Origin of the sequence: Helicobacter sp. 12S02634-8, from assembly GCF_002272865.1 — a bacterium.
GTDB lineage: Bacteria > Campylobacterota > Campylobacteria > Campylobacterales > Helicobacteraceae > Helicobacter_J.
On sequence record NZ_MLAP01000006.1, the window covers coordinates 2,591 to 58,579 of the forward strand.

61 protein-coding genes and 1 pseudogene (1 of these 62 running past the window's edge) are annotated in these 55,989 nt (G+C 42.9%); 12 read left to right on the plus strand and 50 right to left on the minus strand.

The features are described from left to right. Positions 1-170: 170 nt before the first annotated feature. The 10 genes from BKH46_RS04745 to BKH46_RS04790 form a co-directional block, all read right to left on the minus strand. Positions 171-728 (minus strand): NAD-dependent epimerase/dehydratase family protein, encoded by a 558-nt coding sequence (locus tag BKH46_RS04745; protein ID WP_095225696.1) that lies wholly within the window; start codon positions 726-728, stop codon positions 171-173. A 67-nt stretch (positions 729-795) separates the two neighbouring features. Further along, on the minus strand, positions 796-1,701 hold the full coding sequence (locus BKH46_RS04750) for an NAD(P)-dependent oxidoreductase (protein ID WP_095225697.1): 906 nt from the start codon (positions 1,699-1,701) through the stop codon (positions 796-798). Next, on the minus strand, positions 1,698-2,258 hold the full coding sequence (rfbC, locus tag BKH46_RS04755; protein ID WP_095225698.1) for a dTDP-4-dehydrorhamnose 3,5-epimerase: 561 nt from the start codon (positions 2,256-2,258) through the stop codon (positions 1,698-1,700). The genes BKH46_RS04750 and rfbC overlap by 4 nt, the downstream gene beginning before the upstream one ends. Positions 2,259-2,298: 40 nt before the next feature. Further along, positions 2,299-3,639: a lipopolysaccharide biosynthesis protein RfbH gene (gene rfbH / locus BKH46_RS04760; protein ID WP_095225699.1), complete on the minus strand. Its 1,341-nt coding sequence runs from the start codon at positions 3,637-3,639 to the stop codon at positions 2,299-2,301. A gap of 35 nt (positions 3,640-3,674) precedes the next feature. After that, complete coding sequence (locus BKH46_RS04765; RefSeq protein WP_095225700.1) at positions 3,675-4,940, minus strand: nucleotide sugar dehydrogenase; 1,266 nt, start codon at positions 4,938-4,940, stop codon at positions 3,675-3,677. Then, a complete protein-coding gene (locus tag BKH46_RS04770) occupies positions 4,931-6,034 on the minus strand; it encodes an NAD-dependent epimerase/dehydratase family protein (RefSeq protein WP_095225701.1) in 1,104 nt (367 codons plus the stop codon). Before BKH46_RS04770 ends, BKH46_RS04765 begins: the two co-directional genes overlap by 10 nt. After that, positions 6,024-7,361, minus strand: a complete 1,338-nt coding sequence (rfbG, locus tag BKH46_RS04775) for a CDP-glucose 4,6-dehydratase (RefSeq protein ID WP_095225702.1) — start codon at positions 7,359-7,361, stop codon at positions 6,024-6,026. The genes BKH46_RS04770 and rfbG overlap by 11 nt, the downstream gene beginning before the upstream one ends. A gap of 8 nt (positions 7,362-7,369) precedes the next feature. Beyond that, a complete protein-coding gene (locus BKH46_RS04780) occupies positions 7,370-8,263 on the minus strand; it encodes a glycosyltransferase (RefSeq protein WP_095225703.1) in 894 nt (297 codons plus the stop codon). After that, on the minus strand, positions 8,226-8,507 hold the full coding sequence (locus BKH46_RS04785) for a glycosyltransferase (protein WP_095225704.1): 282 nt from the start codon (positions 8,505-8,507) through the stop codon (positions 8,226-8,228). Before BKH46_RS04785 ends, BKH46_RS04780 begins: the two co-directional genes overlap by 38 nt. A 69-nt stretch (positions 8,508-8,576) precedes the next feature. Then, positions 8,577-9,833: a glycosyltransferase family 61 protein gene (locus BKH46_RS04790; RefSeq protein ID WP_095225705.1), complete on the minus strand. Its 1,257-nt coding sequence runs from the start codon at positions 9,831-9,833 to the stop codon at positions 8,577-8,579. Positions 9,834-9,940: 107 nt separating this feature from the next. Here BKH46_RS04790 and rfbF point away from each other — a divergent pair, with 107 nt between their 5' ends. Next, positions 9,941-10,735 carry a glucose-1-phosphate cytidylyltransferase gene (rfbF, locus tag BKH46_RS04795; protein WP_095225706.1) on the plus strand — a complete coding sequence of 265 codons (795 nt, stop codon included), beginning with the start codon at positions 9,941-9,943 and terminating at the stop codon, positions 10,733-10,735. On the opposite strand, the gene BKH46_RS04800 is transcribed toward rfbF, so the two are convergent. The 24 genes from BKH46_RS04800 to rfbA all read right to left on the minus strand — a co-directional run bounded on the left by BKH46_RS04800 (position 10,732) and on the right by rfbA (position 31,691). Beyond that, positions 10,732-12,105: a class I adenylate-forming enzyme family protein gene (locus BKH46_RS04800; RefSeq protein WP_253248303.1), complete on the minus strand. Its 1,374-nt coding sequence runs from the start codon at positions 12,103-12,105 to the stop codon at positions 10,732-10,734. The genes rfbF and BKH46_RS04800 overlap by 4 nt on opposite strands. A gap of 99 nt (positions 12,106-12,204) precedes the next feature. After that, positions 12,205-13,578, minus strand: coding sequence for a fatty acid--CoA ligase family protein (locus BKH46_RS04805; RefSeq protein ID WP_095225708.1), 1,374 nt, complete (start codon positions 13,576-13,578; stop codon positions 12,205-12,207). Beyond that, positions 13,571-14,302, minus strand: coding sequence for an SDR family oxidoreductase (locus BKH46_RS04810; RefSeq protein WP_095225709.1), 732 nt, complete (start codon positions 14,300-14,302; stop codon positions 13,571-13,573). The genes BKH46_RS04805 and BKH46_RS04810 overlap by 8 nt, the downstream gene beginning before the upstream one ends. Beyond that, positions 14,299-14,604: an acyl carrier protein gene (locus BKH46_RS04815; protein ID WP_095225710.1), complete on the minus strand. Its 306-nt coding sequence runs from the start codon at positions 14,602-14,604 to the stop codon at positions 14,299-14,301. The genes BKH46_RS04810 and BKH46_RS04815 overlap by 4 nt, the downstream gene beginning before the upstream one ends. Then, positions 14,601-15,428, minus strand: a complete 828-nt coding sequence (locus BKH46_RS04820; RefSeq protein WP_095225711.1) for a GNAT family N-acetyltransferase — start codon at positions 15,426-15,428, stop codon at positions 14,601-14,603. The genes BKH46_RS04815 and BKH46_RS04820 overlap by 4 nt, the downstream gene beginning before the upstream one ends. Next, entirely contained in the window at positions 15,425-16,423 is a 999-nt protein-coding gene (locus BKH46_RS04825) for a formyltransferase family protein (RefSeq protein ID WP_095225712.1), read from the minus strand. The genes BKH46_RS04820 and BKH46_RS04825 overlap by 4 nt, the downstream gene beginning before the upstream one ends. After that, positions 16,423-17,241, minus strand: coding sequence for a hypothetical protein (locus tag BKH46_RS04830; RefSeq protein ID WP_095225713.1), 819 nt, complete (start codon positions 17,239-17,241; stop codon positions 16,423-16,425). The genes BKH46_RS04825 and BKH46_RS04830 overlap by 1 nt, the downstream gene beginning before the upstream one ends. Before the next feature lie 77 nt (positions 17,242-17,318). Further along, complete coding sequence (locus BKH46_RS04835; protein WP_095225714.1) at positions 17,319-18,704, minus strand: AMP-binding protein; 1,386 nt, start codon at positions 18,702-18,704, stop codon at positions 17,319-17,321. Positions 18,705-18,757: 53 nt separating this feature from the next. Further along, entirely contained in the window at positions 18,758-18,973 is a 216-nt protein-coding gene (locus BKH46_RS04840) for a hypothetical protein (protein ID WP_095225715.1), read from the minus strand. After that, complete coding sequence (locus BKH46_RS04845; protein ID WP_095225716.1) at positions 18,970-20,523, minus strand: amino acid adenylation domain-containing protein; 1,554 nt, start codon at positions 20,521-20,523, stop codon at positions 18,970-18,972. The genes BKH46_RS04840 and BKH46_RS04845 overlap by 4 nt, the downstream gene beginning before the upstream one ends. 168 nt (positions 20,524-20,691) lie before the next feature. Next, positions 20,692-21,510 carry an SDR family oxidoreductase gene (locus tag BKH46_RS04850; RefSeq protein ID WP_095225717.1) on the minus strand — a complete coding sequence of 273 codons (819 nt, stop codon included), beginning with the start codon at positions 21,508-21,510 and terminating at the stop codon, positions 20,692-20,694. Then, positions 21,507-22,346: an AAC(3) family N-acetyltransferase gene (locus BKH46_RS04855; protein ID WP_172402563.1), complete on the minus strand. Its 840-nt coding sequence runs from the start codon at positions 22,344-22,346 to the stop codon at positions 21,507-21,509. Before BKH46_RS04855 ends, BKH46_RS04850 begins: the two co-directional genes overlap by 4 nt. 32 nt (positions 22,347-22,378) lie before the next feature. Continuing rightward, the gene (locus BKH46_RS04860; RefSeq protein ID WP_095225719.1) at positions 22,379-23,095 is read right to left on the minus strand and encodes an SDR family oxidoreductase; all 717 of its coding nucleotides are present in this window, start codon (positions 23,093-23,095) and stop codon (positions 22,379-22,381) included. Then, positions 23,092-23,310 (minus strand): acyl carrier protein, encoded by a 219-nt coding sequence (locus tag BKH46_RS04865; RefSeq protein WP_095225720.1) that lies wholly within the window; start codon positions 23,308-23,310, stop codon positions 23,092-23,094. The genes BKH46_RS04860 and BKH46_RS04865 overlap by 4 nt, the downstream gene beginning before the upstream one ends. 10 nt (positions 23,311-23,320) lie before the next feature. After that, the gene (locus BKH46_RS04870) at positions 23,321-23,974 is read right to left on the minus strand and encodes a hypothetical protein (RefSeq protein WP_095225721.1); all 654 of its coding nucleotides are present in this window, start codon (positions 23,972-23,974) and stop codon (positions 23,321-23,323) included. Further along, entirely contained in the window at positions 23,971-24,324 is a 354-nt protein-coding gene (locus BKH46_RS04875) for a hypothetical protein (RefSeq protein ID WP_095225722.1), read from the minus strand. Before BKH46_RS04875 ends, BKH46_RS04870 begins: the two co-directional genes overlap by 4 nt. Before the next feature lies 1 nt (position 24,325). Continuing rightward, complete coding sequence (locus BKH46_RS04880) at positions 24,326-25,393, minus strand: ketoacyl-ACP synthase III (protein ID WP_095225723.1); 1,068 nt, start codon at positions 25,391-25,393, stop codon at positions 24,326-24,328. Continuing rightward, complete coding sequence (locus BKH46_RS04885; RefSeq protein ID WP_095225724.1) at positions 25,390-25,617, minus strand: acyl carrier protein; 228 nt, start codon at positions 25,615-25,617, stop codon at positions 25,390-25,392. The genes BKH46_RS04880 and BKH46_RS04885 overlap by 4 nt, the downstream gene beginning before the upstream one ends. Before the next feature lie 8 nt (positions 25,618-25,625). Beyond that, positions 25,626-26,279 (minus strand): hypothetical protein, encoded by a 654-nt coding sequence (locus BKH46_RS04890; RefSeq protein WP_095225725.1) that lies wholly within the window; start codon positions 26,277-26,279, stop codon positions 25,626-25,628. Further along, positions 26,276-26,992, minus strand: a complete 717-nt coding sequence (locus BKH46_RS04895; RefSeq protein ID WP_095225726.1) for a hypothetical protein — start codon at positions 26,990-26,992, stop codon at positions 26,276-26,278. The genes BKH46_RS04890 and BKH46_RS04895 overlap by 4 nt, the downstream gene beginning before the upstream one ends. A 229-nt stretch (positions 26,993-27,221) precedes the next feature. Then, complete coding sequence (alr, locus tag BKH46_RS04900; RefSeq protein ID WP_095225727.1) at positions 27,222-28,457, minus strand: alanine racemase; 1,236 nt, start codon at positions 28,455-28,457, stop codon at positions 27,222-27,224. Positions 28,458-28,582: 125 nt separating this feature from the next. Further along, the gene (locus BKH46_RS04905) at positions 28,583-29,707 is read right to left on the minus strand and encodes a DegT/DnrJ/EryC1/StrS family aminotransferase (protein WP_095225728.1); all 1,125 of its coding nucleotides are present in this window, start codon (positions 29,705-29,707) and stop codon (positions 28,583-28,585) included. A gap of 49 nt (positions 29,708-29,756) precedes the next feature. Further along, a complete protein-coding gene (locus BKH46_RS04910) occupies positions 29,757-30,776 on the minus strand; it encodes a radical SAM protein (RefSeq protein ID WP_095225729.1) in 1,020 nt (339 codons plus the stop codon). Between the two features lie 27 nt (positions 30,777-30,803). Then, complete coding sequence (gene rfbA, locus BKH46_RS04915) at positions 30,804-31,691, minus strand: glucose-1-phosphate thymidylyltransferase RfbA (protein ID WP_095225823.1); 888 nt, start codon at positions 31,689-31,691, stop codon at positions 30,804-30,806. A 189-nt stretch (positions 31,692-31,880) separates the two neighbouring features. Here rfbA and BKH46_RS04920 point away from each other — a divergent pair, with 189 nt between their 5' ends. Further along, on the plus strand, positions 31,881-32,615 hold the full coding sequence (locus BKH46_RS04920) for a YebC/PmpR family DNA-binding transcriptional regulator (RefSeq protein WP_095225730.1): 735 nt from the start codon (positions 31,881-31,883) through the stop codon (positions 32,613-32,615). A gap of 119 nt (positions 32,616-32,734) precedes the next feature. Here the strand turns inward: BKH46_RS04920 and lepA are convergent, their stop codons facing one another. Then, on the minus strand, positions 32,735-34,525 hold the full coding sequence (gene lepA, locus BKH46_RS04925; protein WP_172402570.1) for a translation elongation factor 4: 1,791 nt from the start codon (positions 34,523-34,525) through the stop codon (positions 32,735-32,737). Positions 34,526-34,646: 121 nt separating this feature from the next. Here lepA and BKH46_RS04930 point away from each other — a divergent pair, with 121 nt between their 5' ends. From BKH46_RS04930 to acpS, 4 genes are read left to right on the plus strand one after another with little or no spacing between them, the layout of a single operon-like run. Beyond that, positions 34,647-35,012, plus strand: a complete 366-nt coding sequence (locus tag BKH46_RS04930; RefSeq protein WP_095225732.1) for a hypothetical protein — start codon at positions 34,647-34,649, stop codon at positions 35,010-35,012. Further along, a complete protein-coding gene (rsmD, locus tag BKH46_RS04935; protein ID WP_095225733.1) occupies positions 35,002-35,622 on the plus strand; it encodes a 16S rRNA (guanine(966)-N(2))-methyltransferase RsmD in 621 nt (206 codons plus the stop codon). Before BKH46_RS04930 ends, rsmD begins: the two co-directional genes overlap by 11 nt. Continuing rightward, positions 35,615-36,160: a flagellar basal body-associated protein FliL gene (gene fliL / locus BKH46_RS04940; protein WP_095225734.1), complete on the plus strand. Its 546-nt coding sequence runs from the start codon at positions 35,615-35,617 to the stop codon at positions 36,158-36,160. The genes rsmD and fliL overlap by 8 nt, the downstream gene beginning before the upstream one ends. Further along, complete coding sequence (acpS, locus tag BKH46_RS04945) at positions 36,157-36,534, plus strand: holo-ACP synthase (RefSeq protein WP_095225735.1); 378 nt, start codon at positions 36,157-36,159, stop codon at positions 36,532-36,534. Before fliL ends, acpS begins: the two co-directional genes overlap by 4 nt. On the opposite strand, the gene msrA is transcribed toward acpS, so the two are convergent. After that, positions 36,531-37,034: a peptide-methionine (S)-S-oxide reductase MsrA gene (msrA, locus tag BKH46_RS04950; protein WP_095225736.1), complete on the minus strand. Its 504-nt coding sequence runs from the start codon at positions 37,032-37,034 to the stop codon at positions 36,531-36,533. The two genes, acpS and msrA, sit on opposite strands and share 4 nt — an antisense overlap. Before the next feature lie 93 nt (positions 37,035-37,127). On the opposite strand from msrA, the gene BKH46_RS04955 reads away from it, so the two are divergent. Next, on the plus strand, positions 37,128-37,988 hold the full coding sequence (locus BKH46_RS04955; protein WP_095225737.1) for an MqnA/MqnD/SBP family protein: 861 nt from the start codon (positions 37,128-37,130) through the stop codon (positions 37,986-37,988). A 14-nt stretch (positions 37,989-38,002) separates the two neighbouring features. Here the strand turns inward: BKH46_RS04955 and BKH46_RS04960 are convergent, their stop codons facing one another. The 8 genes and pseudogenes from BKH46_RS04960 to secG form a co-directional block, all read right to left on the minus strand. Further along, positions 38,003-38,518 (minus strand): NAD(P)H-dependent oxidoreductase, encoded by a 516-nt coding sequence (locus BKH46_RS04960; protein ID WP_095225738.1) that lies wholly within the window; start codon positions 38,516-38,518, stop codon positions 38,003-38,005. A 104-nt stretch (positions 38,519-38,622) separates the two neighbouring features. After that, positions 38,623-39,213 carry a thiamine phosphate synthase gene (locus tag BKH46_RS04965; RefSeq protein WP_172402564.1) on the minus strand — a complete coding sequence of 197 codons (591 nt, stop codon included), beginning with the start codon at positions 39,211-39,213 and terminating at the stop codon, positions 38,623-38,625. Further along, positions 39,194-39,415 (minus strand): hypothetical protein, encoded by a 222-nt coding sequence (locus tag BKH46_RS04970; protein ID WP_095225740.1) that lies wholly within the window; start codon positions 39,413-39,415, stop codon positions 39,194-39,196. Before BKH46_RS04970 ends, BKH46_RS04965 begins: the two co-directional genes overlap by 20 nt. A 31-nt stretch (positions 39,416-39,446) precedes the next feature. Further along, the gene (locus tag BKH46_RS04975; protein WP_095225741.1) at positions 39,447-40,133 is read right to left on the minus strand and encodes a F0F1 ATP synthase subunit A; all 687 of its coding nucleotides are present in this window, start codon (positions 40,131-40,133) and stop codon (positions 39,447-39,449) included. Between the two features lie 126 nt (positions 40,134-40,259). Beyond that, positions 40,260-40,763, minus strand: a complete 504-nt coding sequence (locus BKH46_RS04980; protein WP_253248305.1) for an RDD family protein — start codon at positions 40,761-40,763, stop codon at positions 40,260-40,262. 3 nt (positions 40,764-40,766) lie between these two features. After that, positions 40,767-41,384 carry an orotate phosphoribosyltransferase gene (gene pyrE / locus BKH46_RS04985; RefSeq protein WP_095225742.1) on the minus strand — a complete coding sequence of 206 codons (618 nt, stop codon included), beginning with the start codon at positions 41,382-41,384 and terminating at the stop codon, positions 40,767-40,769. Positions 41,385-41,433: 49 nt separating this feature from the next. Beyond that, positions 41,434-41,991 (minus strand): ribosome recycling factor, encoded by a 558-nt coding sequence (gene frr / locus BKH46_RS04990; protein WP_095225743.1) that lies wholly within the window; start codon positions 41,989-41,991, stop codon positions 41,434-41,436. 27 nt (positions 41,992-42,018) lie between these two features. Next, a pseudogene (gene secG / locus BKH46_RS04995) lies at positions 42,019-42,360 on the minus strand (preprotein translocase subunit SecG); the annotation flags it as partial. Between the two features lie 73 nt (positions 42,361-42,433). Between secG and BKH46_RS05000 the strand changes: the two are divergent. Beyond that, on the plus strand, positions 42,434-43,141 hold the full coding sequence (locus BKH46_RS05000) for a class I SAM-dependent methyltransferase (RefSeq protein ID WP_095225745.1): 708 nt from the start codon (positions 42,434-42,436) through the stop codon (positions 43,139-43,141). Between the two features lie 94 nt (positions 43,142-43,235). On the opposite strand, the gene BKH46_RS05005 is transcribed toward BKH46_RS05000, so the two are convergent. Next, a complete protein-coding gene (locus BKH46_RS05005) occupies positions 43,236-43,784 on the minus strand; it encodes an LPP20 family lipoprotein (RefSeq protein WP_095225746.1) in 549 nt (182 codons plus the stop codon). Between the two features lie 143 nt (positions 43,785-43,927). On the opposite strand from BKH46_RS05005, the gene trpS reads away from it, so the two are divergent. Further along, positions 43,928-44,914, plus strand: coding sequence for a tryptophan--tRNA ligase (gene trpS, locus BKH46_RS05010; protein WP_095225747.1), 987 nt, complete (start codon positions 43,928-43,930; stop codon positions 44,912-44,914). A gap of 14 nt (positions 44,915-44,928) precedes the next feature. Here the strand turns inward: trpS and BKH46_RS05015 are convergent, their stop codons facing one another. Both BKH46_RS05015 and BKH46_RS05020 read right to left on the minus strand, forming a co-directional pair. Beyond that, complete coding sequence (locus BKH46_RS05015; RefSeq protein WP_095225748.1) at positions 44,929-45,156, minus strand: sulfurtransferase TusA family protein; 228 nt, start codon at positions 45,154-45,156, stop codon at positions 44,929-44,931. A 17-nt stretch (positions 45,157-45,173) separates the two neighbouring features. Then, complete coding sequence (locus tag BKH46_RS05020) at positions 45,174-46,214, minus strand: YeeE/YedE family protein (RefSeq protein ID WP_095225825.1); 1,041 nt, start codon at positions 46,212-46,214, stop codon at positions 45,174-45,176. A 251-nt stretch (positions 46,215-46,465) separates the two neighbouring features. Between BKH46_RS05020 and BKH46_RS05025 the strand changes: the two genes are divergently transcribed. Together BKH46_RS05025 and yejB are read left to right on the plus strand one after the other, a co-directional pair. Beyond that, positions 46,466-48,265, plus strand: a complete 1,800-nt coding sequence (locus tag BKH46_RS05025; RefSeq protein WP_095225826.1) for an extracellular solute-binding protein — start codon at positions 46,466-46,468, stop codon at positions 48,263-48,265. 9 nt (positions 48,266-48,274) lie between these two features. After that, on the plus strand, positions 48,275-49,330 hold the full coding sequence (yejB, locus tag BKH46_RS05030; protein ID WP_095225749.1) for a microcin C ABC transporter permease YejB: 1,056 nt from the start codon (positions 48,275-48,277) through the stop codon (positions 49,328-49,330). Between the two features lie 69 nt (positions 49,331-49,399). On the opposite strand, the gene BKH46_RS05035 is transcribed toward yejB, so the two are convergent. The 3 genes from BKH46_RS05035 to BKH46_RS05045 all read right to left on the minus strand — a co-directional run bounded on the left by BKH46_RS05035 (position 49,400) and on the right by BKH46_RS05045 (position 54,271). After that, positions 49,400-51,112 carry an ABC transporter ATP-binding protein gene (locus BKH46_RS05035; RefSeq protein ID WP_095225750.1) on the minus strand — a complete coding sequence of 571 codons (1,713 nt, stop codon included), beginning with the start codon at positions 51,110-51,112 and terminating at the stop codon, positions 49,400-49,402. Further along, positions 51,093-52,904 carry an ABC transporter ATP-binding protein gene (locus BKH46_RS05040; protein WP_095225751.1) on the minus strand — a complete coding sequence of 604 codons (1,812 nt, stop codon included), beginning with the start codon at positions 52,902-52,904 and terminating at the stop codon, positions 51,093-51,095. Before BKH46_RS05040 ends, BKH46_RS05035 begins: the two co-directional genes overlap by 20 nt. A 425-nt stretch (positions 52,905-53,329) precedes the next feature. After that, positions 53,330-54,271, minus strand: coding sequence for an AraC family transcriptional regulator (locus BKH46_RS05045; RefSeq protein WP_095225752.1), 942 nt, complete (start codon positions 54,269-54,271; stop codon positions 53,330-53,332). Positions 54,272-54,460: 189 nt separating this feature from the next. On the opposite strand from BKH46_RS05045, the gene BKH46_RS05050 reads away from it, so the two are divergent. Then, positions 54,461-55,989 carry the 5' portion of a DUF1561 family protein gene (locus BKH46_RS05050; RefSeq protein WP_095225753.1) on the plus strand. Its footprint extends 379 nt past the window's final position, so only the first 1,529 of its 1,908 coding nucleotides appear in the window; it begins with the start codon at positions 54,461-54,463; its stop codon lies beyond the right edge, outside the window.

The following is a 55,989-nucleotide window of genomic DNA, read 5'->3' on the forward strand; positions in this document are numbered from 1 at the left end:
TTTTTGACATAAAATTATTTCAAAAACCACCAAAAAACCCCCCACCACAAAAAAAAAGAGATTAAGTATTTTTTTTGTTCCGCCTCACCTCTTTTTGAACTTGTTTTAAAAAAAAATTTTTTTCCACAAGAAAAAAAAAACCGGGGGGTGGGGATCAAAAAAGCAAGGGGTTATTGAGAATAAAAGTTGTGGGGGGGGGGGGGTGGGGGGGGGGGGGGGGGGGATGGAATATTGCTTAAAAGCTCAGTTTTGGGTTCTTTTAAAGGGGTGTTTTCTGATTTGAGAGTTTCTAATCTCAGATTTTCTAGGATACTAAAAAAGGCTTGCTTGGTCGCGCTATAGAGATTAGCGGGCTTATATGTGGGTGCGTTGGCGTATTGGGTAAAGGTGAGCGTGTTGATAAAAAACTTAGGAGGGGACACGCGCATTGCTTCTAGGATTTGAGTGCCTAATGTGATATTTGCTTCCATCATTGCAGTGATTTCTTTGGGCTTGGGATTGGGGTAGTAGCAAGTGGCTAGGTGGATAATGCCATCAAAGTGTTCTTTTTCAAACAAGGCTATCAAGCTCTCTATTTCTCCATCATAGACAAAGATTTTGCAAGAGTTTTTGGGGATTTTGTGCTCTGAACTAGGGCGCACAATAGCTGTGATTTGATATTTTTGGTGCCATTTGGCTATGAAGTTTGAGCCGACAAACCCACTCGCACCTGTGAGTAAAAGCTTCATAATTCTCCTTTGTGGGGTGTATGTGGGTAGGGATTATATACCATAATATTTTTTATCTCACCCCTTTTCATTGGCGCCCTCCAAAAGTCTGCTTGATACCTACTTCAAGAGAGATTTTAGGTTGCCAATGCGGGAGTTTTAGAAATAAAGAGCTTTGCAAACTAGAGATAGGGTCTAAAATCTCATTTTCTCGCTCAGCCAATGCACCCCATGCAATACATAGCTTTGCACTCAAAGCCTTTTCAAAAATACTAGCAAGTTCTTTAAGGCTATAACGAGGGAAATTCTCTAATGTATAAATTACAGAGCTATCAAAATCTCTTTGAGCTAAGATATTTTCTATCAACACATCAAAACCATCAACCACATCATCAATATGACTGATATCAATCTTTTGTCTGCCTGAACTCATCTTGAGCTCAGTTTGATCTAAAAGATTTTTTGCCCAGAGATTAAAAACCTTAGGTCTAGGATCTAAGCAACCATAGGTGTTATAGATTAAAAGATTTGCGAAGTGGGTAGAGGGGGATTGGGCATAAAAGGCGATAATGTCTAAAAAGGCCTGTTTGTGGGCTGCATAGAGATTTAGAGGATAGTAGCTTGGATTCATGGGGTGGGCGAACTGAAAGGAAGTGAGCGTGTTGATAAAAAACTTAGGAGGGGACACACGCATTGCTTCTAGGATTTGAGTGCCAAAAAGCAGATTCGAAGCAAAGAAATCATTGAGTTCTTTTGGGGTGTGCGTGCTTTTATAGAGGGTGGCTAGGTGGATAATGCCATCAAAATGTTCCTTTTCAAACAAGGCTATCAAGCTCTCTATTTCTTCATCATAGACAAAGATATTGCAAGAGTTTTTGATATCTTGGGTCTGGCTATTGGGGCGCACAATAGCTGTGATTTGATATTTTTGGTGCCATTTGGCTATGAAGTTTGAGCCCACAAACCCACTTGCCCCCGTGAGCAAAAGCTTCATATACGCACTCCTTGGAAAGTTGGGGAGATATAAGGGGCGTTTTTGTCTTTGGGCGAGATATCCCCGATGGCCTCTTGCCAAGAGATGGCTATGGTGGGGTCTAGGGGATTGAGCGTGCTGTCTGCTTCTGGAGTGAAGGGGGTTGTGAGGAGATAGAGTATTTCACAATCATCGCTCAAGGCCTGAAAGCCGTGTGCAAAGCCCTCGGGGATATACAAAGAGAGTCCATTGGTTTCATTGAGCTCGATGGCAAAATATTTTAAAAATGTGGGTGAGTCTTGTCTGATGTCGATGGCTACATCTAAAATCTGCCCACGGATACAGCGCACGATTTTGGTTTCACTAAAAGGCGGGGTCTGATAGTGTAGCCCACGGATAGAGCCTTTTTTGGTTGTTTTGGAGTGGTTGATTTGTGCGATAGGTTTGCATAGATTGATTTCTTTGAAATCTTGTGCGCAAAAATATCGTTCGAAATAACCTCTCTGATCTGTTATGGGCTTGGGTTTTATGGTATAGACTCCATCTAAAAAAGTAGGATTGAATTCAAAGCGACTCATCAAGCAGCCCTCCGAGCAGCTAGCAAGGAGGGGCTTGTATTTATTTTGTCACTCGCCCCCCCCCCCCCTTGATAAATGCCCCAATCATATCAGCGATATAGGTGATGGTGCTTTGGTCTAGCCCTGGATACACCCCGACCCAAAATCCATCGCGCATGACTTTGTTGGTGCGGGCTAAGTCCCCGATGACACGATAATGCTTGCCCTCTTGGAGATGGGCAAAGGCTGGCTGGAGGAGCATATTGCCCCCAAAGAGATTGCGCGTTTGGATATTTTTGCTCTCTAGGTATTCTACGATTTGGTTGCGATTAAAGCCTGTGTTTTCGCGCAAAATCAGTAAAAATCCAAACCAGCTAGGCATAGCTTGGGCGTGGTGGTTGGGGAGATAAAAAATATCTTTGAAATCTTGGAGGAGGGATTTTAATAGGACGTGGTTTTCTTGTCTTTTTTGTATAAAAGCAGGGAGTTTGTCGAGCTGGGCTACGCCGATACTTGCTTGCAAATCTGTGGCTTTGAGATTGTAGCCAAAGTGCGAATAGACATATTTATGGTCATAGCCAAAGGGCAGCTTTTCAAAGCGATGGGAGAATCTTTTTTTGCAAGTATTGTCCCTCCCTCCCTCACACCAGCAGTCCCGACCCCAATCACGGATAGAGAGGGCGATTTTTTTGAGTAAGGGATCGCGCATATAGACAGCGCCCCCCTCGCCCATTGTGATGTGATGGGCAGGGTAGAAGCTTGAAGTGCCGATATCGCCAAAAGTTCCTGTGTATTTGCCCGCATAAGTCGCACCCAAGGCATCGCAGTTGTCTTCTATGAGCCATAGTTTGTGCTGGGTGCAAAATTCTTTGATGGTATGGAGATCAAAGGGATTGCCTAGAGTGTGTGCGATAAAAATTGCCTTGGTTTTAGGGCTAAGGGCTGCGCTGAGTGCTTGGGTATCGATATTAGCAGTTTCAAGCTCGATATCGACAAATACAGGGATTGCACCTAGCTGGATAATGGGCGCGATGGTAGTCGGGAAGCCCGCAGCTAGCGTGATGACTTCATCGCCTGCCTTGATAGCTCTTTCTTTGAGCAAAGGAGAAGTGAGGGTCGCTAGGGCTAGGAGATTAGCACTCGAGCCAGAATTGACTAACAAGGCATAGGGGACTTTGAGGAAAGAGGCAAGTTTGGTTTCAAAGGTTTGTGCGTATTTGCCTGCTGTGAGCCAAAAATCTAAGGCTGCATCGACTAGGTTTTGCATTTCATGCGCGTCAAAGACTCGCCCTGCGTAGTTGATACGTTTTTGGGGGGTGATTTTTTGCGTGGGTTGATGGGCTAGGTGGTAGTAATGCGCGACATCTTGGAGTATTTTTTTCTTTAAATTTTCTGCGTCCATAAAAATCCTTTCTAATCTAGCATTATAGCCAAAAATCACTCTTTTGGAGTGATAGGCATATATCGGAGGTTGTAGATCTTTTTGTGTGGTGGGATTGTGTTTGTGAATATATCCCACGCTGTAGCAATGATAAAGACTTCAGCCCATGCATAGAGTGCGTTTAAATCTTCAAAATAATCAATATCCAATGCGTAGGTGCTTTGGAAAGCTTGTGTGGCCATGGGGTCAAAAGCCCCGATATGCAAAAAGCCCCTTTGGAGAAGCCCTTGGATTAACGTGGCAGATTTTGTATCGCGGATATCATCGCTATTGGGCTTAAAGCTCAGACCTAAGACTCCTATTTTAGTATCTTTGGGGACTTCTTTTTGGAATCGATTGAGATGGAAGTCTAGGATTTGGTCGTTGATAGCAAGGATATTTGGGAGGATTTTGGCTTGATAGCCTTTGTCTTGGGATTTTTTGAGTAAGGCCAGTGTGTCTTTAGGCAGGCAATACCCCCCAAAGCCCATACCCGGATAGAGATAGCTTGTGATATGTGCGGGTGTGCCACTGAAGCGCTTGTCGGTATGGAGAGTCTTGAAGGCTTGGATAATGTCAATCCCTCCGATACTTTGGGCGATCATACTCATTTCATTGGCATAACTGATAAGCATAGAGAGTGTGGTGTTTGAGAGATATTTGATGAATTCAGCTGTGTTGAGATTTGTGTGGATAATCTCTGCACCAAAGGGCGCATAAAGCTCTTGTAAGGCGGGGATTATTTGGGCATTTTGTGAGCCGATTACAATCCGATCGGGGTGCATGAAGTCTTCATAAGCAGAGCCCTCGCGCAAAAATTCTGGGTTATTGGCTAAAATCAAGTCTTGATTGTTTTGAAGCCCTAAGCTTTGCAAAAAGGGGATAAAAACTTCTGTAGAGCTTGAGGGGGGGATTGTGGATTTGATGACTAAGATAGGTTTTGGTGCGCAGATGTTTTTGTTGTGTGCAAAATCTCTCAGGGCTTGGAGGATAAAATCAAGATTTGCTTCTCCATCTTTCCCCATGGGCGTGCCGATACAATAAAATATCACACGAGCATTTTGGAGTGCTTGGGTGGTGTTATGCGTGATAGTGAGAGTTTTGCCTAATACTTCTTGGAGGGCAGTATCTAAATGGGCTTCGTGGAAGGGGATTTTGCCCTTTTGGAGCATTGCGCATTTGTGCGTGTCGATTTCACAACCTCTGACTTGAAAACCTTGTTTGGCAAAGCCAATCGCTGTGGTGAGTCCTACAAATCCTAGTCCAAAAACAGCTACTTGCATTGTGCCTCCTTATTTTGTGCGATAAGAAATTTCAAAAATCTCTCCACGCCCTCATGAACAAGGATTTTTGGTGAGAAATTTAGGAGCTTTTTGGCTTTGTTGATATTAGGCATGCGGCGATTGGGGTTGTCTGTGAGATATTCTTTGTCGTTTGAAGTGCCAAAGATGATGGGTTTGTCATAGCCAAGGAGTTTTTTGCCTGTATTTTGATAGATGTAGGCGAGCTCTTTGATACTGATTTCAGGCGTGTCTGTGCCGATGTTGAAGTATTCAAACTTCCCATAAGCAAGCGTCTTGAGATAGCCACTGATCGCATCAGCGACATAGCAAAAAGTCCGTGTGGGACTGCCATCACTCAAGATTTTGATTTCTTTGTCAGACAAGATAGCTTGGGCAAAATCAGCAGGGACTCTTTTATCCCCTAGGTGCATACCTGGGCCATAGTTATTGAAGGGGCGCACAATGGTGATGGGCATTGTGTATTTTTGCGCAAATAAATAGCACATGGTTTCACCAAAGCGTTTGGATTCATCATAGCAAGCCCGTGGGCCAATGCTAGCGACATTACCCCGATAGCTTTCATCTGTGGGGATTTGACTCGCAACAGGATCGCCATAGATTTCAGAGCTAGAGAAAAACAAAAAGCCCCGAATATTTTGATGAGAATAATATTCTAGCAAAGCTCGCAAGCCCCAAATATTGGCATCGAGCGTTTCTATGGGGTATTGGCGATAGAAAGTCGGAGAGGCAATCGAGGCCATATGGATAATGAGATTGGCTTCTTTGGCAGATTTTAGGCTATCTATGGAGTCTTTGATGATGTCAAATTTATGGATTTCTAGCAAGTACGCGTGCTTAGCTTGGAGTGCGTGGATCCATTTGGGCTCAAAGAGCATGAAATTATCCAAGCCGATGATTTTAGAGATTTTGAGCTCTTGATGGAAATGGGTGAAAAAATGCATGAAATAAAAGCCCAAAAATCCCCCACAGCCAGTGATTAAAATCGTGGAGTGTGCAAAAATATCTTTTTGTGCGTTCGTGAGGGAGTCAAAAATGGCATTGAGATCTTCTTGAAATATGTGATTAAGCTGCATGAGAAACCTTTGGGTGGAGATGGGATTGGGGTGTTAAAGGGGCTATGGCGTGGGCTATGGAGCGTGCATAGGCATAGGCGTGGGCGTGGCTATGGGCTATGGAGCTTGGATAAAAAGGGCGAGATGATGGGCTTTGAGAGGGGGAGATTAGGGGGTTGTGCTTGTCCCTAAAGTTGTGTCTGTCTCTAAGATTGTGTCTGTCTGTGGGGTTGTATCTATCTCTAGAGCTATGTTTGGCCCCCCCCCCTAAGGCTTTTGTGTAATCTTTGAGATTTTGATGAGTATCGATGGTTTGGTCTGTATAGAAACTTTGATACCACGAGATGGTTTGCGCGATACTCTCTTTGCAGGTATAGAGAGGTTGCCATTTGAGGAGATGGTAGGCTTTGGCCGCATCGAGCATTAAGAGATTAGCCTCGTGGGGGAGGTGGGTGTTGGGGTGTATCTGATAGGTGATTTGATCCCATTGTGCTTGGGCGAGCCTTAGCATTGTGCTGACAGGCAGATTGTCTGTGAGGGAGGGGGCGAAATTAAAGCTTGTTGCAAACTCTTTGTCTGCGTTTAAAAGCCTTGCTCCTAACATCAAATAGCCCCGCAAAGGGTCAAGGACATACTGCCAAGGCCGCCTAGCGTGTGGGTATCGCACACAAGCAGGCTCTCCTTTGATGGCTGATCGTATCAGATCGGGTATCAATCGGTGTGCACTCCAATCCCCCCCTCCAATGACATTGCCTGAGCGCGCTGTGGCGATGAGGGTTTGATGGGTGGTGTTGAAATCTTTGGGCGCAAAAAAGCTCATTTGCATGGAGTGGGTGATGATTTCTGCGCAAGCTTTAGAGCTGCTATAAGGGTCATAGCCACCGAGTGGGTCGCTCTCTCTGTAGCCATATACCCATTCTTTGTTTTCATAGACTTTATCGGTGGTGATGACAACGAGGGCTTTAGGGTCTTTGGAGTCTTTGAGTGTTTCTAATCTGAGGGCTTCTAGGAGATTGAAAGTCCCCATGGCGTTGATTTCAAAAGTTTCTTTGGGATTTTGGTAGCTTGAGATGACTAGAGGTTGGGCAGCGAGATGGAAGATGATATCGGGATTGAAATCATGCAATGCAGTATGGAGTGCTTTGCTATCTCTGATATCACCAAAAATAGTTTCTAAGGCTCTTTGCCCGCCTAAAAGCTCAAAATGGCTGGGCTGGGTGAGGGGAGGGAGGGAGTAGCCGAGTGTCTTTGCGCCTAGGGTATTGAGCCAGAGCTGTAGCCAAGAGCCTTTAAAGCCTGTGTTGCCTGTGATAAAAACTCTTTTGTTGTTATAAATGCTTAGATCCATACTATTCCCTAATCAAAATATTTGATATTATAGAATTTACCCACTAAATTTTCTTTTAAACTTATCGGTGTGGTGGAGATGTGATGGAGTGCTAGGAAGTCTTCTAGCCCCTCTTTTGCTCCCTCAATGCCTGAATCAACAAACACAGCCTTGCAAAAGAGCTTGATGAGATAGCTTTTGTAAGTGGGAGGTATCCAGTCATGTGCGCAGATATTGAGGTAATAGATGATAAAAGTCCCGATAATGGTCTTTTTAGAAAAAGAAGCGTTGATATCATAGCGGTATTTATGGGAGATATAATCAATCAGATAGACATCAGAGTGCAAGGCACAGCGCATGTGGAAAAGCCAATCATCTGAGGGGTAGAAATCTTGATTATAGCCTCCCTCTTTGATACAGAGCTCTTTGTTGTGTAAAAGGCAAGAGGGGTAGATGGAATTATTGATAAGGATTTCAGCAGCGTCTTTTTTGGCGATATGTTTTGGGGGGATACCAAAAAGTAAGAATTTTAAGATTTTTTTGAGAACTCTTTTGAAAGAGGGTATGAAGCCTTGAGGTGTGGGGGCTACATGCTTGTATTTATGCTCAGCGCCATTGGTGTAGAATTTGAGTGGTTTGCCAGAGATGAGGCTAGTGTTTGGGGATACTTGCGTGAGGTAGTGGGTCATTTGGGCGATATAATTATCCATCAAAATATCATCATCGTGGAGTATGCATACCCATTGTCCTTTGGCTAGACTCAAGCAGCGATTCCAGTTACCAAAAAGCCCTAAATTTTCTTGATTTCTATAATATGTAAGCTTGCCTGTATAGTTTTGCAAGATAGCACCAGCTTGGCTTGGGGCGTGAAAATCATCAGTATTTTCAACAACAATAATCTCTATGCCCCCCCCCCCCAACATTATTAGCCCCTTGATTGACTCCTTTTTGATTGAGGGCAGATTCTAGGGCTTCTATGAGCGTGTCTGTGCGTTTATAGGTCGGTATGGCTATGGTGATTAGGGGGGATTGGCAGTTGTGCTGCTCGAAGATAGGCACTGATTGGATATGCGCTGTTTTGCTGAAATTATCTTCAGAGATTAAAAAGCGCTTGGCTTCAAAGGCAGATGAGTAAAATGGCTCATATTCAGGATAATGCAGAGTCATTGAGTTCCTTTATTTGGCATAGATTTGGCATAGCTAATTTCACAAGGGGGTATTATATAAGATTTGAGCTTAAGGGGTGCAAGCGATTTTGTATTCTTGGAGTTTTTGGCGCAGATAATCGGGCTTGAGATAGAGATTGCTCCGACTCCAGATATTTTCGCCTATTTTGTCGTGGATATCACAGATGATAGGGAGGTATTGGATATTTTCAAACATACTGGGGATAAAAAGCTGCAGTTCAGACATCTCATAAGCCCTTAAAGCAATCATTTTAGCATTTGGGTGTGTCATGAAGCAGCTATTGATTGCGCTAGTGCCATCGATACTGATAGTGATCGCAGCGCCCATCATGATATTGATTTTTTCTCCCAAGCTAAAATCTTCCATATACACACGCACAAAGCCGTATTCTTTGTGTAAAATCTCATAAATCTCTTCTTCATTGGCTAAATATCTATAGGCAGATTTTTTTCTGCTGATATAAATGCGAGAGCCTAGGTGCGGGAAATCTTTTTGATAAAAATGCTTTTGGAGCTTGTGGATAGCAGGCAAGACATAGTGGGGATTGCATCTAGGGGAGGTGGTAGCATAGATATTGTTGGCAGCAGCGACTTGATAGCCCAGATAGATGATTTTGTCTTGAGGGATATTGAGCATTGTGAAAATATCTTGGATATACCAGCGGTGGTATTTCGCATACGCTCTGTATCTGGGGGGTGCGATGATATAAAAATCTTCTATCCCCTCTTTTTGCATGTATTCTAAAAGAATCAAAAGCCTAGGGAGGGCTTCAAACAAAAAGTGATACATATTCGAAAACCACGGGCAAAAGCAGAGGATTTTAGGGATTTTGGGGTCTTTGAGCTTGGGGGAGGGGAGGGAAAAATACAAGCGCTTGCAGTAGTTTTTTAGATCAAAAAGATTGTGGAGGCGCCAAGGGGCAAGGTTTTTGATATAGTCGTATCGGATTTTGGTGTAAGTGTTATCAGGGGCGTAGCAATCGAGTGTTTCAAAGATAGTCTGACCCTCTTTGAGTAAGCCACCTTCATCGATGATTTCTACACCATCAAAATGCAAGATTTTCACATCACTCAAAGGGATTTTTAGCCCATCATCTGCACTATTATTTTCTGTGTTGTCTGTAGGGGTTGTTTGTCTTAGATGGTTTGTTCTCTGCCCCCCCCCCCTTAGATTTTCTTTATCGATACGCAAGCCGTATTTAGCAGTATTTGCGATACTGCCAGATTTGTTGGGGTCGGTGAGTGAGCGGTATTCTAGGGAGTCTTTGGTGATGAGGTCGCTGATTTTGAGTTGCAAATGAGCCATTTTGTGCCTTTGGGTGAGCTTAGAAGTGGAATTATATAGTATAAAACAAGAATCTTTTTGCTAGAATTTCCAAAAATAATGCATAAAGGCAAAGTAAAAGGGGTATGATGAAAGTTTTGATCTTAGCAGGTGGGTATGGCACGCGATTGTCTGAAGAAACAGATTTGAAGCCAAAGCCAATGGTAGAAATCGGGGGCAAGCCGATCTTATGGCATATTATGAAAATTTATAGCCACTATGGATTCAATGACTTTATCGTGCTTACAGGCTATAAATCCCATATTATCAAAGAATATTTTATCAATTACTATACGCGTTATAGCGATATTACAATCGATATGAACGATAATTCGATGCAAATCCATAAAATGCGTCATGAGCCTTGGAGGGTCACAATGCTCTATACAGGGCAAGATGCGATGACAGGGAGTCGGATACTCCAAGCAAAGCCTTATGTAGAAAATGAAACATTTATGCTGACTTATGGTGATGGGGTGAGTGATGTGAATATCCCTGAATTGATTGCCTTTCATAAGTCGCACTCTAAGGCTCTCACGATGACTTCAGTGTTGCCAGAGGGCAAGTTTGGTGCGCTCGATATTGATGAAAATACACAGCGTATCAAGAGCTTTACAGAAAAGCCAAAGGGCGATAAAAGTATCCATAATGCAGGCTGGATCAATGGCGGGTTTTTTGTCTGTGAGCCTAGGGTGTTTGATTATATTCCCAATACACAAGGGGCAGTTTTTGAACAAGAGCCACTGCGTAATCTCGCTAAAGATGGGGAACTTTATAGCTATAAACATTATGGCTTTTGGAAATGTATGGATACATTGCGTGATAAGATGGAGCTGACTAAGATGTGGCAAAATGCGCAAGCACCTTGGGGGCTATGGCTTTAGCTTTTGCGTATTTTTTTATACCTCTCACTCAAGGCTAGGCTATCTGTGATGATGACTTTAGTGGGGATTTTATAGCTTTGTAATTTATCTTTACAAAATTTCCGAACTAGCCTTTTAATCCCTAAGGTATCTTTGGGATCTAAAATCTCAGGGTCTAGCACGACTTTTAAGGCAACACTTTGTCCTGTGATGGGATTGCTCTCTCCATAAGCTAGGCAATCCCTAATCCCCTCAAGTCCAAATACCACTTCTTCTATCTCAGTGGGTAAGACCTTTTCTCCTCCGACATTGATGATTTCTTTGGCGCGTCCGATGATTTTGATGTATTCTTCGCCATTTTCTTCTAACACCTCCACCAAATCGCCTGTGGCAAAATAGCCCTCCATAAACTGCGCCTCTTCGCCCAGATAGCCCAGAGTCTGTGTCTTGGACTTGAGCCATAGCTCGTTGTTGATGATTTTATATTCTGTGTGCGTGGGGTCAAGTCGTATGAAGCTTGGGTCAGAGCGCGCGTTTTTGGTCTTGATGGCATTGGTTTCGCTTGTTCCAAAGCTTTGCTTGAAACGCACAGAGGGGAAGGCATTTTTTAGGTCTTGCAATAAGCTAGGGGGCATGATTTCAGAGCCATAGATGATGAGTTGGAGCGAGCTCAAATCATACATTTTATGCATACCAGAGAGCAAGAGCAGGCGCAAAAAAGTCGGTGAGGCAGGGAGGACTTGCACTTTTTGCTTAGCAATGAGCGCACAAAGGGCTTGAGGTGTTCTGTCTATTGGGATAGAGAGTGTCCCGCCGATGGAGAGCTGGCTAAGTAAGACATCAATCCCAGCGATATGGTCCCATAAAAATACCCCTGCAGTGTTTAGGGGGTTTGGAGATTTTTGCGCATAAAACTCAAGCATAGTATCAAGATGGTGCAAGATACCTTTTGGTTTCCCTGTGCTGCCGCTAGAAAATAAGATCAGTCCGCTTGCATTTTGCGCTTGGAGTTTGGCTTCGAGGGGGGTTTGTGTCTGTGCTTGTATGTTTTGGATATTGCCCTCTTGTATCAAGAAATCTGCCCATAGATGGGGGATAGCGCTATGGGGATAGTTAGGGCGTAGGGGCGTGATGATACAGCGCTTGATACACAGAGCAAAAAAGGTCGCTATGACCTCAAAGCTATACTCTCCCATCAAGGCCACTCGACTTTGGAGGGGGATTTTGAGAGAAAGGAGAGTTTGGGCTATTTGCTCGCACAAATCAGAAAAGCTATATTTTTTGTCTTTGATGATGAGCGCTGTGCTATTTTGATAGGTTTGTAATTTTTGTAAAAATTGATTGACTCCCTCCATCAAGCACCACGCAGCAATAAATGAGTTGGCAGCCATAAGTAGGGCTGGGGTGGGGTTGGGTAGGTTGTTTTGGGGGTTGTTAGATATGGCTGTTGTTTGTGGTATCTATATTTGTGTTGTTTGTGTTTGTGTTGTCTATATTTGTTCTCTGCCCCCCCCCCCATTTCGTTGCTCTCTTCTGGATTTTTTATACCTCTCACTCAAGGCTAGGCTATCTGTGATGATGACTTTAGTGGGGATTTTATAGCTTTGTAATTTATCTTTACAAAATTTCCGAACTAGCCTTTTAATCCCTAAGGTATCTTTGGGATCTAAAATCTCAGGGTCTAGCACGACTTTTAAGGCAACACTTTGTCCTGTGATGGGATTGCTCTCTCCATAAGCTAGGCAATCCCTAATCCCCTCAAGTCCAAATACCACTTCTTCTATCTCAGTGGGTAAGACCTTTTCTCCTCCGACATTGATGATTTCTTTGGCGCGTCCGATGATTTTGATGTATTCTTCGCCATTTTCTTCTAACACCTCCACCAAATCGCCTGTGGCAAAATAGCCCTCTGTATCACAAATACTTTGTGGGGCGTTCAGATAGCCGAGGGCTTGCGTGGGGGATTTGATATAGAGTTGTTTGTCTTTGATTGTGTATGTCAGACCCTCGAGTTTGAAGGCATTTTGAAAGCTTTTTGTTTGCATAATACCCACTTCAGTTGTCCCAAAGGTCTGATGGAAACGCACTTTGGGAAATGTCTTTTTGAGCCGATGGAGCAGGGGCGTGGGCATTTGTTCTGTGCCATAAGTGATGATTTTCAAAGAGCTTAAATCATAATGTTGCCACACCTCGCCTAAGAGCATTAGATTGAGTAAAGAGGGGCTAGCAGGCAGTAGGGCGATTTGATGGTCTGCAATAGCTTTTGCTAGTAAATCGGGGTTTTTTCTATCGCGCACACTCACGCCACACGCACCCATTGTGAGGGCATTGAAAAGCGTGTTGAGCCCTCCGATATGGTCAAGCATTAAAAAAAGCAGAAGTTTTATCGGCTTATATCTTTTATCCATATAGCTCTCTAAGAGCGTATCTAAGGGGTGTAGGATTGCTTTGGGCGCTCCTGTGCTGCCGCTAGAGAAGAGCACCAATCCACTCTTTTGCTGCACTCTTAAATCTTGCAATAAGGCATGCGCGAGAGGTGGGGTGTCAAGGGAGGTTAGGGCATGGTTTTGGTAGAGATGGGTCGCCCCTGCAATCGTGTATTTGATGGGGTCAGGGGTGTATAGGGGCGTTAGAATCAGTCTTTTTTCTATCGCTGCTAATAACATAGCAATTGAGTTGATGTCATAATCTCCCACTATAGCCAGAGAATAGCCCATAGGGATAGGTGCTAGAAGCTCTAGCTGGGCGTGTATCTTTTCTATGAGTTGGCAATAAGTATAGGGAGTGTCTTGATAAATGAGGGCTAATGTGTCTTTGGGGTGGGTGGTGATTTTTTGCAAAAAGGGGTGTGTGAATTCAGGCATTGACCCCTCCTAAAAACAAGGTCTGCCCCGTGATGAAATCGCTTTTTTCATCGATAAAAAATTCAATCGTATGGAGCACATCTGTGAAATTACCTAGTCGTTTGATGGCTTGCTGGGCAAGCAGAGCGTCTATTTTGTCTTTGGGGACATTTTTAATCAAATCTGTAGGCACAGGCGTGGGAGCAATGGCGTTGATTGTGATACCAAAGGGGGCGAGCTCTTTAGCGCCGATTTGTGTGAGGTTGATGATGGCTGCTTTTGAGGCTGCATAGATGGCTTCACCCTCTAGTCTTAGGGCTGTAGCGATTGTGGCGAAATTGACAATGCGAAAATGTGAATCTAGGTGTTGTCTTTTGTTTTTGAGATGGGTAGCACTCATGATTTTGGCACACTCTCGGATAAATAAAAAACTCCCAAAAACATTGGTAGAAAAGATATTTTTCACGCTCACAAGTGGAGTTAAGAGCAGATGGTTCATCGAGGCAATTCCTGCGTTATTGAGTAAGACATCAATTTTGCCGAATTCTTTTTTGATACTTTTAACCATCTCCACTACAGCACCCTCATCGCTGACATCTAGCTCAAAGTGCCTATAATCGCGATGGGAGATACTGCTAGCCCCTCTAGCACAGCCACAAACAATATGCCCTTTTTGCAGATAATACGCAGCTAAGTCCTTGCCAATGCCTTTTCTGCTACCTGTGATGACAAAAACCTTTTTCATTGTTGGGGGCCTTGGGTGTTGAGTAGCTCTAAAATATATGCACTCAAGCTCTCTACATCTCTAAAAGGTGAGTTTCTCTGACTCATAGCCCTTGTATCAGCGAGCGTGACATTGACCCCTAGCTCACTCTGGAGGCTCTCTTCAAGATCAGCAATCAAGCTCACCAAAGCCAAAGAATCTAACTCGCCCCCCCCCCCATAGATTTTAGTGCTAGTATTGGGGTGCTTGAGGGCGTCATTTTCTAGCTCATCGCTCAAGTTTTGCAAAGACTGGCAGATGAGATGTTGGATTTTGTTTTTCATGATATTTCCTTTGTGTTGATGTGGGTGAAGGTGTGGTTAAAGATATGGCTACTTTGATAGCCGTATCGAGTATGCATATTTTTGACGCGCAGATTGTTGCGTATATCGACCCATAGATAAATATGCTGTATGCCTTTGTGTTTGAGCTCTGCATAATAAGACTCCATCAGGGCAATCAAGCAAAAAGGATCAGCTTTGAGATTTAAAAGATAATTAAAATGGCTTGTTTTGCCATCGATTTGATAGATACAATAAGCAATGATTTCTCCATTTGTATCCCTTTGGATAAGGACTTGCTGATTGGTGATGTAATGAGTGAGCTCTGAGGGGCTAGGGAGATGGTCAAACCTTGCATCGAAGTTTGATTTTAAACTTTGGCACAGATAGTCTAGGTCTGTGAGTTGTGCGTGCTGTGGGGTGTAGGGGTGGTTTTTGAGTTTGAGTTTGAGATTTTTGGTGCTGATGGTGAGCTTTTCATACAGACTATGGGGAGCAAAATACGCGCACAAGACCTCTTGGAGTTCTTTTGCTAAAGCCCCTCTTTGGATAATCTCTAAGCAGATATTTTCTCTATCTAGCTTGTCTAATGCGGCTTTGAGGTCGCATAAATGGGGCGTGAGGAAATAGAGCTTGCTGAAATTTTCAAAATCTTTAAGAAAAACATAGCCATCAGAGAGTTCTATCCCATAGATTTTGTCATCGCACTCTTTATGGGTGCTTTTGTTTGCCCCAAAAGGTGCGATGTAGTTGGTATAAAATCCTTGCTTTGCAGCTTGGGCTTTGCTTTGATAGGCATTGATAGTATGGATATCTAAGGGTTTCATACACACAACCTCTGGGGATCCACAAGATAGGCATTGTTTGCAGTGCTTGGATAGGGGGAGTGGGTCGGGAAAATATTTTGGGGGTTAGGGAAAAGATGTGAAAGGCTGGTTGGGAAATGTATCGGTGGGAATTTTAGGGAGTTTGTTCTGCGCCCCCCCCCCCTTAGGGCTAGCAGCATATAAATCCCCTCTTTAAGCAGCAAAAATGTGTTCGGAGCAAGGGGCGTGATGGGCTTGTCTATGGAATAATTGGTGATGGAATAATGGCGTGCGTTGAGCGAAATTTGCGGTCTGGGTAAAACTCCTATAGCGTCCATACTTCTCAAAAAGGCACTGATTTGATCCCGATTCCAATTGATGTCTAAAATACCTTGATTGGGTAGGTCGCTAGATTTGTTGGGTGGGAGAGAGGAGGGGGGCATTGCTTGGGGCTTGAGATTGTTATGGAGCAAGTCGTTTTTGATTTGCAAAAATGCTTCAATCCCTAAAGCCATCAGCGCTTTGATGAGCTCTAAGCAAGTGTATTTTGGGCTAAGCGGGAGCTGCTTTTGTATCAAGATTGCGCCGCTATCAAGTTGCGTGCTGACTAAATGCCAAGTGATACCGGTGTACGTGTCTTGGTTATAAATACTCCACATGGGGGCATTGACGCCTTTGTATAAGGGCAGTAGGGCGTTATGGAAATTGATGATGGTGAGATTGGGCTTTGAGATGATAGGGGCAGGGAAAATATAATGGTTGTTAGCGCTGATGATAAGGGTCTTTGAATTGTTGGAATTGTTAGAATCAATAGAATCTAAAAATGTCGTAACAGATAAGCTCTCTTGAAAGCTTTTATAAGGCAGGCCTTGGGCTTGGCAGAAGGTCTTGAGTATGCAAAAACTATGGGGTTTATAAGAGAGTATGCATAGCTTGGGGGCGTATTCTAGGAGGTTTTTTAATACATTGAGGGCGATCGTGCCTTGCCCGATGAGAATAATAGTCTGATAGGGCATTAGGCGACTTTGATAGGGAAAATAGGGGTGTAATCAGGGTTGTTTATGCCCCCCCCCCCACTGACTTGAGAGCTTTTGATATAAATGTAGTTTTTCAAGCCATCAGCTGAAAAATTTTCCTTGTGATACATATTGAGTGCCTTTGTGTTGGTGGTATCGCACCATAGATGGAGGAATTTTACCTCAAGAGTATTTAATTTCTGATAAAACATCTTCCAAAGTCTCAGCAGACTTTGCTTATTGGCGTGATTGGCGATGAAATTTAGATAAGCGCTCTTGCCTGTATGCGTGAATAAGAGATAGCTTTCAATCATACTAGAAGAGCGCACAGAGAGGATATGGCCGGCTTGATAGTGGCTTTGGAGTGTTTGGATACTAGGGAGGTGGTCTGTGATGGGGGAGAAGTCTTTTAAAAGGAGCTTTCGGAGGGTTTTTGGGCTGATGGTTGCAAACATAGGGGGGCTCTTTTCTAGTGTTGGGGTCGGTTGGAGGGTTTTGCGTAAGTGCAGATAGAGGGCGTGGGGCTTGAGGGAGTGTAATGTGATGGTGGGTTGTTTTTGGAGGATTTCTATGCAGAGGGGTTTGGTGTGTGTGAGCTCTGTGATGAGGGATTCGAGCTCGCAGAGGTTATGGGTGCAAAAATACACGCGCACAAGCTGCCTTTCTTCTTTGAGTAATAAAAGGCTAGAGGGTGTGGATTTAGCAAGGTAAGCACTGGGGGTGTAGGAGTAGAGATTGGTATAAAAAGGCTTTTGGCTTTTGAGGAGCTGGATTTGGGGGAGGAACTGTGTGAGATAGATGGGCTTGGCGTGGTGCATGGACTCTCTTTGTGAGGGATTTGGGGTATTTTAGCAAAATTCAAGTGCGTTGATAACGCTTTTAGGCAAGAGTTAGCCTATTTGCTTGCAAGCAAGGAGTTTGCAAACTCTTGCAAGGAAAGTCTGTCGATCTTGCCATTAGCATTGATGGGGAGCTTTTGAAAATACAAAAATCTTTGTGGCATCATATATTTAGCTATTTTGCCTTTGAGATGGGCTAGAAACTCGGCTTTTTCTATTTCTTTTAGCCCCTCATAGCAAAGGATAATTTGCCCTTGCGTGTAGATCACGCAATGGTGTTTGATGTCTTGAAAGTCCCTCAAAGCGATTTCTATCTCGCCTAGTTCGATACGATAGCCATTGTGTTTGATCTGATGGTCTTTACGCCCTGTGAGGATTAGCTCGCCTAGTTGATTGTAATAGCTCAAATCGCCTGTTTTATAGACCGTATCGATATAGCTTTGGTGCAAGGGGTTTTGGATAAAGGCAGTTTGTGTTTTATCAAAGTCGTTGTAATAGCCCAGTGCAAGGCAGCTCCCACGGATATAGATTTCTCCGATTGTATTTGGAGTGCTGACCTTGTTTCCTTGTGTGTCAATGAGTATTATTTGTGCGTTGCGACAAGGGTAGCCAATCGGGATAGGCTCGGTGTCTTGAAAATCCCTTTGGATCATATAATAAGCACAAATATCTGTGATTTCACTCGGGCCATAGAGATTGCCAAAGGTAGTAAGGGGATAGTGGGATTTGAGATAATTGAGCACTTTAGCGCTCATTGCCTCTCCACCAAAAAATATTCTATCTAGCTTGGGCGCGCAGTCTTTGAGTAGGTCATAATGGGCGATGTGATTGAAGATTGAGGGCACCCAATAAATATAATTGATTTGCTTTTGGATCAAAAATTTCAATGCTTCTGTGGGGAATATGAACTTTTCTTCGGGTATGAGGACAAGTTTATTGCCGATAGCAAATGTGGGGTAGATATCAAAGAGTGATTTATCAAAATAAAAAGGTGATTGATTCCCAATCACATCATCAACTCTCGGACAAATAGCTTGAGTCGATAAAATCCACTCAATATAATCAATCACGCTCCGATGGGAAACAACCACTCCTTTAGGGACACCTGTAGAACCTGAGGTATTGATGATATAAGCAGGGTCTGTATCGATCCTTGCGCTAAAATTTGTCTTGATGTCTTCTATTTCTTTGATTAAATCTTCTATCAGTAAAATCTTTTCTTTTTCTACCAAGTTTATGAGCTTATCTTGATGTTCTTTATCTGTGATGACATATACAGGCTTGATATGCGCCAGAATCGCTTCTAATCTTTGCAAAGGGCTTTTAATATCTAAGGGCATATACACATTACCAGAGAGCAAGACTCCACAGAGGGCTTGGAGCTGTATGATGGATTTGGGTAAGAAAAGTGCGATAGGGGTGATGGGGCTGTTGGGATAGATGTGAGTCTGAGGGCTTGGGCTGGGGTGAAAATCTTGATTAAATGTGTTTGGATTTAGGGAATCTTGATTGCAGCAGACCTTTGCGGGGGGGGGGGGGCAATATTGATTAAATGCGTAGAAACAAAAAGCGCTTTTTGATAAAAATCTTTAAAACTCACAGACCCCTTAGCGTCTTCAAAGCCGATTTTATCGGGATATTTATGTGCTGTGGCTATCAAGTATTCCATTACATTTTTCACGCGCGTATTTTTTATTTGGGTGTTTTTCATTGGGGAGTGTCCTTTGTTTTGGGGTGGTGGGATTTGTGGGATTGTTGCAGGGTAAGTCTGTCGATCTTGCCATTAGCATTGATAGGGAGGGCTTTGAGATGGGTGAGAATCTGAGGATACATATATTTGGGGAGCTTGTTTTTGAGATGGGCAAAAAGTGCGGCTTTTGATATGGCTTCTGGGGCTTCATAGCATAGCTCAAGGACAGAATCTTCTTGATGGTAGAGCACGCACAAAGCGTTGATACCCTCAAAATCCCCTAAGGCATTTTCTATCTCGCCTAGTTCGATACGATAGCCATTGTGTTTGATCTGATGGTCTTTGCGCCCTGTGAGGATTAGCTCGCCTAGTTCATTATAATAGCCCAAATCGCCTGTTTTATAGATTTTTTCTGGATAGTGGTTATGCAAGGGGTTTTGGATAAAGGCAGCTTGCGTTTTATCAAAGTCGTTGTAATAGCCCAGTGAAAGGCAGCTCCCACGCACGCAAATTTCTCCGATGGTGTGCGCTTTTGTGATGGGGGTTAGCTCAGGGCTTAAGAGGAAGATTTGTGTATTGCGGCAAGAATTCCCGATGGGTAGAGGTTCATCATCTTTAAATGCGCGCGCGATGATATAAAATGTGCAATCCACGGTGATTTCAGTAGGGCCATAGAGATTGCCAAAGGTAGCAAGGGGATAGTGGGAAATCCAGTGATTGAGTATTTTTGTAGGCATTGTTTCTCCAGCAAACAAAATCACTCGAAGTTTGGGTGTGCATTGGGCGAGTGCGTGCGTATTTGCGATATTTCTTAGCATACTAGGCACCCAAAAAATATAGCTGATATGTTGCGTGTGTAAATAGGCCAGCAAATCAGCGGGGAATAAAAATTTTTCTTCAGAGATCAGCGCGAGCTTGGCTCCTGTGAAAAAGCACAGATAAATATCCAGCACAGAGTTATCAAAATAAAAAGGTGATTGATTCCCAATCACATCATCAACTCTCGGACAAATAGCTTGAGTCGATAAAATCCACTCAATATAATCAATCACGCTCCGATGGGAAACAACCACTCCTTTAGGGACACCTGTAGAACCTGAGGTATTGATGATATAAGCAGGGTCTGTATCGATCCTTGCGCTAAAATTTGTCTTGATGTCTTCTATTTCTTTGATTAAATCTTCTATCAATAAAATTTTTTCTTTTTCTACCAAGTTTATGAGCTTATCTTGATGTTCTTTATCTGTGATGATATATACAGGCTTGATATGCGCCAGAATCGCTTCTAGTCTTTGCAAAGGACTTTTAATATCTAAGGGCATATACACATTACCAGAGAGCAAGACTCCACAGAGGGCTTGGAGCTGTATGATGGATTTGGGTAAGAAAAGTGCGATAGGGGCAGGAGCGTCTTTTGGCGTGGTGTTATGCGTGATTAAATGCGTGGAAACAAAAAGTGCTTTTTGATAAAAATCCTTAAAACTCACAGACCCATTAGCGTCTTCAAAGCCGATTTTATCGGGATATTTGTGCGTGGTGGCTATCAAGTATTCCATCACATTGATATGCATATATCTCCTTTGGATTCCTTTTGTTTTTTATCTCTCTATCTCTTTCTATTTTGGCGGGCAATCTTTGGGTCTAATTCGGGGTTTATTATACCATAAGCCTACATATCACGCCACTCTTTCTAGCCTCCCACGCACTTTGAATATTAATTTTAATATGAAGGCAAGACCTTAGGCGCCTTTGATACTCATGCCTCCATCGAGTGTGATATTTTGTCCATTGAGCCCATGCGGGCAAGCAAGGAGATATGCGACCCAAGAAGCGACATCGCTAGGCGTGAGTTGCGCGTACGTGTTGTTGCATAAACGGCTTGTATCAAGGTAGGCATTAGCCCTTGTGGGGATAGGGCCGAGCTGGAGAGAGTTGATATTTATATTATCAGCTAGCTCAGCGCAAAGACTTCTAGCCAAAGAATCTAGCCCTGCTTTTGCCCCTGCGTAGATACTTGTCCCCTTATAGCCCTTGATAGCAGAGATACTCGAGATGAGTATGATATTTTTGAGTGCGTTGTGATTGGGCTTTTTGAGTAAGGCAGCAATGATCGCGCAGCAGCTAAAATAATTGACATTGAAGCTCTCTAAAGCACGCATATAATCAAAATGCTTGATCGCACCAAATGCAGCCTCCCCTGCGCAATGGATAAAGTTTTCTATCGTGATATTTGAGTGCTCTTGACTATCTTGACTATCCACCACATCACCCTTTTTGTCCTCACCCTTTTTGTCCTCTGCCCCCCCCCCTCTAACTTTGTCGCTTCTTGTTTGCTCTGGGGCTTTGAGTATGCTATAGATTGCACTTGGGATATTGACAATATCATTGAGATCGCACAGCAAGGTTTTATGTGCGAAGTTTTGCGGGAGCTCTTCTTTGAGGGCTTGGAGCTTTTGGGAGTCTTTGGCGCTCAAAATCAGTGCGTGCTGGGCTGCTAGCTTGTGGGCGATGGCTTGACCGATATCAGAGCTAGCGCCACTTAAGAGGGTGTATTTCATAGTGCGACCTTTTTGCCATAGGTGTAAGTTGGATCGAGAAAATCCCTAGGGTAAGGGGCTTTTAGCATAAAATCAATATTTTGGGAAATCGCATCAACAATCATGTGATAGGCTTCTTTTTCGCTGATGATTTCAATCGGGGATTTGCCAATGCGCGTTTTGGTGATAGTGCTACTGAGTCTTTGAGAGAGGGTGTCATCTTCAAAGGCAAAGACATTTGCATAGCGCACAGGCAAGATAAAAGTGTCTTGATAGCTCTTATTTTGTGTGATGATATTCCCACTGAAGGCTTTGTCGTATCGATAAGGGACTTCTAGCGCGCGTTCGATATAGTGCGAATAAGTGAAACACTGATGGACTTGATTGCCAAAAAAGAGAAATTTCACATCTTTGCGGCTATGGAGCTTATCAAACAGACTGCCTGCCCCGCATGAGTGCTTAGAAATATCGCACAGCCCTAAATCATTACCGATATAAGCGCACGACATCAATGGATCGAGTGTGCGCTTTGCGTTTGGGAGCTTTCTGAAATATTCGCTCAAGATACCCATGGGCGATGGGGTGCTTTGGGGGTTGAAATCTTCTTTGGCGCAAAAGCTAAAGCTAAAAGTAGGGACAATCAAATGCGGGACGCCCAAAGAGAAGAATATATCCATGAGATGGCTTAGCAATTCTTTTTTACTCAAAAATTCAGAGGGCAATCCAAAGCTTAGCTCAGAGTGGATAAACAAATAATCGCACTGATGGGCTTGTATGTCCCTTAGGGCTTGGAGTAGGTCGCTTTTGGTGATGGGGGTGTTTTGATGGGTGAAAAGTATCAGATTTTTATCTTCCATGGGTTTGTTTGCTCCTTTGTTTGATAGACTCCCTAGACACAAAACCCTCCATCGATGATGAGTTCTTGCCCTGTGATCCATTTGTTTTGTAGCAAAAAGCGCACACCCCCTGCGATGTCTTCGCAATGCCCCTCTCCGAGGGGGTATTGCTTGAGTAGCTCTGCTTTTTGGGCTTGTGTGAATATTTTTTGCGTGGTTTGTGTGTCAAATATTGTCCCGGGCAATATGGAATTTACTCTGATTTGAGGGGCTAGCTCTTGAGATAAGGCTCTCATATATGCGTCCAATCCACCTTTTGTGGAAGCATACAGCCCATCGCCTGCTTTTGCCTTGCGTGCAGAGATACTAGAGATAAAGATAATCTGTTTTAGATAGTCTTTAGCGGGCTTTTTGAGTAGATATTTGATGATAACCATTGCTGCATAGAGATTGACATTAGCACACTCCATCATTTGGGTATAATCAAAATGTTTGGCATAGGATACATAATTGATCCCCGCACAATGGATAAAGGTTTCTATTTTATAATCTTTACAAATTTCTTGCATTAGATATTCAGTTTCTTTTAAGTCTTTCAAGTCGCATTTGAATACTTTGTGTCCCTTAGGGTCTTTGAGGGTTTGGATTTGTGTGTTGAGCTCTAGGGGATCGCGTGAGATAAAGACAATGTGGTGTGTCATCGAGAGCTCTTGAGCGATCGCCCTCCCAATCCCTGAGCGCCCCCCTGTCAAGAGAGCCCAAGGCTTCATTTGCGCTTGCTTTCAATCAAGCAGCAGAGGTCTTTGATGGTTTTGGCCGCTTTGATTTCGTTGGTATAGAGATTGACTTGATATTCTTTGTCTAAAAATGTGATGAGTGTGATGATACTCAAGCTATCCCAATCGGGGAAATCCTCCAAAATATCGCTATCTGAGAGAGTTTCTACCTCAAGAATATCTTGAAGTTTTGCATAGAATTTTTCCATTGTTTGCTCCTTAGTTGAATTCAAAGATTTCGTGTGTGCCGATGACTTCAGCAGGGTTGCCAAAGGCGATTGTATGGTCTTTAATGCGTTTGAAAACAATGCTCCCTGCTGAGATTTTGTTGTTCGAGCCGACTTTTGCTTTGGGGAAAAGAGTAATGCGTGTGGCTAGATAATTCCCATCTTGGATAGAGCTAAACCCACTGAACGCACAATAAGAACCAATGACATTGTAACTGCCGATTTGGCTATCGTGTCCGATGGCGCAAGTGGAGTTGATTAAGTTAGCATTGCCAATTTTGACATTATAGGCTAGCGAGCTAAAAGGGGCGATAATATTAGCCTCTCCTAAATCTTTTAATCCCGTTACCAACGCCCTAGGTGAGATCAGATTATAAAATTTCACCCCTCTGTTTTTCAATAAATGATAGATTTTAAATCTAGCAATAGGACTTCCGATAGCAATCACAGCATAATCATCTCGACCAAATGCATAATCATCATAATGCCCTAAAAACAAATGCTCCAGTCCATAAGGGGCTAAATCATTACTTGTAGATAAAAAACCTTTAAAACAAATATTTTTATCTATTGCCATCACTTCTAAAATCGTCTGATAACACTCACTCCCAAACCCCCCTGCGCCAATAAAAAATATATTTTTCACGCAATAGCCCTTAAAGGCGCAATATCAAGAGAGCGAGGAACAGCAACTATAGAAGAAATAGAAAAAATAGAGGGAGAGATGGGGGAAAGTTTAGAATAATCAGTGTGATTTATGCTTTGGTATTGAGCGCCCCCCCCCCCATTGCTTGAAAGCAAGTCAAAAATATCTTGTATTTCTACACATTGTGCGAGCGCATTGAACGTGATTGTGGCGTTGTAATGCTTTTTAGCAAGGGCGATGAGCGCGACCATCGCAAGGCTGTCCCACTCACTGAGATTAGAGAGTTTGCTTGTGGGCGTGAGCTTGGGGCTATCGAGCAGGTCTTGGAGTCTTTGGAGTAATGTTTGCATACTATTCCTTTAGGGTGATGATGTTTTGATACGAGATTTTTTCTAAGTCCATGATAATCCCTGCAAGAGTCAGCCCCACGCCAAAGCCCCCAAAGCAGATTTTTAGAGATGGCTCTGGGTTGTTAGCGAGGTTGAAGCAGAGATTGAGTGGGATCGTGATACCACTGCCATTGCCAAAATTTTCTACGATATTGTGGGGCATTTTGTGATGGGGGATACCGAGCTTGTCAGCGAGCTTTTCGAGCATGAATTTATTGGGTTGGTGGAAGATGTAATAATCGATAGCGTCTTTGGATAATTTGGCATATTCAAGGAGATTTTCTACCATCACAGGCACATATTCTTGCACGAAGCTAAATACGCTCGCCCCCTCCATCACGAGATTATTCAGATTTCTGGTATTCCCATCGCTGTCTATGAAGTCTTTGGCTGTTGCATCTGTAGCAGGGAGTTTGAAGCCCCCAGCGGGGATATGGATAGCCAGAGCGTTTGCGCCAAAGGTCTGATTGAAGCAAAAAATCTCATTTCGCACCCCACTCCTCTCGATGATAGCAATGCTCCCTCCATCGCCCACAAGAGGATAGCTATTGCGGTCTTTTTTATTGACTTTATGGCTCAAAATATCTGTGTTAGCGACTGCGACTCTTTGGATTTGGGGATTTTGGAGGATAAAAAATGCTTGAAAAAGCCCGTGGATAAAGCCCGCGCAACCTTGATTGCAATCAAAGCATAAAATATCGTTTTTTAGCCCCACGCGGTGTTGGATGATTGTTGAAGTCTGTGGTATGAGATAATCAGGAGATTGAGTGATATAGATAAGGGCGTCAATATCATTTGGGGTGATGATATTTTGCTCAAAGAGATGTTGGAAGCCTGCGATGATAAAATCTGAAGCCAATGTGCCACTAGAGGCGATTCTGTGCTTGTTATAGCCCATTAGCTCTTTGAGGAGCTTGGATTTTTGGGGTGGGAAATTGTAGTTGGGGATTTCATCATCAAACAAGCTTTCATTTGCAGGCAGTATGCTGATGAGCGCAGTGATTTGATACCCAGAAAAGTTGAAATTCATCGTTGCGACTCTTTGATGAGGGCTTGGATATCTGAAAGAGTATTGAAATATTTGGGCGCGATCTTGCTCCCATCGATGGATATGCCAAATTCTTTATCCAAGGCTGCGACTAAAGAAACAATATCAAAAGAATCAAATATCCCATCATTGATAAACTCCATTGAATCTTCTAGCTCAATATCGGGTCTGAGTTCGGCGATAATTTGCTTGATTTTTTCTTGCATAGATGTCCTTATGTGTGTGGTATGGGGGGATTGGTGCCGATAGGTTCAGCGGGGCTGCCTAGGGCGATTGTGTGGTCTTTGAGTTTTTTGGCGATCAAAGAGTGGGCTGAGAGGGTGCAGTTATCTCCCATAGAGGCTTTGGGAGAGAGCGTGGCTTTATGCGCTAGGAAGTTATAACTCCCAATACTTGCGCCCCCACCAAATGAAACATAAGAACTGATGAAATTATAATCCCCGACCTTGCAGTCGTGCCCAACAAGGGCATAAAAGCCGATGATATTGGCATTGCCGATGGTGGTATTGAGCCCTAGGTAGCTAAAAGGACAAATCACATTAGCTTCTCCTATCAACTCTGTATGGCTCACCAACGCCCTAGGTGAGATCAGATTATAAAATTGCACCCCTCTGTTTTTCAATAAATGATAGATCTTAAATCTTGCAATAGGATTTCCGATAGCAATCACAGCATAATCATCTCTACCAAATGCATAATCATCATAATGCCCTAAAAACAAATGCTCCAGTCCATAAGGGGCTAAATCATTACTTGTAGATAAAAAACCTTTAAAACAAATATTTTTATCCACTGCCATCACTTCTAAAATCGTCTGATAACACTCACTCCCAAACCCCCCTGCGCCAATAAAAAATATATTTTTCACGCAATAGCCTTTAAAGGCACAATATCAAAAGCGCGAGGAACAGCAGTGATAGAAAAAATAGAAAAAAGAGAGGGAGAGATGGGGGAAAGTTTAGAATAATCAGTGTGATTTATGCTTTGGTATTGAGCGCCCCCCCCCCCATTGAGTTTCTCTGCTTGTGTGCTTAAAAAATCTTTTTCTAGCTCAAGGAGGTCTTGACTACGTGCAGCTATGCGTTTAGCAGGGGCTCCAAAGTAAATCCCCCAAGGCTTTGTTTGGCGCAAAATAAGGCTCGCAGCCCCCACGCTCACGCCCTCTGCGAGCCCCCCACCAGGGAGGATAATCGAGCCACAGCCCAATAGAGAGTGTCGGTCTAAAATGATGGGCTTGGAGGTGATCTGTCGGTATGGCATGGGGATACAAGGGCCAACAAGCGCCCCACCACTAAAATCATCGCTCGAACCTAAAATCTTGCATTGGATACTCACGCCAGCATAATCACGCAAGAAAATGCCCTCTTCTTTAGCCATCAAGACACTCCCTGAGGCAATATGCACAAAGTTACCGATATGGATATGCCCTGAAAGTATGACAAAATCATCGATACGCACATTGCTAGCAATGCTGATATTTTGGGCGTTGTAAATGCTTGCTTTTTTACTCAAGAGGACATTACTCCCGAGTGATCGAAAGCCCAAGCCCAAAAGCTCATCTTGATGATAGAAGCTATCCATTGTCGCTATTCCTATGTATTTGCTGTTTGACTCTTTGTCTATCCCCAATTCAAGGGTGTCTTTAGAAATGCGATTATATCTCAAAGAGCTTTAAAGTTGTTGAATTTATCGCACAGATTGTATGGATTATGTGGATAAAGTTGCCCCAACTCAAAAGCTTGATAGCTATTCATTAATGGCTATCAATGAATAGCTATGGGAGGGGGGGGTTAAGTGGGCTAAATGATAGTTATGGACAGACTTCATTTTGCGCGCTGTCTTTGATAAAAATAGGGTTTGAATTCCCCCAAATCACCATAGTTTCAGCAAAAATAGTTTGAGTATTTTGGGCGATGTCTTCTTCAGTGATTTCATTGCCACACTGTTTGCCAAAGAGCACAACAGGGTTGTTTGCTTTGATATCAGGAAAATCTGTCACATCGACCATAAAAGTATTCATCGAGATACGCCCAACTATGGGGACTTTATGCCCATTGATGAGCACTTGCCCTTTGTTGGAGAGGCTTCTGGGGTAGCCATCAGAATAGCCGATAGGGATATTAGCAAGCCTTGAATCTCTAGAGAGCGTATAAGTCCCATCATAACCTACTTTTGAGCCCTTGGGGTAGGTATTGATCGCTGCGACTGCAGAGATGAAACGCATAGACTGCTTGATACCGTATTTCTCAAATGCCTTATCGCCATAAATCAGCATACCAGGGCGCACCATATCTAGCCTTGAAGCAGGCACTTCGATTGTAGCAATGGAATTTGCTGTGTGTAGAGTGATGTTTTTAGCATTGAGATGGGCGGCCTTGATGAGATAAGCAGAGTCTTTTTTGAATTGCGCAAGGCCTGCTTGGATTGAGGGAATATCTTCCATTGGGAAGTGTGTCATGATACCTTCGACTTTGAGATGGGGCAAGGTAGCGATTTTTACAGCTATGTCTTTGCCCTCTTTGCTACTCATATCCACGCCATTTCTATCCATACCCGCAGAGTTTAGGTTGATATGGATCGGCAAGGTTTTGTGCTCTTTTTGGGCTAGGGCATTGAGGGCTTGGGCTTGTGTAAGGTTACCGAGCGTTTCTGTGACACGATAGGGGATAGCGTCTTTGATCTCGCCCATTGTAGCCGTGCGTATTCTTAAGATCTGACCATTGTATTTGAGATGTCGCAGTTTTTTGATCTCTTCATTGCTCGTGATGGCAATGCAGGGGATTTTTTCTTCTGTGAGGATAGAAAGTATATTTTGGATACTGCTGCCATAAGCATTTGCCTTGAGGACAGCACAGATTTTTGACTTGCCATCGAGTGTTTTTTTGATGATTTGTATGTTGTTTTTGAGGATTTGGGGGTCGATTTCTAAATAGGCATTGACATTGCTGCGTGTGACTGCATAGGGGTAGTTGAGCACAGGAGCACTGAGTGCTAAAGATCCGATACATAAAGCCATGAGGGCGAGTTTTTTATTGTTGGCAAACATTTTTTTCCTTTTTGTGAGAGTGTTATATTATACTTGGTTTTTTGGGGTTTGATAGGGTGAGATTTGCAAGATTTTTGTGCAAATATTGCGTTGTGGTTATCTGAGTCTTAAAGATTCAAAGCCCTTTAGGCTTCTGCGTGCTTTAGGGTCTTTAGGGTGTGGATAATGCTGTCTTGGGCTACTTGGGGTAATCCCACATAAAGGGGCAAGCAAAGGATTTTACTAGCTATATCTCTTGAGATGGGGCAAGCATATGGGGTCGGGGCAAAAGAGAGGTCATCTAAGCTGGGATAGAAATATCTGCGGGGGAATATTTTTAGGGCATTGAGTTGGGTCAGGGCTTTTGAGAGCTCTTCTTGGCTTGGGAATACAATGGGGAAATAATGGTAATTGTTGCTAGCATTTTGATGGAGGGTTTGGGTGGTAAAGTCATCTTTGAGATGTTTGTAGTAATATTCCCAGATTCTTTGGCGTTCTTGGAGTATTGTATCTATATCATCGAGCACGCATAATCCCATCGCAGCGTGGAATTCGCTATTTTTGGCATTGATACCGATTGTAGTTGGCAGGGCATTGGCTAGTCCAAAATTGATGAGTTTTTTGGCTTCTGTAATATAAGCAGGGTCTTTGGCGATGATAAGCCCTCCCTCAATACTATGGAAAAGCTTGGTTGCGTGCAAACTCAAAGTGGATATATCGCCGTAATTAAAAATACTCGTGCCTTTTTGGGCTGTTTGTGCGTTGCTTGTTTTTTCTATCAATCGCACACCAAAGGCGTGGGCAGCATCATAAATGACCTTGAGATTGTGTTTGTCTGCGAGGGCTTGGAGGGCTTGGACTTCACAGGGGTTGCCAAATACGTGCACTCCTAAAATGGCCTTTGTTTTTTCTGTGATGAGCGTGGGGATTTTGTGCGTATCGATACAAAAGCTTGTGGGCGAAATATCACAAAACACAGGCTTTAACCCCTCCCAAAGCAGTGTAGAGGTCGTAGCGACAAATGAAAATGGCGTTGTGATGATAGCATCATCTCTTTGGAGTCCTGCGAGCTTGTAAGCAATTTGTAAGGCGATCGTGCCATTAGCGACAAAAAGCGCGTGGTCAATACCCAAATAATCGCACAATCTTTCCTCAAGCGCACAAGAGAGAGGGCCAAAATTTGTTAAATGGTGGTTATTCCAGATGGTTTCTAAATATTTTTGATATTTTTTAATATCAGGGAGATAGGGTTTATTGACTTGAATTGGCATTGTCAGACTCCATATTAGACTCTATAGTGGCTAGATAGAAGCCATATGCTTAGAGGAATTCACTATTGGTGACTTCAAGGCTGAGCTTATCGAGTGTGCGATTGAAGCTGTCATTACGGCATAAAATAGGGCACTCTGCACAATTGATAGCGTTATATACTTCTCTGATTCTTGAGCCCTTCCAGATTTCTTCGAGTGTTTGCTCTCTGAGATCGCCCAAGAAATGCTTAGCGCTTTGTCTGAAATGCAAACAAGCCCAGACTTTAAAGTCGGCTGAAATCACCGTGGAGAAAAACATTCCGTGGCATTTGTCATAACCCCGATAGCTTGTATCGCTCATTTCTTTGTATTTTTGATAGCTGCCTACGATTTTGAAATGCTCATCTTCATATCTTTTTTTCAAATCCTCTAAAATAGGCAAAATATTGAGTGTATTGCCTGTGAAAGGTCTGAATTGCGCAAAATCTGCGCCTCTTTCTTTGACAAGCCTAACAAAAGGCTCCATATCTTTTTGTGTGAGTTCAGAGGTGAGAAATCCCACGCCAAAGGAGGTTTTAGAGCCGAGGTCTTTTTTGATTTTAGCAAAAAGGGCGATATTTTCTAGTGTTTTTTCAAAATGATGGGGCTTCATGCCGTGGATTTTTTCATACATTTCAGGGCTGCCCGCATCAAGACTGATTCTGAAGTATTCTAAGTTGTTGGCAATGATGGTGGCTTTTTGTTCATCAAGGTTCATACCATGGGAATTCAAGCCGATATTGATCCCAGCTTGTTTGAGTAGAGTGATAGCGTATTCAAAATAGGGGCTAATTGTGGGCTCCCCCCCCCCTGAGAGAATAACGCCTTTGCACTCAAGGCTTTTGAGTCCTTCGATGACTTTTTCTACTTGATCTTTTGAGAGTTCAGCGTTGTTTTCATTATTGCCACAACAGCCCGGACATCTGTGGTTGCATTTGTTGGTGAGGTCAAATTCAGCGACAATGAGCGTTTTGTGTCCGTTGAGAAAATAATCGATTTTATCGGTATAACGCAATATTTTTTCATCAGAATTAAAATTATTGATTTTCATGGTTGCTCCTAATAATAGTTTGGGGGTTTAGGTATGGGGGTGTGTGTGCTTGAGTAGGTCTTTTAGGTAAGCACCATAGCCACTTTTACTCAAATGTTCTGCTCTTTTTAAAAGGCTTTGTGCGTCTATCCATTGATTGGTATAAGCGATTTCTTCTAAGCAAGCGATTTTATAGCCTTGGCGGTGTTCGATAGTCTGCACAAAGCTGCTTGCTTCAATCAAGCTATCGTGCGTGCCAGTATCTAGCCAAGCAAATCCTCTGCCGAGCAGCTGGACTTGGAGGCGCTTTTGCTGCATATAGATGATATTGACATCTGTGATTTCAAGCTCTTTGCGGTGGCTAGGGCGGATACTTTTGGCGATGGATATTGCAGAATTGTCATAGAAATATAGCCCTGTGATGGCGAATTTGCTTTTGGGGTTTGCGGGCTTTTCTTCGATACTTTGGACTTGATTGTGCGTATCAAAGGTGACAACACCAAATCTCTGAGGATCTCTGACAGGGTAGGCAAAAATCGTGGCTTGGTTTTTGGCAGCGTTTGTTTTTGCGCTTTGGAGCATGGGATAAAAGCCCTGCCCATAGAATATATTATCTCCAAGAATTAAGGCAATAGTATCATCTCCGATAAAATCTTGCGCGAGGATAAGACCTTGGGCTAGTCCATCAGGGGATTGCTGTATGCAGTATTGGATATCCATACCCAGCCAAGAGCCATCACCAAAGATAGCTTGAAACAAAGGAATATCTTTAGGCGTAGAGATGATGAGGACTTCACGGATAAGCGCTAACATCAGCACAGAGAGGGGATAATAAATCATGGGCTTATCATAGATGGGGAGCAGCTGCTTGGATAGGGCGAGCGTGGTCGGATAGAGCCTTGTGCCACTGCCTCCTGCTAGAATAATGCCTTTCAAATAAAACTCCCGTTGATTTTCTGGCATTTTAACTGAAAATATTTGATATTTATCTTAATGGATATATCAAGAATACAACAAGAACGCAAAAAGGCATATTTTAGCGGTCATACTTCAAAGATAAGGCAAGCAGTGCATTGAAACTTTTTGCTTCCCTTGATATAATTTGACTAAAAAATAGGAGATGTAATGGGACGAGCCTTTGAATATCGCCGAGCTGCTAAAGAAAAACGATGGGATAAGATGAGTCGGGTGTTCCCCAAGCTTGCTAAATCGATCACGGTTGCTGCTAAAGAGGGAGGGGGCGATCCGATGATGAACGCTAAGCTACGCACAGCGATTGCAAACGCTAAAGCCCAAAATATGCCTAAAGACAATATCGATGCAGCGATCAAGAGGGCTTTGGGTAAAGATGGCGTGTTTTCAGAGATTGTCTATGAGGGCAAGGCAAGCAATGGTGTGCTGCTATTTATCGAATGCACTACAGATAATCCCACAAGGACAATTGCTAATATCAAGAGTTATTTCAACAAAACACCTGGGGCATCCATCGTGCCTAATGGGTCTTTGGAGTTTATGTTTTCACGAAAAAGCGTGTTTGAACTGACTTTAGCAAGCCTTGAAGCTGCCAATCTTTCTGTGGATATGCTCGAGCTTAGTTTGATTGATTATGGACTCCAAGAGCTCGAACAAATCCAGACAGAAGAGGGGGAGGTATTGGTAGCTTATGGGGATTATACAGATTTTGGGCGCTTGCATGAGGGGTTTGAAGCATTGGGACTCCCGCTCAAAAAAGCCCTGCTTTCTCGTATCCCCAATAGTCCTATTTCTCTTGATGAAAGCCAGCTCAGTGAGCTAGAAAAGCTTTTGGATAAGATCGAAGAAGATGATGATGTGCAAGCTGTTTATACCAATGTCAATTGATAGCCCTCTTGTGCCTTTAAGCTGAGTTTTATGACTAGCTTTTTTTGGCTTTTGTTGCATTGTTTTAGGGGGAGGGGACTAGTTGATGATTGATGGATAGTTGGCTCTAGCCAAGCTCATCAGTCGATTTTTAGCACTGCTAAAAATGCTTCTTGTGGTAACTCAACTTTTCCAATAGCTTTCATTCTCTTTTTGCCCTCTTTTTGCTTTTCTAAGAGCTTTCTTTTTCTGGTGATATCGCCCCCATAGCATTTTGCTGTCACATTTTTGCCCATTGATTTGACCGTTTCTCTTGCGATGACTTTATTACCTATGCTCGCTTGGATAGCCACTTCAAAGAGCTGTCGGGGTATGATTTCTTTCATGGATTCTACAAGGCCCTTGCCTTTTTCATAGGACTTGTCTTTATCGACAATCACAGAAAGCGCATCAACAATCTCACCAGCCACACGCACATCGAGTTTGACTAAATTGCCCTCTTGATAGCCGATAGGCTCATAATCAAAGCTTGCATAGCCCTTGGTGCAAGACTTGAGCTTGTCATAAAAATCCATCACAATTTCATTGCTAGGGAGTGCATACACAAGCATTACCCGAGATTGCGTGAGATATTCCATCTTTTCTTGGATACCGCGCCGATGGGATAAGAGCGTGATGATATTCCCTAAATATTCACTCGGCGTGATGATAGAAGCGCGCACATAAGGCTCAGAGATTGAGGCAATTTTTTGCTCTGGGGGGAGTTCGCTAGGATTTTGGACTTTGATGTGCGTGCCATCTGTCAAGCTCACTTCATACACAACCGTTGGGGCTGTAGCGATCAAATCAAGGTTAAACTCTCGCTCCAAGCGTTCTTTGACTACTTCCATATGCAATAATCCCAAAAACCCCACACGAAAGCCAAAGCCCAAAGCAATGCTTGTTTCTGGCTCAAAGCTCAAAGCAGAGTCATTGAGTCGCAGTTTATTGAGTGCATCGCGGAGCTCTTCAAAGCGATCTGTATCAATGGGATAGATCCCTGCAAACACAAAAGGTTTAGCAGGCATAAAGCCCTCAATAGGCTCTGAAATAGGATTTTTAGCGTCTGTGATGGTATCGCCCACAGCCATATCTGTGACATTTTTTAACCCCAATGAAATGATACCAATCTCCCCGCATTGTATGGTTTTTGTCATGACTTTATGCACAGGGTGGGGATAATACAAGTTTAAAACCTCGTGTTTTTTGCCTGTATTCATCACCAAGACCTCTTGCCCTACAGAAATCGACCCATCTTTGAGCCGCACTAAAGCCAGAGCCCCTAAATAATTATCAAACCAAGAATCATAAATCAGAGCCTTTGTCTTTGCCTTTTCATCGCCCTTTGGTGGGGGGATTTGCCGAATAATCCTCTCTAAAAGCTCTTTGATCCCCACTCCACTCTTAGCGCTCACGCACACAACATCTGTGCAATCTACTCCAATTGTCGCCTCGATATCTTCAGCCACAGCGATGGGATCGGCTGCTGGGAGGTCGATTTTGTTGATAACAGGAATAATTTCTAGGTTATTTTCGAGCGCGATATAGACATTAGCGATTGTTTGGGCTTGCACGCCTTGAGAAGCATCCACAACTAGCAAAACCCCCTCACAAGAGCTCAGCGAGCGAGAAACTTCATAGCTAAAATCCACATGTCCGGGCGTGTCAATCAGATTGAGTGTGTAGTTTGTGCCATTGAGTGTGTAGTTGAGCCGCACAGATTGTGCTTTGATCGTGATCCCTCTTTCTTTTTCAATATCCATTGTATCCATAATCTGATCCATCATCTCACGCTCACTCACCCCGCCACACTCTTGGATCAAGCGATCGGCTAGAGTGCTTTTGCCGTGATCGATATGGGCAATGATCGAAAAATTTCTTATGTGTTGCATATCTGCCATTATTTTTATGCCTTCAATTTTTTGCTTATTGTATCAAATTTGAGTGAGTGCCTGTAGGGATTTTAAGGCTTAAATTTGTATCATTTGCCAAATTATTTTGGAGTCTTAAGCTGTGAAAATCTCTATCCTTTGTCAATCTGCCCTCCTCCAAGAAGCCCTAATGCACTATCTTGAAGATAGTCTAAGCGATCTTGAAAGCTGTGATTTTATCATCACAGATACGCCCATTAAAGCACGCAAACCCATCTGTCTGATCGCCTCTAGCCCTGAAGCTGATATTAGAAAGCCTTTTACGCAAGCTAGCCTTTTTAAAGACCTCCATAAATTCGAGCACTCCAAGCTCAAAGCCGCTCCAATCATCACCAACCCAACACTCAACCATCGGCTCCAAAACCCCGAGCTCAAAATGCAAATCGATTCTTTGCTTGAAGAGTTTTCACGAAAAATCTACCAAGCCCTCCAAAAACATGACCAATAAATCCAATCAATCCACAATCCAAATCATTGCAGGCAGATTCAAAGGCACGCGCTTAGCAATGCCGACTAATTCCCTAACGCGCCCGAGCAAATCGATTCTCAAAGAGTCTTTATTCAATACGCTCACCAATGATATTTGGGGGAGTTGCTTTGTTGAGGCGTTTGGAGGGATTGGCTCAATCGGTCTTGAAGCCCTCAGCAGAGGAGCAAAAAAAGCGATATTTTTTGAACAAAACAAACAGGCTTTTTCTATACTCACACAAAATATCAAACTTATCAAGGCCAAAGACCCCAATATCTGTATCCAAAGCTTTTGTGGGGATACTTTTGCTCTTTTGTCCCCAAGTCTTTTTACCCCACAAGACAGAGCTATCATCTACCTCGATCCCCCTTTTGATATCAGGCAAAATCACACAGATATTTATGAACGATGTTTTTGCTTGCTTACAAGATTAAAAATCCCATGGCATTTGGTCGTGTTTGAGCACTCAAGCGCTTATAAAATGCCTGAAAATATCTCACATTTGAGTATAATAAGGCAAAAAAAATTTGGTAAAAGCACATTGAGTTATTACACTCCATATCAAACTATAAAGGAAAATAATGCCTGAAGAAAAAGAAAATACCCAAGAAAAAGAAGTCACAAAAAGAAAAAATAAAATCTTACTTTTTGTCATCATTGGTGTTGTGGTTTTATTGATTATAGTAGCAGTTGTAGTGGCTGTGTCTTTGCTCGGTGGAGATAAGGACGACCCTGAGCAAGCAGCCCCCATCGCCCAAGCCCAAAACGCACCCAAAAGAGCCAATACAACCTCAACTTCTAGACAAACAGATTATATGAATATTGGCCCTTTGTATGAGATCAAAGAGCCTTTTATTGTCAATCTCATCACCCAAAGTGGCAGGCGCTATCTCAAGGCCTCAATCAGCCTAGAGCTCAGCAATCCCAAACTCGAAAATGAAATCAACGCCAAAGCCACTGTGATCCGAGATACTATCATTGAAATCCTTTCATCTAAATCGATCGAAGAAATCGCCACCACAAAAGGCAAAGAAAAGCTCAAAGATGAAATCGCGAGTCGTTTGAACGATTTTTTAATCGATGGCTATATCAAAAATGTATTTTTTACAGATTTTGTGATCCAATGATTGGGATTGATATCGTTTCTATTTGTCGTATCCAAGCTAATTTGGAGCGATACAAAGAGAGCTTTTTGCAGCGATTCCTCCGCCCAGAAGAGATCGCACTCATCACCACCCCCAAAGGCTATAAAGCCTCAAGTGTTGCGGGCTTTTGGGCAGCAAAAGAAGCTTGCGCTAAGGCCTTGGGCGTGGGGATCAGTGAGGAGCTGAGATTTTTTGATATTTGTTTGTCTAAAACGCCAAGAAATGCCCCCCTTATTAGTCTTTGCCCTCAGAAAATGCAATTTTTCAATATCCAATCCATCGATGTGAGTATCACCCACGATGGGGGGTTTGCCCTTGCAGCAGTGATCATTGAATCTGCTATTAAGAAATCTTAAATTTTCTTGATAGGTTTTTGGGCTTGGGATAAGTCGATATGGCAGTAGCCTTGGGGATTTTTTTGGAGATATTTTTGATGGTAGTCTTCGGCTAGATAGTAGTTTTGCAGCTCTTTGACTTCTGTTTGTATCAAGCTAGGGTAGTGCTTTTGTAGTTTTTGGATAAACGTTCTAGTGGCTTCTAGGATAGAGGGAGAGTTTGCATAGATCCCACTGCGGTATTGTGTCCCGATATCGTTGCCTTGTCTGTTGAGGGCTGTGGGGTCGATGATAGAGAAAAATCGCTCCAAGAGCTCTTCTAAGCTGATTTGAGCACTTTCAAACTTGACTTCTACGCACTCCACGGCTCCACTTTCCCCTGAGCACACAAGCGCATAGCTAGGATTGGGGATCTTTGAATTGGCATAGCCCACGCTTGTGGCTTGGATACCCCAAAGTCGGTCAAAATAGCCTTGCACACCCCAAAAACAACCCCCTGCTAAATAAATCACTCCTTGCATATGACACCTCTATTAGCCTTTAGTCTCAAGGCACATTTTACTATAGTTAAGAAAATTCGCACTATAATAAAAAATTTTAATCAAGGAGTTGTGATGATTCAAGTGGCCCATAGCCCTGATGCTGATGATTTGTTTATGTATTATGCGATTGTGTTTGGCTGGGTGCGAAGTGCGTTGGGGTTGGAGTTTAAAAATGTGGCTTTGGATATTGAGAGCTTAAATGTCGCTACAATGCGTGGGGAATATGATGTGAGTGCGATATCATTTGGGGCGTATCCTTTTGTGCGCGAGCATTTTGCGCTGTTACGCACAGGAGTGAGCTTTGGGCAAGGTTATGGCCCTAAACTCATCAAAAAGCAGACCACACATTTGAAGAGAAATTTCAAAGTCGCCTTGAGTGGGGAGCATACAACCAATGCGATAATTTTTAAGATTGCTTATCCAGAGGCTAGAGTGGTGTATAAAAATTTTTTAGAAATTGAGGGGGCTGTGCTGAGTGGGGAGGTCGATGCGGGTGTGTTGATACACGAGTCGATTTTGAATTTTGATACTTGCCTTGTGGTAGAAAGGGAGATTTGGGATATATGGAGGGAGCTATGCGGCAAAGAGCTGCCATTGCCATTGGGTGGAATGGCGCTGCGTCGTTCTATCCCTCTCAATAAGGCCATTGACATAGAATCCACGCTCACGCAAGCTGTATCTGTGGCCACTAAAAATAAAAAAATGCTCTCAAAAATGTTGCTTGAACGCAATGTGATACGCGTCAACGCACAAGAGCTTGAAACTTACTTGGATCTCTATGCTAATGATGATTCTGTGTGCTTGAGTTTGGCTCAAAAAGAGGGGATTGACAAGCTTTTTGCACTCGGATATGAAGCAGGGATTTATGATGCATTGATACGATGTGAAGATTATTTGATCCCCACACAATATCAAGAAATGCGCTTTTCATGAACGTATGCAACAAGCTAGGCCAATAAGAGCTTTTGATAGGATTCTTTGGCAGCTTTGAGCTCAGATTCTGTGATACCCATCGCATTATAAACGCAAAATATGGGCTTAGGGGTCATACCTAGATAGCTTGCTGCAAGCATAAAGGGGAGCAAAATCTCATCAAGACTTTTTTGATTGCGCCCATTGGAGTGGTATTTTTCTTTGGGGCTGCCTGCTGAGGTGATGACTTGAAAGGTTTTGCCCTCTAGGAGCTTGGGCTTTGGGCTATAGAGGATTGCGCTGAATACGACATCTTGGTATTCTTTGAGTAGACTAGGGCTGCTGAACCAAAACAGCGGGAATTCAAACACAATGTGCTGATGGTCTGTGAGTAGGGCAATCTCTTTTTCTGCATCGATTTTGCCTTGAGGATAGGTCGCATAGAGGTCGTGTAATGTGATATGGGGAGCGTTTGTGATACTTTGGGTCAGTGTTTTGTTGATGGTGGAGTTTGCTAAATTGGGGTGGGCGAGTAGAATCAGTGTTTTCATAAAAGTCCTTATTATTTTGATACACAATGATAACGCATTGCATTAAATGATAGGATTTTATTAGAGTTTTAAGGGGAGGAGGTCAATGAGGTGAGAGGAGGGGGTTAATGAGTGGGGAGAAAGTATCGAATCCCTGCAAAGCCCCTTAAGCCTTGCTTTTGGATACTATGGACTTCTTGGGGGGAGGTGATCCCACCTAGGGCGAATAGATGTTTTTTGATGTTAGGAGTGAAGCGATTGAGATAAGCAATGCCTAGTGGCTTGCCTTTTTGGGGGCTAGGGAATATGGGGCTAATGGTGATGTGTGTGATCCCTGCGTTGAGTGCTGCAAAGACTTCTGTGTCTTGATGGGCACTATAAAAAATCTCTAGCCCCTCTTTTATGAGGCTTTGGGCTTCTTGGAGTCTGCCTCCTTTGATGTGGATACCATCATAATTGTATGTTTGGGCGATTTGAAGACTCAAGGTGCTTTGATGGAGGTTGATGAAACTCTGGATATGATATTTCTTGCAGCAATGGGCAAAAATCTCAATCATTGGGAGTGGCAAGTCTGTGGCGTTATCTCTCAAGCAAGCTTTTTGAATTGTATGGTGGGTAAAAATAGTTTCTAAAGTTTGCAGAAAAAGGCTAGGAGAGCCTTGGGAATAGAGGGCGGGAGAAGTGATGAAATAGCTCTCAAAGAGGTTTGTGTCCATCATCGCTCAAAAGAAAAACAAAAGTCTTGGATAAAAGCCCAAAAAATCCAAAAAGTCCAAAAAAAGCAAGGGAAAAAATCAGAGAGATCAAAAAACTAGAATCTCTGAGTAAGAGAAAACAAGCAATCCCTCCAAAAAATGCAATCCCCCAAAAAACCCCTGTAAAAAACTCTAAAAGCTTGATAAAGGTGTTTTTTTGCATTTTTGGGCTTTTAAAAAAAGGTGGGGTGGGGTCAAAACTGATCTTGGTCTTCTATCAGCACAGCCCCTGCAAGATACACATAAGTCAAAATCATGAATACAAACGCTTGCAAAATACCCATAAAAAGCAAGATCGTAAAAGGAACGATAGGAACAATCCAAGGCACGAGCATTAACATCACGAGCAAAAACATATCATCGCCCTTGATATTGCCAAATAGCCTAAAAGACAAAGAAATGATACGAGAAAAATGGGAGATAATCTCAATGGGGAGCATTAAGGGCGAGAGCCATTTGACAGGGCCTGTGAAATGGGCGAGATAATGGAACAAGCCTTGTGCTTTGATACCTTCATAATGGTAATAAAAAAACACTATCAACGCAAGCACAAGCGTGAAACTCCAGCTAGCAGTGGGGGCTTCAAAACCCGGAATAATGCCTATCATATTGGAGAAAAATACTAATATCGCAATTGTCCCAGCTAGGGGAAAATACTTGCGTGCGAGCTTTTCGCCGATGACATCTTTTGCCATAAAGAGCATACCCTCAATCACGGTTTCGTAGAGATTTTGGATCCCTGAGGGGACAACTTGCATTTTGTTTGTCGCGATTTTACCCATAATGATGGCAACAAGCGCACATAAAATCGTATAAAAACCTATGATGAAATCGTGATCGGGCTTGATCAAGCTCGCAAGTGTGAAAAGTCGGTGTTCCATAGTGCTGCCTTTACTTGAGCTGACTTTTGACTCTAGGATAGAGTGTGTTGAAAGCTTGATTGTAACAGATTTATTTTTAAGTCTTAATTAAAGCATATCCAGACACAAGATTTTATGGAGGGGTGGCTAGGGTTTTTGTGCGGGATTTTGTCGGATTTTGGGGACAATGATCGTATCGCAAAGAAAATCGTGCAAACATTTTCTGTCTTGACGCATGAATGGGGTAAAAAGCCCGATGAGGAGGGCTGTGCCAATAATCCAGATAAAAAAGCGCACCAATGCCCTCAAAAATCCGACCTTGCCCCCTTGCGTGCGTATGATGGCAAGATCCATATAACGCAAACCGGGGGTTTGCCCACTTACAGCGATGAAAACTGCAGAAATCAGCCCATACAAGCACACGCAGATAAAAATCCCTATTTGTGTATGCAAAAACGCCTCTGCACTGCCTAAAATCACATAAGCAACGATATAGAGAATCGGTGTATAAATCATGAATAAATCTGTGATGAAAGCCTTGAAGCGCCCAAAGGCATAGATTTTGCCTAAAATCTCTAAAAGAGAAGCCCTTTTTTTTGGAGGAGGATTTATGGATTTGGTTTTGCGGGTTTTTGTGGGCTTGGCTTTCAAGATCTAATTCCCTCGACTACCGGGCTTGATAGCCTTGCTCTCTCCTAGGGCGCATAGAGGGCAGTCTTTTGGGTCATACATATCAAAAATAAAGTCTTCTAAAGCAAACAAAGGGACACCATCAGGGAGCTTGCACTCAGGTTTTTTGGCGAGTTTGGAGCCGACCCTTTGGCAAAAACCTCTGTTGGCAAGCCCTGCATAAGCGACGACCTTGCCCCCTTGTGCTTCTATGCACCGAGCAGCTTCTAGGGCTGAGCCCCCTGTGGTGATGATGTCTTCACAAATGAGGACTTTTTCATTTGCTTTGACTCCAAAGCCCCTACGCAAGCTCATTTGCCCCTCTACACGCTCAGTAAAAATAAAGCACACTCCCAAAGCCCTAGCAAGCTCATATCCTGCTAAAATCCCACCGAGCGCAGGGGAACACACACACTCTAAGGAGATACCCGCTTCTAAAATCTGTTTTGAGAGCGCAGTAGCTAGGACTTGTGCGACTTTGGGGTCTTCGAGCACCTTAGCAGACTGCAGATAAGTATCAGAGTGGTTCCCACTGCTTAAGAGAAAATGCCCCTTGAGTAGTGCTTGTGCATCTGTGTAGTATTTTTTGATATCTAAAGGCATCACAGCTCCTTGTGATAGAAGTCAAGTCTTGAAGGGAGAAAATCCAAAATCAGATTTTCATCACCTCTTCTTCTTTGTTTTTAGTCATATCGTCGATTTTTTTACTGAATTCATCGGTGTATTTTTGGATTTCTTCTAAGGCCTTTTTGCCCTCATCTTCAGTGATGGTTTTATCTTTTTCGAGTTTTTTTATTTGGTTGTTGGAGTCTTGGCGGATATTACGGATAGCTATTTTTGCTTTTTCACCCATTGCTTTGGCTTCTTTGGCGATTTCTTTGCGCTGCTCTTGGGTCATGGGAGGGAAAAATAGCTTGATAGACTCGCTATCAGAGTTGGGATTGACTCCGATATTGGCTTCTTGGATTGCTCTTTCAATGTCTTTGATGAGGGATTTTTCCCAAGGTGTGATGGCAATGGTTGTGGCATCTTGGGCGATGACTGAACCCACTTGATTGAGGGGCGTGGGGGTGTCATAGTAGTTGATACGAATATTATCTAAGATACTGATGGATACTTTAGCACTTCGGAGTGTGCCAAAGTCCCTACGCAAGGCTTGGAGAGTCTTATCCATATGGTCTTTTGTCTGTGTATAGATATCTTTGAGCATTTGTTTCCTTTATTTTGTGGGGTTATTTTCAGGAACAAGTGGCGCGAGTGGGGCGATGGGCTTGATGGGCTCTAGGGTATTTTGCAGAGGCGCTGCTGGAATCAGGGGCTTATGGGAGGTGGTATCTAAGATACTTTTGCCGTGGTCTTTGTTATAAAAATAGCCCAAAGATATGGTATTGATGAGAAATAAAAGCCCTAAAAACATAGTCAGTTTTGCCATAAAGCTCGCAGGGCCTTTAGCGCCAAACACAGATTCATTGCTCCCACTATACACGCCCAGACCTATGCTAGAGCTTTTTTGCAGTAAGACAATCACCACGATTAAAATTGCCAAGATAATTTGGATAACAAGAAGCACACCAGTCATGATTTCTCCAGAAAAGTCAGTATTTTGCTCGCATTTTACCAAAAATTTATTGAGTAAAATATAAAATTCACCAATGCAAGCTCATCTTAAAAATTCATTTTCAAAATCAGCCCACACCTATCAAGCCCATGCTTTGATACAAGCCCAAGTCGCACAAAAACTGCTTGAGGCTTTAGAGATAAAATCGCTAGGAGATGTGATGGATATGGGCTGTGGCAGTGGGCATATCGCAATTTTAATGCAAAAGATGGGTATTAAAGTGGAGCGTTTTTGGGGAGTTGATATTTCTCAAAAAATGTTAGAGCTCCACCCTAGGGTCTTAGATGGTATGGGGGAGATTTGTTTGATTTGTGAGGATTTTGAGCGATTTTGCTTCCAGCAATATGACCTCATGATTGGTGCGTCTTCTCTGCAGTGGGCAAGGGATATTGAGAGTCTTTTAGCGCGGGTAGCAAAGTCTTGTAAAAGGGCTGCTTTTGGGATTTATACAAATAAAAGTTTGCAGCAATTGCATGATTTTTTAGGGACAGATTCACCGCTTTGGAGTCAGGAGCATTTGAGAGAGATTTTAGAGAGATATTTTGATGGGCGCATTTGGATCGAACGGATGGAGCAAGAGTTTTTAAGGCGTGAGGATTTTTTAGTGCATTTGAAAAATTCAGGGCTTTTGGGTGGGGGTGTGCTGAGCTATAAACAAGCTAAATACTTTGCAACACAAGTCCCTTTCACAAAGGCTAGCTATGAGATATTGATGTTTATAGGCACGCCCAAAAAGTTATGAAATAATCAAGAGCCATAAAAAATTAAAAAGCTATACATTTAAAGAACTATAAAACAAGAGCCATAGAGCAAGAGCCAAAGAGGATTTAAAGGATTTATTGTTGCTCTTTTTTATTCCCCTTGTCCCCATCAATGATCGTATCAACAGCCTCTGAGAGTGCTTTTGCAGCAGCTTTATCTAGGGCTTTGCTTTTAGCGAGATTGTCTTCTAAGAGCTTGGTATCGAGCGTATCGACTTTGACAAGCACCCATAAAGTGCCATCTTTGCTGATCCAAGTTTTGACTCTTTTGGAGCCTGAAAGTGTTGTATCAACGCTATTTCTGATAGCTTGCACGGCTTCTTGTGATAGTGTGGTGTCCCCACTTGTGGTGAGCTCTTTGTATTTGCTCTCAATCTGTATAGCGATTTGACTAGCAATCTCTGCTCTGGCTGTGTTGGTCGCTTGTGTGGTGGCAAAGCCGATGTCATTGTTCTTGATTTTAGCACTTCCTGTAGCGCTCAGCAGCCCTTGATCATTGCTTAAAACCCACTCAGGGGCGTCGCTGAGTCCATAAGTGGCTGTATCTCCGACATTATTTTTTGACGCGCAACCAGCCAAGATCCCTATAAGCGCTAAAGCAGCAATCAGGTATGTTTTTTTCATCACTTTCCTTAAAAATACAAGATACTTGATTGTAATCTAGCTTTGATTAAAACAAGCTAAAGTTTGATTTTGCACTTTTGGAGTATATCTAAAGCCCACTATTGTGTATAATCTTATCAACAAAACTAATCAAAGGGCTAGCAATGAGCAAAAAAAGAGTCTTTTCAGGTATCCAACCTACAGGGCAGATCCATTTGGGGAATTATTTGGGCGCAGTGAAGAATTGGGTGGATTCACAAGATGTGTATGAAAATATTTTTTGTGTGGTGAATTCACACGCTATCACGACTCCCCAAGACCCTAAAGAGCTCAGAGAAAAGACATTTGAGCTTGCAGGAATGCTGCTAGCTTGCGGGATTGATGTGGGTAAATCGAGTTTGTTTGTTCAAAGCGAAATTGATGCGCACCCATCGCTTGCGTGGATACTTGATTGCAATATCGCAATGGGCGAGATGAACCGAATGACACAATTCAAAGATAAGTCATTGAAAAATCCTAAAAATGTCAATGTGGGGCTTTTTAATTATCCGGCTTTGATGGCAGCAGATATTTTGCTCTATCAGGCTGATGGCGTCCCTGTGGGCGAGGATCAAAAGCAGCATTTAGAGCTAGCTAGAAATGTTGCAATCAAGTTTAATCGAGATTTTGGCACTTGCTTTAAGATTCCAGAGCCTATGATTCCTGAAGTTGGGGCGAGAGTAATGGGGCTTGATGACCCTCAAAGCAAGATGAGTAAGTCGCACAAAGGCGCTAACCACGCTATCTTTTTGCTCGATAGTCCTGATGTGATCCTCAAAAAGTTCAAAAAAGCCACAACGGATTCTTTGGATACGATTGTATTTGATACAGAGCGCAAGGGGCTGTATAATCTTTTGGGGATTTATGAAGTCTTGACCCAAAAAAGCCGTGAGAGCATAGAAGCAGAGTTTGTGGGTAAAGGCTATGGAGCATTGAAGCTTGCAGTCGCTGAAGTTGTGATCGAAACACTCAGACCTATCCGAGAAGAATACATGCGACTCAGTGCCCAAAAGGGCTATATCGCACAAATCCTCAAAGAATCAGCCGATAAAGTCCGCCCCATAGCCCAAGCCACCTATCAAAGAGCTAAAGAGCTTGTGGGGCTTATTTAGAGGTTTTTTGGGGGTTATTGAGTCTTTTTGACTGCGATTTTCCATTCTGCGTCATTGATTTGGATAAATTCTCCGACCTCATAGCCCTCATCAGCTGCCCACTCAGGGATACTCTGTGTGGCTTGTGTGCAGTCAAAATAAATGATGAGTTCCTCACCGATTGCCACTGTTTGCATTGCTTTTTTTGCCTCTACAAGAGGGAAGGGGCATACAAGCCCGTTTGTATGGAGTGTTTTTGCCATTTGTTTCCTTTATAATTTTATGAACGATTGAGATGGAGGGCTTTTTGTGTGGGTCGGATAATTGTCAAGTAAGTAGCAATCCACGCCCCAAGCAAGAAAAATACCACAGCCACCCAGCCTTGATAGGAGAAAATCGCTGTATTGACCAGACCATTTCCGATGGTGCAACCTCCTGCTAGTGCTGCTCCAAAGCCCATAGCCAAGCCACCTGAGAGATTGAGCCCTAAGGTTTTTTTATCAGGGAGTCGGAATTTGAATTCATTAGCGCCCTTTGCAGCAATAAAGCTTCCGATGAAAATCCCTAACACCAAAAACACGCCCCAATCGATGTAGTTTGTCTTGCCTGTGACTAAAAATCCAATGATATTAGCTGATGGGGTTGTGATACCTAATCCGAATTCTCGCCCACTCGCATAGCTCAAAGGCCATGCCAAAATGGCTATAAGCCCGACTAGAATCGCTGTAACAAAGGGGTGCCAAGGCTTTTCAAAAAGAATATGGGAAAGCCCTGATTTTCTAGGGGTTAATGTGGCGATTTTTTTCTTAGGCTTTTTGAGCTCTTGATAGGTGAAAATCCCCACGATAATAGCCAAAATACCTACCAATACCCAAGGTGAGATACCTAGAGTTTGATAGAGTGTGCTATCTTCGATCGCATAGGATTTGATACTTTGATGGATAGGGTTTAGCACGCCAAATTTTGTCATGGCCGCACCAAGCATATAGCCCAAAAGAGCGATATAACTACCGATAAGCCCCTCTCCTGCACGATACCAAGTCCCTGTCGCGCAGCCCCCAGCTAGAACCATTCCAAAGCCAAAAATCACGCCCCCAATGATTGTGCTTAGCCAGAAAAATGGCTTAAAATTTAGCTCGATGATATGGGCGTCTTGTAAGAGAAAAATCCCAACACTCTGGATAGCAATAGCGATAAAAATTGCCAGAAAAATAGTGGTTTTTTTATTCAAGATCAAATCTCTGTATGCTCCCACCATACAGAAACGACCTCTTTGCAGGACAAAACCAAGTAAAATCCCGCATAACAAGCCTGTTAAAATCATTGTATTTCCTTTTTTGTTTGATGATTGATTGCAATATTAGAGGTCTATGCTTGGCTAGCCACACACAGACCTTGTCAATTTCTCTCACAGCAAGCGACTTTAAAGCTATGAATTAGCACTATAAAAGTTGCATTGCCGATCGGCATTATAAGTCTAAAAAGTAAATAACACAATATGTATTTTTAATTTTTATGGAGGTTTGTTGCTTTTGTTTGGTTAGAATTTCTGCAAAAATCTTTGAGAGAATCATGCGTTGTTTTAGAATATTGCTTGCTTGGTTGTTGTTGTGTGCTTTGTCGTTTGGAGCCTCTTATATTGCTTTGGGTGAGCAGGCAAAATACCCCAACTTGAAGTATTTTGATTATGTCAATCCTTTAGCACCCAAAGGAGGGCAGATCAGAAATTATTCTTTGGGGACTTTTGATAGTTTGAATCCTTTTATCATCAAGGGCACGCCAGCTGATGGCTTGGAGCTAGTTTATGATACGCTTTTAGCCCAGAGCCTTGATGAGCCTTATGCAGAATATGCCTTGATTGCTGATGGTATTGAAGTTGCAAAGGATAATTCTTATGTGATTTTTCATATTGATAAAAATGCCAAATTTAGTGATGGCGTGCGCGTGGGAGCAGAAGATGTGCAGTTTAGCTTTGAGATATTGCTCCAAAAGGGCAGCCCAGTATTCAAGCAGTATTATGCAGATATTGAGTCTGTAAAAGTGCTTGACAAGCAGCGCGTGAAATTCACATTTAAGACACGCAATAATAGAGAGTTGCCTTTGATTTTAGGGCAGTTGCAGATTTTGCCTAAGCATTATTATGACAAGCACCCTTTTGGAGAAAACCCCTTGCTCCCTCCACTTGGCAGCGGCCCTTATAGGCTCAAGAGCTTTGAGGTGGGTAAAAAAATCGTTTATGAACGCAATCCAGATTATTGGGCAAAGGACTTGCCCTCACGCAAGGGGCAGTTTAATTTTGATACAGCCATTTATGAATATTACAAAGATGATACCGTGGCTTTACGGGCGTTTTTAGCAGGGGAGTATGACTGGCGTATTGAAACAAGCGCAAAAGTCTGGGCAAGGGGCTATACAGGCAAGGCGATCGATACAGGCAAAATCAAAAAAATCTCTATCAAGCACGATTTACCCAGTGGTATGCAGGGGTTTTTTTTCAACACACGCAGGAGTATTTTCAAAGACAAGCGCGTGCGTGAAGCGTTGTTTTATGCCTTTGATTTTGAGTGGAGCAATAAAAATTTATTTTTCTCACAATACAAACGCACACAGAGCTATTTCAACCATTCGGTGTTTGCTTCTTCTGGGACACCAAAGGGCAGAGAGAAAGAGATCTTAGAGCATTATGCTAAAGCCCTTGCGCGCAGTGCTCCTGAGATTTTTAGCACACCTTATACAATCCCTAGGACTGATGGCAAAAAGATTGTGGGGCAAGATCGGAGAGAAAATCTCAAATATGCCCAAAAGCTCCTTGAAGAAGCAGGCTGGGAAGTCAAAAACAACCAACTCATCAACAAAAAAACACACAAGCCCTTTGTATTCACATTGCTTTTGGATAACGCAGCTTTTGAGCGCCTAGCGCTTGCATACGCACAGAATCTAAAGGTCTTGGGTATCACAATGCAGATCCAACGCGTGGATTTGAGTCAATACATCAATCGTTTGCGTGATTTTGACTATGATATGATTGTTGGAGTGATTGGGCAGTCGCTTTTTCCGGGTAATGAGCAGCGGTATTTTTGGGGGAGTGCGAGTGCGAAGACTTTTGGGAGTAAAAACTATGCAGGGATTTCTGATCCTGTTGTGGATAGCTTGATTGATGGTTTAATTAGTGCTAAGGATAGGGGAGAGCAGATTGCATATACTAGGGCTTTGGATAGAGTTTTGCTTTGGGGGTTTTATGTGATCCCGCATTTTTATTTGCCTGATTTTCGTATCGCTTATTGGGATACAATCCAAATGCCCCTCCATAGCCCTAAATATGGATTTTCGCCCTATCTGTGGTGGGACGCTTCTAGCCATAGCACGCCATAAGGAGCTCTGATGTTTTATTACACACTCAAACGACTTTTGTTGATAATCCCCACGCTTTTTGGCATTATCACGATTAATTTTTTTATTATCCAACTAGCCCCTGGAGGGCCCGTTGAGCAGATGATGGCAAAGATCCAAAAGGCCAATACCCATTTGGAGGTGCAAAATGGCAGTGTGGGGAATAGCGTGTATAAAGGCGCACAAGGCATGGATAAGGATTTGCTCCAATCGCTCCAAAAACTCTATGGCTTTGATCAGCCACTATGGAAGCGCTATGTTTTGATGATAAAAAATTATTTGAGTTTTGATTTTGGGCAGAGTTTTTATCGCCAAATGAGTGTGGTTGATTTGATCAAAGAAAAAATGCCTGTTTCTATATCTCTAGGGGTGTTTAGCACATTGTTGATTTATCTTGTGTCTATTCCATTGGGGATTTTCAAGGCTTATCGCAATGGCAGCAGGCTTGATGTTGCTTCTAGTGTGGTGATTGTTGTGGGTAATGCGATCCCTGCGTTTTTGTTTGCTATATTGCTGATTGTGCTTTTTGCAGGGGGGAGTTATTGGGATATTTTCCCTTTGCGGGGGCTTGTTAGTGATGATTTTGCTGCATTGGATCTTTGGGGCAAGATCAAAGACTATCTTTGGCATATCACTCTGCCAGTGCTGTGTCTTTGTATCGGTGGGTTTGCGACACTCACGCTTTTGGTAAAAAACTCATTTTTAGATGAGATGAGTAAGCTCTATGCAAGCACAGCTAGGGCAAAAGGAGCGAGTGAGGGGAGGATTTTATACAGACATATTTTCAGAAATGCAATGCTGCTTGTGATTTCTAGCTTTCCTGTTGCTTTTTTGGGAATGTTTTTTAGTGGGAGTTTGCTGATTGAGATTGTGTTTAGTTTAGATGGTTTGGGGCTGTTGGGGTATGAAAGTATTGTCAATAGAGATTATCCTGTGGTGTTTGGGACATTGTATATTTTCACGCTTTTGGGTCTTTTGGTCTCTCTTGTGAGTGATCTGACTTATACGCTCATCGACCCTCGGATTGATTTTGAAAAAAAGGGCTAGGCCATCACCCCTTGATTTAAATTTGAAGCACTTTTTGAATCAAACTTAAATCAAATTTTGCGAAGTGACCTAGGGATTTTGTAGCCGCCAGAGCTTTGCGTATTGTCCATTGAGGTCTAAAAGCTCTTGATGGCTGCCTTGTTCTTGGATCTGTCCTTGCGCGATATAGAGGATTGTGTGGGCATTTTGGATTGTTTTGAGTTTATGGGCTATGGCAATGATGGTTTTGTTTTGAATCAAGGCGTTGATAGCTTGCTGGATTTTGAGCTCATTGAGCGCATCGAGTGCAGCAGAAAATTCATCGAGTAAGATAATCGGAGAGTCTTTGAGCAAAGCCCTAGCAATACCAATGCGCTGCTTTTGTCCTCCAGAGAGATTATCGCCTTTGGAGGTGATGGGGGTTTGGAGTCCTTGGGGCATGTGTGTGATAAATTCTGTGCAGTTGGCCTTTTTACACACTTCCATAATTTGAGAGATGGAGGCGTTTTCTCTACCGAGTGCGATATTATTTGCGATCGTATCAGCAAACAAATAGACATTTTGAAATACCATAGAGAGGTTTTGCCGATAGGCTTGGGGGTCTAGTGTTTTGATATCTTTGCCTCCAAAATATATGCTCCCCTCATTGGGATCATAAAATCTCGCAATCAGTTTGAGTATCGTGCTTTTACCTCCACCACTTGGGCCTGTGAGGGCGATGAATTGATTGGGCGGGATCTGCAAAGAGATATTTTTGAGCACGGGGGTGTTTTGATAACTAAAACTGACATTTTTGAATTCGATATGGTAGTCTTTAGGAGGGAGCTCAGCACCACTTTGTGGGGGCTGGGATTTGAGCTCTAGGATTTGATGGCCTGCTTTTTGAAAATATTTGCTCTCAGCATAAGCGATAGCTGAAGTGCTAAAAGGGACAAAAGCCTTAGTGCCAATCATCAAAAATGCGATAAAAGTAAAAATATCCAATGCCCCCTCAAGCATTAAATACCGCCCCATAAAAATCATAATCCCAAGCCCAGCTCCCACAAACGCAAGGGAAGTCATTACAAGGGGAGCAGAGAGTATCTCAAGCCTTAGGCTAGAGCGCCTTAGGGCTTCAAAAGATTCAAGCAAACGGCTAAATTTCGCCCCAACAAGCCCATAGGCTTTGATGACTTTGATACCATCTAAATATTCTTGGAGTCTGTTTTCGCTCTCTCTTTTGGCTTGCTGCTGCTTTGCACCTAGTTTGGCGATAAAAATCTGTGTGAGCCATAAAGATATAAGGCTCAAAGGCAAGCAGATAAACATCGCAATAGCCATTTGATAATTCAGCAGCAATAGCCCTATGAATACGATGATAGGCACGATTGTATTTGCGATACAAATAGGGAGTTTGTGGCTTAGCGCAGTTTCTAAGCTCGCATAATTACTCATCAAGACATAAGAAAGACTCCCTGGGTCTTTGCTCTCTAAATAGCCCAGCGGGAGTTTGGCAATATCTTTAGCTAGCTCAATGCGCCCTATAGCAGAAACTCCATAAGCACTTCTATAGAGCGCGCGATAAGCTAAAATCTCAAACAACATCATCACAGCTAAAAATAAGACCAAAAACACTCCAATCCCCCAAAGCAAGCTCGCATTTGGTGGGCTTTTGTCTAAAAAGGCTTTGAGGATAATCTGGAGTGCCCAAAAGATAAAAATAGTAGGCAAGAAGTTGATGAGCTCTGAGAGTGTGCTTAAGATGATGGGTCTGATGAGCTTTTTTGGATTGCCCGCAGTGGTTTCATAGAGTAGTTTTTTCATTGTAGCTCCTGTTGTCTAGGTGGTAATTGCTAGCAAGTTGTGCTGCATCATACATTTGTCGATAAAGCCCATTGCACATATAGAGTTGTGCGTGGTTGCCTTGTTCTTTGAGTTTGCCTTCTTCAAAGACTAAGATAAGATGTGCATTTTTGATGAGATAGAGCCTATGGGCGATGATAAAGATTGTTTTATGCTGTGAGATTTCTAAGAGAGCCTTTTGGATTTGGGCTTCGTTGTAAGCGTCACTGAAACTACTGGCTTCATCAAGTATCAAAATCGGCGCGTCTTTGAGTAAGGCTCTAGCGAACGTGATCCTTTGGGTTTCCCCACCAGAGAGATACACGCCCCCCTCTCCGATACGCGTATCAAGCCCATCAGGGAGCTGGGCGATGAATTCAGAGCATTGTGCGAGCTTGCAGGCTTTGTGTATCTCTTCAAGGCTTGCGTTGGGCTTAGCGATTTTGATATTTTCTAGTATGGAATCATAAAAGAGAAAATTATCTTGAAAGACAAAGGATACCATTTCTAAAAGCTTGGCTGAGCCAATCTCTGTGATGGGTATCCCGCCAATGCTGATAATGCCTGCTTGGGGGTCATAAAACCTTGCTAGCAAGCTTAAAATCGTGCTTTTGCCTCCACCACTTGGGCCTATGAGCGCTGTGATGGGCTTGGAAGTGAAGCTGACATTTTCTAGGGCATATGCAGTGGCGTTTGGATAAGAGAAGCTGACATTATCAAAATTGATCGTGAAGCTTTTAGGGAGTTTGGGGTTTGTGGGCTCTTTGGGGCAAGGGGTGCATAAGATACTATCAATGCGCGCTATGCCCTCATTACAATCTCTGATTCCAGAGCCTAGCAACATCAAGCGCATGAGGGGAGCTGAGATTGCAGGAACAAGGATCACAAAAAACACAAGGTGCAAGACAAAGACCCCATCAGATGGGTTTTGCAGATAGCGATAGATAGCTATGGGGATCAAAAGACTCAAAGTCGAATAGACAATGAGCTTGAAAGCACAATAGCCATTTTGCATTTTGTCTGTGAAATGGAGTGTGAAATTTTTGTAATCTTGTATGCTTTGATAAAATTTCTTGAACGCATAAATATCTTTGCCAAATAGTTTGATCGTGGGCATTCCCTTGATGTATTGGATACTTTGGGTGTTGATTTCTTCTAAGGAGTTGTAGTATTGCTTGATGATGGGCTGGGCTTTTTTGCCTATCATTGTGGCTGTTTGCAGACTCATAGCTAGCAAGATACAGAGCAAAAACGCGATACTCAAATAAATATCGAGACAAAACATCACAATCAGCATAGCAATAGCAGTTGTGATGGAGATGATGAGGTCGGGGATATTGTGTGCGATGAAATTTTCTATTTTGTCGGTGTTTTCTTGGACGCTTTTTTTGACCTTGCCTATAGAATTATCTTCCCAAAAGCCCAAGCTCAAATTTCCAATATGCTCAATGAGCTTGATTCTGAGGTCAAAAAGTATGCGGTATGCACTCAAATGCGAGAGCAAAAACCCCACATAAGCGCAAACTAGCCCCAAAACAATACTGACAATAGCGATAAACGCCCATTGAAAGATATAAGCCCTATTTATCTGGGCAAAATCAGGATAATGCAAGATGAAAGCCTTGAGAATATAAAAGCTCGCTATATAGGGCGTGAGCATTAAAAGGGCATTGAGGACTGAAAAAATTCCTGAGAGCAATAAAATATATTTTTTTTCACCACTGATTTGCAAAAGCCTTGCAAGCCCAGTTTTGGGCGATGGGGGTGTATGCATAAAGATCCTTTGTATGAATATGTAGATATTGATGCGATTGTAGTGAGTCTATAGATGGCTTTCTACTCTAAAAGAGCAATTTATCCCAAAAGAATCAATTGGGTCATCAAATCAAATCGATGATAATCCATAGCCACGCCATGGCTTGCCATAGCCTTGTTTTTTGGAGGGAGGGGGCTTTCAAGATATGGAGGGGGCAAAATAAATGAGAAAAAAAGAGGGGAAAAGTGGCGAGGGCAAATAATGGAGGGGTCAAAATGAGGGGCAAAATAGATGAGAAAAAAAGAGGGGAAAAGTGGCGAGGGCAGGGGGGCGAGGGTAAGGGTTCAAGCGAGGGGCAGGGGATAAATAAAGCAAGGGGGGGACAAGTATAGAGAGGGGGGGAATAATTAGAGGGGGCAGGGGGAATAAATGGAGAGAGGGGTTCAATCTGTGTTGGTGAGTTTTTGTGATATTTTTTTGTATTCTAGGGGCGTTCTGCCTGTAATTTTCTTGAAATTTTCACAAAATTTTGAGGTATTGGTATAGCCCACTTCGCTCGCAGCTTGAGTGATTTTGTAGTTATTTTGCGTGAGGAGGTAGATGGCTTTTTGGATTTTTTGGTATTTGATGTATTGATAGAGCGAGGAGTCATAGGCTTGATAAAAGTCCTTTTGGAGCTTGGTGATAGAAACATTAAAAACCTGTGCTAAGTGCGATAGGGGGTAGTTTTCTTCGCAATGGGCTTGGATATATGCATCGACTCTTGCTGCTAGGTTGTTGGGTGCTTTGGGCGGTGTGTGTGCGTGGCTTGTGAGGTGGATCATGAGCTCTAGGAACTTCACACGCAAATAATCAGCCCCCAAAGCCTTATGCACGCCCATTTGATGGCATATACTCATTGCAGTCCTATCCCTTGCCCAAAACAAGATATTTTTATAGATTTTTTCATTGAAACTTAGCAGATTGATGTGTTTTAATACCTTCAGCAGCTCTTTATGGGCAATATCAAGATGGATCAAAAAACTAATGCTTTCATTGAAACCTTGGGGCATACAAGAGCCCAAAAGCTTTGTGTCTAAATTGAGCGCACACAGCGAATTTTTCTGCAGAGTTTTGTGGATATCCCCCTCAAGTATGGCTTCATAGCTCCCCTCTTGACAAAAGGTGATATGCAAAATATTGCTATTTTTCTTGAAAGACTTTTCATACAAACTCGGTCCCATAAAACTCCCAAAAATAAGCTCAACGCCATCAAAAAGGGTATAAACCTCCATATTCCCCACAGACCGATTCAGTCTGATTTGATAAAATGTGCTTGTTTGTGTGTCTTGTAATTTCAAGAGATCGCGGTGGTAAAAATCCCGATAAAAATCTTCAAATGACATCAGCACTCCTCATATGCACTTTTGTGCTGGGTTGATAAAACTTGCAAGTTCTGCTATAATCTCAGATTCATAATAATAATGGTTATTATATCTTTTATTATTAAAAATAATCTTTAATTTTTGGCTTTTGCTGATAAAATCGAGTCAAAGCCCAATAACAAGAACAAAACTCAATTCAAAAGGAACAAAATGAAAATACTGATTTTAGCCTTTCTTGCCTCTGCTTATTTGTTGCACGCCGCTCCAGCGCAAGTCCCCCAAAAGCTCACAGACACGCCCATTGATAAGGCTATCAGGGTCAAAGTCGATGGCGCAGAGTATTGCTATGCCCCTGTATTCACGCAAGGGGAGGGGTATATTTATATCGATGATTGCAAGTCTGTCAATGTCAAGTTCGCACGATATGATGTGTTTGAACGTGTGGCTTTCCATATCGATAACAATTGGCTTTGCATGACAGCGCCCAAATCTGTCACAGGTATTGGGGAGGTATCAAGCCAGCCATGGGATTATGTGACCTTGCGGCCTTGTGTGATTAATGACGCCAATCAACGTTGGACAATCAAAGACAATGCCTTTTATGCAGCCAATGGCAAATTCAGACTCAAGCACTATAAATGGTATGCTTATATTTCTAAAAATCCCTCTGATTATTATGACCATACCTTAGATAGTTCGATGGCTACTTGGATAAAAACAATCGCCACACCTGGAAATATCAGCTCTGTGACAAGTTTGGGCTGGCTTTTTGCCCAGACAGGTGCAGCCCCGCAGACTTACTATATCCAAAACAACAAATCCACCACCACTCCCACAGACCTCTATTACAACCCAGAAAATGGGCATATTGCGCAGTATTATCCCAATAGTGGCTCTTTGTATTGCATGCAGTCTAACACCACACCCTCGCAAGATTGGAATTGGGTGAGTTGGGAGTATTGCGATGATGGACTCACACAAAATGCCGATAACAAATCTTGGGATATTTCTATCCAGACAGATGTGCAAGGGGTCATCAAAGATGTTGGGGGCAATATTTTGCGCCTTACGCAATATGGACCCAATTGGGGCGTGCCTTATAGTGCTAAGAGTGCTTATCTTGAGGGCGATACGACAAATACCCCTCTATCGCTATTTATTTTTGATCAAGACATCAGGAATTGGAATCGCTATGTCAATGCTAACTTAGGCGATAATCTGCATTTCTGCCCAGCCCCAGGCGATCAAGAAGAGACCAACAAGCCACAAAAGCGATTCAAGAGGGATTTACCCAGTAGCTTTAGGCTCGATGAAGCTTGGCTGCGGCGATTATGGCAGATTGCTATCAGTAATACCCCACAAGGACAGACCGTGATTGGTATGTGTGGTGTTTGCTTGCTCCACTCTCTGCAGATGGTAGCAGAGCTACAAGAAAATGCAGGTATCAGACCTGCGCTGAGTGCGGGAGGGTATTTTTTTGATACAGCTGATGGGGTCGATCCTTTTGTTTCCTTCCAACAGAGATTCCCTGAGCTTGCTGCAAGAGTCGCCCTCACGACATCTCTTGCAGGCGTTCCTTTGCGACCGGGCGAAACACAAGGCACGCGCGTGCGTCGAGTGACTTGGTCGATATCACTTGCCTTGCTCCCTCAATATCGGTGGATACTCTCTCAAGCGGCCACGACCCAAGCGCAATTTGAGAGCAATATCAATAATCTATTGCAAGCACCTGTGGGCGC

What these genes read in the sequence shown, in the direction of transcription:
- BKH46_RS04745 (WP_095225696.1), bottom strand. Translation starts at nt 728, where the DNA reads ATGAAGCTTTTACTCACAGGTGCGAGTGGGTTTGTCGGCTCAAACTTC.
- BKH46_RS04750 (WP_095225697.1), bottom strand. Translation starts at nt 1,701, where the DNA reads ATGAAGCTTTTGCTCACGGGGGCAAGTGGGTTTGTGGGCTCAAACTTC.
- rfbC (WP_095225698.1), bottom strand. Translation starts at nt 2,258, where the DNA reads ATGAGTCGCTTTGAATTCAATCCTACTTTTTTAGATGGAGTCTATACC.
- rfbH (WP_095225699.1), bottom strand. Translation starts at nt 3,639, where the DNA reads ATGGACGCAGAAAATTTAAAGAAAAAAATACTCCAAGATGTCGCGCAT.
- BKH46_RS04765 (WP_095225700.1), bottom strand. Translation starts at nt 4,940, where the DNA reads ATGCAAGTAGCTGTTTTTGGACTAGGATTTGTAGGACTCACCACAGCG.
- BKH46_RS04770 (WP_095225701.1), bottom strand. Translation starts at nt 6,034, where the DNA reads ATGCAGCTTAATCACATATTTCAAGAAGATCTCAATGCCATTTTTGAC.
- rfbG (WP_095225702.1), bottom strand. Translation starts at nt 7,361, where the DNA reads ATGGATCTAAGCATTTATAACAACAAAAGAGTTTTTATCACAGGCAAC.
- BKH46_RS04780 (WP_095225703.1), bottom strand. Translation starts at nt 8,263, where the DNA reads ATGTTGGGGGGGGGGGGCATAGAGATTATTGTTGTTGAAAATACTGAT.
- BKH46_RS04785 (WP_095225704.1), bottom strand. Translation starts at nt 8,507, where the DNA reads ATGACTCTGCATTATCCTGAATATGAGCCATTTTACTCATCTGCCTTT.
- BKH46_RS04790 (WP_095225705.1), bottom strand. Translation starts at nt 9,833, where the DNA reads ATGGCTCATTTGCAACTCAAAATCAGCGACCTCATCACCAAAGACTCC.
- rfbF (WP_095225706.1), top strand. Translation starts at nt 9,941, where the DNA reads ATGAAAGTTTTGATCTTAGCAGGTGGGTATGGCACGCGATTGTCTGAA.
- BKH46_RS04800 (WP_253248303.1), bottom strand. Translation starts at nt 12,105, where the DNA reads ATGGCTGCCAACTCATTTATTGCTGCGTGGTGCTTGATGGAGGGAGTC.
- BKH46_RS04805 (WP_095225708.1), bottom strand. Translation starts at nt 13,578, where the DNA reads ATGCCTGAATTCACACACCCCTTTTTGCAAAAAATCACCACCCACCCC.
- BKH46_RS04810 (WP_095225709.1), bottom strand. Translation starts at nt 14,302, where the DNA reads ATGAAAAAGGTTTTTGTCATCACAGGTAGCAGAAAAGGCATTGGCAAG.
- BKH46_RS04815 (WP_095225710.1), bottom strand. Translation starts at nt 14,604, where the DNA reads ATGAAAAACAAAATCCAACATCTCATCTGCCAGTCTTTGCAAAACTTG.
- BKH46_RS04820 (WP_095225711.1), bottom strand. Translation starts at nt 15,428, where the DNA reads ATGAAACCCTTAGATATCCATACTATCAATGCCTATCAAAGCAAAGCC.
- BKH46_RS04825 (WP_095225712.1), bottom strand. Translation starts at nt 16,423, where the DNA reads ATGCCCTATCAGACTATTATTCTCATCGGGCAAGGCACGATCGCCCTC.
- BKH46_RS04830 (WP_095225713.1), bottom strand. Translation starts at nt 17,241, where the DNA reads ATGCACCACGCCAAGCCCATCTATCTCACACAGTTCCTCCCCCAAATC.
- BKH46_RS04840 (WP_095225715.1), bottom strand. Translation starts at nt 18,973, where the DNA reads ATGAAAAACACCCAAATAAAAAATACGCGCGTGAAAAATGTAATGGAA.
- BKH46_RS04845 (WP_095225716.1), bottom strand. Translation starts at nt 20,523, where the DNA reads ATGCATATCAATGTGATGGAATACTTGATAGCCACCACGCACAAATAT.
- BKH46_RS04850 (WP_095225717.1), bottom strand. Translation starts at nt 21,510, where the DNA reads ATGAAATACACCCTCTTAAGTGGCGCTAGCTCTGATATCGGTCAAGCC.
- BKH46_RS04855 (WP_172402563.1), bottom strand. Translation starts at nt 22,346, where the DNA reads ATGGAAGATAAAAATCTGATACTTTTCACCCATCAAAACACCCCCATC.
- BKH46_RS04860 (WP_095225719.1), bottom strand. Translation starts at nt 23,095, where the DNA reads ATGAAGCCTTGGGCTCTCTTGACAGGGGGGCGCTCAGGGATTGGGAGG.
- BKH46_RS04865 (WP_095225720.1), bottom strand. Translation starts at nt 23,310, where the DNA reads ATGGAAAAATTCTATGCAAAACTTCAAGATATTCTTGAGGTAGAAACT.
- BKH46_RS04875 (WP_095225722.1), bottom strand. Translation starts at nt 24,324, where the DNA reads ATGCAAACATTACTCCAAAGACTCCAAGACCTGCTCGATAGCCCCAAG.
- BKH46_RS04880 (WP_095225723.1), bottom strand. Translation starts at nt 25,393, where the DNA reads ATGAATTTCAACTTTTCTGGGTATCAAATCACTGCGCTCATCAGCATA.
- BKH46_RS04885 (WP_095225724.1), bottom strand. Translation starts at nt 25,617, where the DNA reads ATGCAAGAAAAAATCAAGCAAATTATCGCCGAACTCAGACCCGATATT.
- BKH46_RS04895 (WP_095225726.1), bottom strand. Translation starts at nt 26,992, where the DNA reads ATGGATAGCTTCTATCATCAAGATGAGCTTTTGGGCTTGGGCTTTCGA.
- alr (WP_095225727.1), bottom strand. Translation starts at nt 28,457, where the DNA reads ATGTTTGCCAACAATAAAAAACTCGCCCTCATGGCTTTATGTATCGGA.
- BKH46_RS04905 (WP_095225728.1), bottom strand. Translation starts at nt 29,707, where the DNA reads ATGCCAATTCAAGTCAATAAACCCTATCTCCCTGATATTAAAAAATAT.
- BKH46_RS04910 (WP_095225729.1), bottom strand. Translation starts at nt 30,776, where the DNA reads ATGAAAATCAATAATTTTAATTCTGATGAAAAAATATTGCGTTATACC.
- BKH46_RS04920 (WP_095225730.1), top strand. Translation starts at nt 31,881, where the DNA reads ATGGGACGAGCCTTTGAATATCGCCGAGCTGCTAAAGAAAAACGATGG.
- lepA (WP_172402570.1), bottom strand. Translation starts at nt 34,525, where the DNA reads ATGCAACACATAAGAAATTTTTCGATCATTGCCCATATCGATCACGGC.
- rsmD (WP_095225733.1), top strand. Translation starts at nt 35,002, where the DNA reads ATGACCAATAAATCCAATCAATCCACAATCCAAATCATTGCAGGCAGA.
- fliL (WP_095225734.1), top strand. Translation starts at nt 35,615, where the DNA reads ATGCCTGAAGAAAAAGAAAATACCCAAGAAAAAGAAGTCACAAAAAGA.
- acpS (WP_095225735.1), top strand. Translation starts at nt 36,157, where the DNA reads ATGATTGGGATTGATATCGTTTCTATTTGTCGTATCCAAGCTAATTTG.
- msrA (WP_095225736.1), bottom strand. Translation starts at nt 37,034, where the DNA reads ATGCAAGGAGTGATTTATTTAGCAGGGGGTTGTTTTTGGGGTGTGCAA.
- BKH46_RS04955 (WP_095225737.1), top strand. Translation starts at nt 37,128, where the DNA reads ATGATTCAAGTGGCCCATAGCCCTGATGCTGATGATTTGTTTATGTAT.
- BKH46_RS04960 (WP_095225738.1), bottom strand. Translation starts at nt 38,518, where the DNA reads ATGAAAACACTGATTCTACTCGCCCACCCCAATTTAGCAAACTCCACC.
- BKH46_RS04965 (WP_172402564.1), bottom strand. Translation starts at nt 39,213, where the DNA reads ATGGACACAAACCTCTTTGAGAGCTATTTCATCACTTCTCCCGCCCTC.
- BKH46_RS04970 (WP_095225740.1), bottom strand. Translation starts at nt 39,415, where the DNA reads ATGCAAAAAAACACCTTTATCAAGCTTTTAGAGTTTTTTACAGGGGTT.
- BKH46_RS04975 (WP_095225741.1), bottom strand. Translation starts at nt 40,133, where the DNA reads ATGGAACACCGACTTTTCACACTTGCGAGCTTGATCAAGCCCGATCAC.
- pyrE (WP_095225742.1), bottom strand. Translation starts at nt 41,384, where the DNA reads ATGCCTTTAGATATCAAAAAATACTACACAGATGCACAAGCACTACTC.
- frr (WP_095225743.1), bottom strand. Translation starts at nt 41,991, where the DNA reads ATGCTCAAAGATATCTATACACAGACAAAAGACCATATGGATAAGACT.
- BKH46_RS05000 (WP_095225745.1), top strand. Translation starts at nt 42,434, where the DNA reads ATGCAAGCTCATCTTAAAAATTCATTTTCAAAATCAGCCCACACCTAT.
- BKH46_RS05005 (WP_095225746.1), bottom strand. Translation starts at nt 43,784, where the DNA reads ATGAAAAAAACATACCTGATTGCTGCTTTAGCGCTTATAGGGATCTTG.
- trpS (WP_095225747.1), top strand. Translation starts at nt 43,928, where the DNA reads ATGAGCAAAAAAAGAGTCTTTTCAGGTATCCAACCTACAGGGCAGATC.
- BKH46_RS05015 (WP_095225748.1), bottom strand. Translation starts at nt 45,156, where the DNA reads ATGGCAAAAACACTCCATACAAACGGGCTTGTATGCCCCTTCCCTCTT.
- BKH46_RS05025 (WP_095225826.1), top strand. Translation starts at nt 46,466, where the DNA reads ATGCGTTGTTTTAGAATATTGCTTGCTTGGTTGTTGTTGTGTGCTTTG.
- yejB (WP_095225749.1), top strand. Translation starts at nt 48,275, where the DNA reads ATGTTTTATTACACACTCAAACGACTTTTGTTGATAATCCCCACGCTT.
- BKH46_RS05035 (WP_095225750.1), bottom strand. Translation starts at nt 51,112, where the DNA reads ATGAAAAAACTACTCTATGAAACCACTGCGGGCAATCCAAAAAAGCTC.
- BKH46_RS05040 (WP_095225751.1), bottom strand. Translation starts at nt 52,904, where the DNA reads ATGCATACACCCCCATCGCCCAAAACTGGGCTTGCAAGGCTTTTGCAA.
- BKH46_RS05045 (WP_095225752.1), bottom strand. Translation starts at nt 54,271, where the DNA reads ATGTCATTTGAAGATTTTTATCGGGATTTTTACCACCGCGATCTCTTG.